34 protein-coding genes and 4 tRNA genes are annotated in these 46,033 nt (G+C 58.7%); 34 read left to right on the top strand and 4 right to left on the bottom strand.

The window, feature by feature from the left end; all coding sequences use genetic code 11:
* Positions 1-175 precede the first annotated feature (175 nt).
* From coaE to uvrB, 3 genes are read left to right on the top strand one after another with little or no spacing between them, the layout of a single operon-like run.
* On the top strand, positions 176-817 hold the full coding sequence (coaE, locus tag DW003_RS06920) for a dephospho-CoA kinase (RefSeq protein ID WP_118388234.1): 642 nt from the start codon (positions 176-178) through the stop codon (positions 815-817).
* Positions 810-1,391, top strand: coding sequence for a lytic transglycosylase domain-containing protein (locus DW003_RS06915; RefSeq protein ID WP_118388232.1), 582 nt, complete (start codon positions 810-812; stop codon positions 1,389-1,391). The genes coaE and DW003_RS06915 overlap by 8 nt, the downstream gene beginning before the upstream one ends.
* 51 nt (positions 1,392-1,442) lie before the next feature.
* Positions 1,443-3,683 (top strand): excinuclease ABC subunit UvrB, encoded by a 2,241-nt coding sequence (gene uvrB / locus DW003_RS06910; protein WP_118388230.1) that lies wholly within the window; start codon positions 1,443-1,445, stop codon positions 3,681-3,683.
* A gap of 65 nt (positions 3,684-3,748) precedes the next feature.
* Here uvrB and DW003_RS06905 read toward each other — a convergent pair whose 3' ends face one another.
* The 4 genes from DW003_RS06905 to DW003_RS06890 form a co-directional block, all read right to left on the bottom strand.
* On the bottom strand, positions 3,749-5,389 hold the full coding sequence (locus DW003_RS06905) for an NAD(P)/FAD-dependent oxidoreductase (protein WP_118388228.1): 1,641 nt from the start codon (positions 5,387-5,389) through the stop codon (positions 3,749-3,751).
* Positions 5,390-5,469: 80 nt separating this feature from the next.
* Entirely contained in the window at positions 5,470-6,741 is a 1,272-nt protein-coding gene (locus DW003_RS06900) for an NAD(P)/FAD-dependent oxidoreductase (protein ID WP_118388226.1), read from the bottom strand.
* A complete protein-coding gene (locus DW003_RS06895; protein ID WP_022094864.1) occupies positions 6,742-7,572 on the bottom strand; it encodes an Mrp/NBP35 family ATP-binding protein in 831 nt (276 codons plus the stop codon). It abuts the gene before it with no gap.
* A 145-nt stretch (positions 7,573-7,717) separates the two neighbouring features.
* Positions 7,718-9,871: an LTA synthase family protein gene (locus DW003_RS06890; RefSeq protein WP_158573194.1), complete on the bottom strand. Its 2,154-nt coding sequence runs from the start codon at positions 9,869-9,871 to the stop codon at positions 7,718-7,720.
* Positions 9,872-10,064: 193 nt separating this feature from the next.
* On the opposite strand from DW003_RS06890, the gene uvrA reads away from it, so the two are divergent.
* The 31 genes from uvrA (at position 10,065) to DW003_RS06735 (ending at position 45,815) form a co-directional block, all read left to right on the top strand.
* A complete protein-coding gene (gene uvrA, locus DW003_RS06885; protein WP_118388222.1) occupies positions 10,065-12,944 on the top strand; it encodes an excinuclease ABC subunit UvrA in 2,880 nt (959 codons plus the stop codon).
* Positions 12,945-13,076: 132 nt separating this feature from the next.
* Positions 13,077-13,577: a Cys-tRNA(Pro) deacylase gene (gene ybaK / locus DW003_RS06880; protein ID WP_089573609.1), complete on the top strand. Its 501-nt coding sequence runs from the start codon at positions 13,077-13,079 to the stop codon at positions 13,575-13,577.
* 105 nt (positions 13,578-13,682) lie between these two features.
* Positions 13,683-15,263 carry a murein biosynthesis integral membrane protein MurJ gene (gene murJ, locus DW003_RS06875; protein WP_117564878.1) on the top strand — a complete coding sequence of 527 codons (1,581 nt, stop codon included), beginning with the start codon at positions 13,683-13,685 and terminating at the stop codon, positions 15,261-15,263.
* 6 nt (positions 15,264-15,269) lie between these two features.
* Positions 15,270-17,210, top strand: a complete 1,941-nt coding sequence (gene uvrC, locus DW003_RS06870; RefSeq protein WP_316242817.1) for an excinuclease ABC subunit UvrC — start codon at positions 15,270-15,272, stop codon at positions 17,208-17,210.
* A gap of 365 nt (positions 17,211-17,575) precedes the next feature.
* Positions 17,576-19,189 (top strand): ABC transporter substrate-binding protein, encoded by a 1,614-nt coding sequence (locus DW003_RS06865; protein ID WP_117759559.1) that lies wholly within the window; start codon positions 17,576-17,578, stop codon positions 19,187-19,189.
* 157 nt (positions 19,190-19,346) lie between these two features.
* Complete coding sequence (locus tag DW003_RS06860) at positions 19,347-20,303, top strand: ABC transporter permease (protein WP_055251823.1); 957 nt, start codon at positions 19,347-19,349, stop codon at positions 20,301-20,303.
* Positions 20,304-20,306: 3 nt separating this feature from the next.
* Positions 20,307-22,322, top strand: a complete 2,016-nt coding sequence (locus DW003_RS06855; RefSeq protein WP_035138893.1) for a dipeptide/oligopeptide/nickel ABC transporter permease/ATP-binding protein — start codon at positions 20,307-20,309, stop codon at positions 22,320-22,322.
* Positions 22,323-23,150, top strand: coding sequence for an ABC transporter ATP-binding protein (locus tag DW003_RS06850; protein ID WP_006236159.1), 828 nt, complete (start codon positions 22,323-22,325; stop codon positions 23,148-23,150).
* 80 nt (positions 23,151-23,230) lie between these two features.
* Positions 23,231-24,208 (top strand): acetylxylan esterase, encoded by a 978-nt coding sequence (locus tag DW003_RS06845; RefSeq protein WP_118388218.1) that lies wholly within the window; start codon positions 23,231-23,233, stop codon positions 24,206-24,208.
* Positions 24,201-25,052, top strand: a complete 852-nt coding sequence (locus DW003_RS06840) for an acetylxylan esterase (RefSeq protein ID WP_118388216.1) — start codon at positions 24,201-24,203, stop codon at positions 25,050-25,052. Before DW003_RS06845 ends, DW003_RS06840 begins: the two co-directional genes overlap by 8 nt.
* Positions 25,053-25,120: 68 nt before the next feature.
* Positions 25,121-26,041 carry a dihydrodipicolinate synthase family protein gene (locus tag DW003_RS06835; RefSeq protein WP_118388214.1) on the top strand — a complete coding sequence of 307 codons (921 nt, stop codon included), beginning with the start codon at positions 25,121-25,123 and terminating at the stop codon, positions 26,039-26,041.
* 172 nt (positions 26,042-26,213) lie between these two features.
* The gene (locus DW003_RS06830; RefSeq protein ID WP_022094876.1) at positions 26,214-27,179 is read left to right on the top strand and encodes an ROK family protein; all 966 of its coding nucleotides are present in this window, start codon (positions 26,214-26,216) and stop codon (positions 27,177-27,179) included.
* 140 nt (positions 27,180-27,319) lie between these two features.
* Complete coding sequence (locus DW003_RS06825) at positions 27,320-28,006, top strand: N-acetylmannosamine-6-phosphate 2-epimerase (RefSeq protein ID WP_022094877.1); 687 nt, start codon at positions 27,320-27,322, stop codon at positions 28,004-28,006.
* Positions 28,007-28,107: 101 nt separating this feature from the next.
* Positions 28,108-29,028, top strand: coding sequence for an RNase adapter RapZ (gene rapZ, locus DW003_RS06820; RefSeq protein WP_022094878.1), 921 nt, complete (start codon positions 28,108-28,110; stop codon positions 29,026-29,028).
* Positions 29,029-29,034: 6 nt separating this feature from the next.
* On the top strand, positions 29,035-29,964 hold the full coding sequence (gene whiA, locus DW003_RS06815; RefSeq protein ID WP_117759549.1) for a DNA-binding protein WhiA: 930 nt from the start codon (positions 29,035-29,037) through the stop codon (positions 29,962-29,964).
* A 193-nt stretch (positions 29,965-30,157) separates the two neighbouring features.
* On the top strand, positions 30,158-31,183 hold the full coding sequence (gene gap / locus DW003_RS06810; RefSeq protein WP_099431436.1) for a type I glyceraldehyde-3-phosphate dehydrogenase: 1,026 nt from the start codon (positions 30,158-30,160) through the stop codon (positions 31,181-31,183).
* 140 nt (positions 31,184-31,323) lie between these two features.
* Positions 31,324-32,514 (top strand): phosphoglycerate kinase, encoded by a 1,191-nt coding sequence (gene pgk / locus DW003_RS06805; RefSeq protein WP_117564871.1) that lies wholly within the window; start codon positions 31,324-31,326, stop codon positions 32,512-32,514.
* The gene (gene tpiA / locus DW003_RS06800) at positions 32,507-33,274 is read left to right on the top strand and encodes a triose-phosphate isomerase (RefSeq protein WP_089572945.1); all 768 of its coding nucleotides are present in this window, start codon (positions 32,507-32,509) and stop codon (positions 33,272-33,274) included. The genes pgk and tpiA overlap by 8 nt, the downstream gene beginning before the upstream one ends.
* Positions 33,275-33,279: 5 nt before the next feature.
* The gene (gene gpmI / locus DW003_RS06795; RefSeq protein ID WP_117862281.1) at positions 33,280-34,833 is read left to right on the top strand and encodes a 2,3-bisphosphoglycerate-independent phosphoglycerate mutase; all 1,554 of its coding nucleotides are present in this window, start codon (positions 33,280-33,282) and stop codon (positions 34,831-34,833) included.
* Positions 34,834-34,997: 164 nt separating this feature from the next.
* The gene (gene secG / locus DW003_RS06790; protein WP_006236144.1) at positions 34,998-35,252 is read left to right on the top strand and encodes a preprotein translocase subunit SecG; all 255 of its coding nucleotides are present in this window, start codon (positions 34,998-35,000) and stop codon (positions 35,250-35,252) included.
* Between the two features lie 293 nt (positions 35,253-35,545).
* Positions 35,546-37,222 carry an ABC transporter substrate-binding protein gene (locus tag DW003_RS06785; protein WP_233545540.1) on the top strand — a complete coding sequence of 559 codons (1,677 nt, stop codon included), beginning with the start codon at positions 35,546-35,548 and terminating at the stop codon, positions 37,220-37,222.
* Between the two features lie 156 nt (positions 37,223-37,378).
* Positions 37,379-38,416, top strand: a complete 1,038-nt coding sequence (locus tag DW003_RS06780; RefSeq protein ID WP_117637996.1) for an ABC transporter permease — start codon at positions 37,379-37,381, stop codon at positions 38,414-38,416.
* 14 nt (positions 38,417-38,430) lie between these two features.
* The gene (locus tag DW003_RS06775) at positions 38,431-39,366 is read left to right on the top strand and encodes an ABC transporter permease (RefSeq protein ID WP_118388210.1); all 936 of its coding nucleotides are present in this window, start codon (positions 38,431-38,433) and stop codon (positions 39,364-39,366) included.
* A 2-nt stretch (positions 39,367-39,368) separates the two neighbouring features.
* Positions 39,369-40,460, top strand: a complete 1,092-nt coding sequence (locus tag DW003_RS06770) for an ABC transporter ATP-binding protein (protein ID WP_117564867.1) — start codon at positions 39,369-39,371, stop codon at positions 40,458-40,460.
* On the top strand, positions 40,460-41,488 hold the full coding sequence (locus DW003_RS06765; RefSeq protein ID WP_022094888.1) for an ABC transporter ATP-binding protein: 1,029 nt from the start codon (positions 40,460-40,462) through the stop codon (positions 41,486-41,488). Before DW003_RS06770 ends, DW003_RS06765 begins: the two co-directional genes overlap by 1 nt.
* 600 nt (positions 41,489-42,088) lie before the next feature.
* Positions 42,089-42,178: transfer RNA gene (locus DW003_RS06760), tRNA-Leu, on the top strand.
* Between the two features lie 59 nt (positions 42,179-42,237).
* A complete protein-coding gene (locus DW003_RS06755) occupies positions 42,238-44,583 on the top strand; it encodes a GAF domain-containing SpoIIE family protein phosphatase (RefSeq protein WP_118388208.1) in 2,346 nt (781 codons plus the stop codon).
* 78 nt (positions 44,584-44,661) lie between these two features.
* Positions 44,662-45,408, top strand: coding sequence for an anti-sigma factor antagonist (locus DW003_RS06750; RefSeq protein ID WP_118388206.1), 747 nt, complete (start codon positions 44,662-44,664; stop codon positions 45,406-45,408).
* Positions 45,409-45,513: 105 nt separating this feature from the next.
* A tRNA-Gly gene (locus DW003_RS06745) sits at positions 45,514-45,589 on the top strand.
* Between the two features lie 34 nt (positions 45,590-45,623).
* Positions 45,624-45,697, top strand: a tRNA-Cys gene (locus tag DW003_RS06740).
* A gap of 42 nt (positions 45,698-45,739) precedes the next feature.
* Positions 45,740-45,815, top strand: a tRNA-Gly gene (locus DW003_RS06735).
* Positions 45,816-46,033 lie beyond the last annotated feature (218 nt).

Raw genomic sequence — 46,033 nt, 5'->3', positions numbered from 1 at the left:
TACGCTTGACTTGAAGAAGGGGGAGGCCTCGCGGCCTCCCCTTTTTTTGCGTTTTATAAAGAGCTGTAATACAAGAACTCGCCTTCTTTTAGCTTGTCTTACTGTTTGGCTGTATTTTGAGTCCTTCTTTTGTATTTGCGCGATAATAACTCCCATTGGCGTTAGGGAGGACTTGATGTTTACCGTTTTTGTCTTGGGCAATATTGCTTCGGGTAAGTCGACTGCCTGCCGCTATCTCGAATCTCATGGCGCCATGCTTATCGATCTGGACGAGCTTGCCAAATCGCTGTATGTGCCAGGCTCCGATATCGTCAATGCCCTCGCGGAAGAATTTGGCTGGGATATTTTGGATGAGGAGGGCGGCATTCGCCGCAGCATCCTCGCTTCTCGAGCTTTCGCTTCTCCTGATTCGGTCGCACGGCTCAATGACCTTGTGCACCCCGTTCTCATTGAACAGCTTTCGCTTAGGATTCTCGATCCGGTTTGTTGTACGGTTTCGTCCCCCCGTTATCCCTTTGCGGTTGTCGAGGTTTCTGCCCCGACTGGTTTTGAGGATGCTTTTGGCCTGGCTGATGAAATTCTGGTTATCAGTGCTCCTTTGGCAGTTCGTCGTGAGCGTGCCATTCATCGTGGTATGGAGTCCTCTGATTTTGATGCTCGCTCTGCATGCCAACCTGATGAGGCTTCGCTTTGCAATCTCGCTACGACGGTAATCGATAATGCGGGAGGCGATAATTCGCTCTTTGAACAACTGGACGCATGGCTTGTGCGCCATGGCTTCGGGGATGTAACGGATAAGGAGGAGGCCGATGCCTAAGACACGTTTCTTTACGTGGTATCGCGCTGCGCCACTTGCCGTTGTGCTCGTCTTCGGCTTTATTTCGCTCGTCTACTCGTATGCTCCTGCCGCCTTCTTTAAGCCTTTGTATCCAATTGACTACGAGGCGTATGTAAAGCAATCGAGCATTTCGCACAATCTTGATCCATATCTGGTGTGTGCTGTCATAAAGTCGGAATCGAATTGGGATCCCGAGGCTGAGTCGAATCAAGGCGCTCGGGGATTGATGCAGCTGATGCCCGAGACTGCCCAGGATATGATTGCCAAGGGTCTTGTCGATGGTAGCGAGTATTCCGCCGACAACCTTAACGATCCCGCTACGAACATCGAGTTTGGCTGTGCGTATCTTTCGTATCTTCTAACGTATTTTAACGGGTCGACTGACAGCGCCATTGCCGCCTATAACGCCGGCATGGGCAATGTCGACGGATGGGCGCAGCAGAGCACGTCGCTTCATAATGCAATCACCTTTCCCGAGACGCAGGCGTATCTGATTCGTGTCAATAATGCCTGGGTTCGCTACAAGACCCTCTATCCCGATCGGTTCGTATAGGACTATGCCTGCCGCCTGCGTATACTGCAGATATATGAGTTAGGAGTATCCATGGCGGAATTTGAAGTTGAGCGTGTTGGAGGAGAGCTCAAACGTTTTGGCGTTGAGGGCGCTGAGGTGCCGTTTGAAGTCGTTTCTCCCTATGAGCCTGCAGGTTCTCAGCCTAAGGCCATTGAGTCGCTTGTGCAGGGTGTGAGGGACGGAGATCGCTATCAGGTTTTGCTGGGCGTGACTGGTTCGGGCAAGACCTTCACGATGGCTAAGACTATTGAGGCCCTGGGGAAGCCGACGCTGGTCATGGCTCCCAATAAAACGCTCGCCGCTCAGCTTGCGAGCGAGCTCAAAGAGTTCTTTCCCAACAACGCTGTGGTCTACTTTGTCTCGTACTACGACTACTATCAGCCCGAGGCGTATGTGCCGCAAAGCGATACATATATCGAGAAAGACTCCTCGATTAACGAAGAGGTCGAGATGCTGCGACATCAGGCGACCGCATCGCTGCTCTCTCGACGCGATGTGATCGTTGTCGCATCGGTCTCGTGTATCTATGGCATTGGCTCTCCTGAGGACTATGCGGGTCTGGCTCCAAACGTCGACAAGAAGGTGCCGCTCGAGCGTGATGACTTTATCCATGCACTTATTGACATTCAATATGATCGCAATGACTATGACCTGGCACGCGGCACGTTCCGCGTGCGCGGCGATGTTGTCGACGTGTATCCGCCTTATGCCGAGCATCCGTTGCGGTTTGAGTTCTTTGGCGACGAGGTTGAGCTTATTGCCGAGATCGATGAGGTTACCGGTGAGATGCTTCGTGAGTACGAGGCCATCCCCGTATGGCCGGCATCGCACTACGTGACCGAGAAGCCGAAGGTCAAGGCGGCTCTGAAATCAATCAGTGAAGAGTGCGAGAAGCGTGTGGCCGAGCTCAAGGCGACCGACAAGTTGCTCGAGGCACAGCGTCTGCAGCAGCGCACCGACTATGATCTCGAGATGCTCGAGACCATGGGTTTTTGTAACGGTATCGAGAACTACTCGCGTCATCTGGACGGTCGAAAACCGGGCGAGCCGCCGTTTACCCTGATCGATTACTTCCCTAAGGACATGCTCTGCATCATCGATGAGAGCCATGTGACGGTGCCGCAGATTCGCGGCATGCACGAAGGTGACCGCTCGCGTAAGGTGACGCTGGTGGAGCATGGTTTTCGCCTTCCTTCGGCACTCGATAACCGCCCGCTTCGTTTCGATGAGTTTGAGGCAAGGATACCCCAGTTTATCTATGTTTCGGCCACACCGGGCGACTACGAGCTGCGGGTGAGCCAAAACGACGTTGAGCAGATTATTCGTCCAACCGGTCTGCTCGACCCCAAGATCGATGTGCGTCCGGTTCGTGGGCAGATTGACGATCTTGAGGACGAGATTCGCGAGCGCGTTGCCCGCAAGGAGCGCGTGCTGGTGACCACGCTCACCAAGCGCATGGCCGAGGACCTGACCGACCATCTGCTTGATGCCGGCATTAAGGTCAATTACATGCACTCCGATACAGCGACGATGGACCGTGTCGAGATCCTGCGAACGCTGCGCGAGGGCAAGATCGATGTTCTCGTTGGCATCAACCTGCTTCGCGAGGGCCTAGACCTTCCCGAGGTCTCACTGGTGGCAATTCTCGATGCCGATAAGGAAGGCTTCTTGCGCAACCGCCGTTCGCTGATTCAGACGATTGGCCGCGCGGCCCGTAACGCCGATGGCGAAGTCATCATGTATGCGGACGTTGTGACCGATTCGATGAAAGAGGCCATCGAGGAGACGCAGCGCCGTCGTGAGATTCAGATGGCATATAACGAAGAGCATGGCATTGTGCCCAAGACGGTGCGCAAGGCCATCAACGACATCTCAAGTTTTATTGCCGAGGCCGAAAAAACCGTGGGTTCCAAGGGGCGCTCGAAGGGCGACTCTCTTGGACATGGCGCATTCTATACGCCCGATGAGTCGGGCGAGGGTGGCGTGCTGGAAACGGTGGCGCCCGAGCAGACACTTGCGGAGCAGTTGGAAGAACTGCCGCATGACGAGCTTGTGCGGATCGTCGAAACCATGGAAGAGGATATGCGTAACGCTTCTGCCGCCATGGACTTTGAGGAGGCGGCGCGCCTGCGCGATGCCGTCGTTCAGATTCGGGCGATGCTCGAGGGTGCGTCTGAGGACGAGACGATCGAGCGCTTACGTTCGCAGGCCCGCAAGGGTTCCACGTTCGCATCGGGCAGAAAACGCCAGGGTGCACGGTTTAAGAAATAGTGAACAGGCCCCGAGTTCCCTGTGGAGCTTGGGGCCTGTGTCTTTTGCGCGCTGGAATTCGTGCGTTAGAGGTCTGCGATCAGGGCTTCGGCACAACGGATACCGTCGGTGGCTGCGCTCATGATGCCGCCGGCATATCCAGCTCCCTCACCACAAGGGTAGAGGCCCGGGGTCGACACGGCATGGCACGTTCGGTCTCGGGTGACAGTGACCGGTGAGCTCGAACGAGTCTCCACGCCGGTAAGAATGGCATCGGGGCGGTCGTAGCCGCGTAGCTTTTTTCCGAGTAGGGGAAGTCCCAGGCGGAGCGACTCGACGATATGCTGCGGCAGGGCTTCGTCAATTGCCGTCCAGGTCACACCGAGCGGATAGGTGGGCTTTACCTTTCCGGGCGCCTTGCTGGCGCGTCCTGCGAGGAAATCTCCGACGAGTTGTGCCGGTGCGTTCCAGTTGGAACCGCCCAGGCGATAGGCGGCCGCCTCGCAGGCACGCTGGAGCTCGACGCCGGCGAGCGGGTCATCGTTAGGAAGGTCCTCAGGCGTGACGTTAACGAGTAGGGCGGCATTTGCATTGCGTCCGTCGCGGGCATTGAGACTGGCGCCGTTGACGCACAGGTGGCCCTGCTCGGAAGAGGCGGCGACAACCTGCCCGCCGGGGCACATGCAAAACGAGAACACGCTGCGGCCGTTGGGAAGATGGGCGACGAGCTTGTAAGGGGCTGCTCCGAGGGCAGGATGTCCCGCCGAGGCTCCGTATTGGACTCGGTCGATGTCGCGCTGCGGATGCTCGATGCGAACGCCTATGGCAAAGGTCTTTTGTGCGAGGGCCACGTTGTGGCCCTTAAGGAGCTCAAAAATATCGCGAGCAGAATGCCCGCAGGCGAGGATGAGGTGCTTTGTCTCGATTGGCTCGCAAGCGGCGTCTTGGGACGATTGGACATCAATACCGGTGATGGCGCCAGACGCGTCGATGCGAATGTCGACGAGCTTCGTTCGATAGCGGACGACACCTCCGAGCTGCTCGATGCGCTGGGATATAGCGGTGACGACCGTGGGAAGGATGTCGGAGCCAATGTGCGGCTTGGCATCCCACAGAATATCGCGGGGCGCGCCCGCCTCGACGAAGGTTTCGAGGATAAGGCGATGGGCGGGATTTTTGGTTCCCGTATTGAGTTTGCCGTCCGAGAAGGTTCCCGCGCCGCCCAGGCCAAACTGGATATTGCTCTCGGGGTCGAGGATGCGCTCCTTTAGAAAGAGGTCGATCGCCTGCGAGCGGCGAAATGCCGGGTCGCCGCGCTCGATGAGCAAGGGCTTAAGACCTGCTTCGGCGAGCGTAAGCGCAGCGAAAAGGCCGGCGCATCCGGCGCCGACAACGACAGGGCGTTCTTGAGGCGCGTCGGAGGCGGGGGAGGGGAATGAAGGCTCATCGTCTTCTATCGCGCGTACGCGCGAGCGGTCACGCTCGGCAACGCTGTCGACCGCTTCTCGCTCGAGGTGGGGACTAGTCAGCTCAACACGAAAGCTCAGGATAAAATGGACGTCTCGTTTTTTGCGAGCGTCGATTGACTTGCGGCGGAGCTCGATGGACTTGATCTCGGAGTCCTTGCAACGTAGGACGCGCTTGGCGACTCGCTTGCCAACAATGAGACAGGCATTTTCATCGCCGGCTTCATCGAGCGACGCGTTGACTTGGGTGATTTCGATCATCGAGGTCTCCTTAGAGGCAAGAAAGAGGCCGTCCGGTATCCCAGACGGCCCGAATGTGTTTTTGATTATAGACTGCGCGGCTACAGGCTGCTTGCAGCGCGAATGCCCGAGAGCCAGGCCCACGCAAGGTTAAAGCCTCCGCAATCGGCGTCGATGTCGAGCGCTTCGCCGCAGACGTAAAGCGGGGCGTCGACAACGCTGCGCGCGCGTAGACTGGGTGTTGAGATGCTCTCGACAGATACGCCACCACGCGTGACCTGCGCCGAGCGCTCATCGGTCGTCCCCTCGGCAAACAGCTTAAAGTGCTTGAGGATCGAGACCAGATGGATGACATCGTTGGAGCCTGGATGGCACTGCTCGAACGCTGTGCAGACGACGCGGGAGAGTTGCGGGGCGAGCATGCCGTCGAGCCAACGGGGATCGCGGGGTGAAAAGTCACCGAACAGCTCAACGCGCCGGTTGAGCATATCGAGCAACTCGTCTTTGGAGAGGTCGGGGAAAACGTCGAGCAGGATCGTATCGCCGTGCTGGATACGACGAGAGAGGTTGAAGACAGCGACACCCGAGATACCGAAGGTTCGAAACAGCACTTCACCGTCTTCGTGCCAGAGCTCATTATGATTGCGGGCGAGCGTCAAGCAGGCGCGGACGCGCAGGCCATCCAACGTCTTGAGTGCCGCTCGATCGCCAACGACCGTTGCCGATACGGGGCAGAGGATGGGGCGCAGCGAAGTGAGGGGAAGGCGAAACGTATCGGCGATACCGGTGGGGTTGCCGCCCGTAGCGATAATTACGGTATGTGCCTGCAGGGCCTCGTTCTTGCGAGGGACATCGGCGAGCGCCTTCCGAAGCGAGCGGAGCTCCGATTTTCGGTCGTCGTGCTTTTTTGCCTTGAGCGCCCGCGCTGGACGGTCTATTTGGAGTGCCCAGCCTTCGGAAGCTTTGTGCGCCGTGGCAACGTTGGCTCCGCAGATTAAGGTGATACCTAGGCGGTCGCAAACGTTGAGAAGCGCGTCGCGCACCGATTCGGCGCGAAGGGAGCGCGGGTACAGCCGGCCTTCCTCGGAGGTTGTCATGATGCCCAGCGAGGAGAAGAAACCCATAAGCTCTTGTTCGGGCTGGGGGCCCATGACGGATTCGACGAATGCGGGGTGGTTATACCGCTGAGGATCAATCGATTCGTTGGAGAGGTTGCAACGGCCGTTACCGGTCGCAAGGAGCTTGAGGCCGCAGGCGACATCGCGCTCAACGATGCAGACGCTTTTGCCAGCGCGTGCGGCCGTAATGGCGGCGGCGAGGCCTGAAGCCCCGCCGCCGATTACCAAGACGTCATAGAGGGCGCTCGCGTTCACTTAGGCCTCGTCGGTCTCGTGCGGGGTAATAGCCTCGACGGCAGAGACTGCCTTGGGCAACATGCCATCGGGCAGCGCGGTCTCGACCTCGCCCTTATCGCAGGCCTCGGCGAGTGCCGGATTAATGGGAAGCTGGCCCAAGATGTCGAGGTTATAGCGCTCTGCGACCTCGGGGAGCTTGCTCTTGCCAAAGACCTCGATCTTCTTGCCGCAGTCAGGGCACTCAATATAGCTCATGTTCTCGACAATGCCCAGAATGGGGACGTTCATCTTCTCGGCCATGTTGACCGCCTTGGCGACGATCATCGAGACCAGATCCTGCGGGCTCGTGACAATGACGATGCCGTCGACCGGCAGCGACTGGAAGACGGTGAGCGCGACGTCGCCTGTTCCCGGAGGCATGTCGACCAGTAGGTAGTCGATGGGGCCCCACGAGGTCTCGCTCCAGAACTGCCTAATGGCGCCTGCGATGACCGGACCGCGCCAAAGGACGGGGTCGGTCTCGTTTTGGAGCAGCAGGTTGGAGCTCATGACCTTGACGCCGTGCTCGGAGATTTCGGGCAGCATAAGGTTGCCAAGGGCATGGACGTGGCGTCCACTCATACCGAACATCTTGGGGATAGAGGGACCGGTGATGTCGGCATCGAGGACGCCGACCTTGTGGCCGTGACGGGCAAGCTCGGTGGCGATGGCACCGGTGACAAATGACTTGCCGACACCGCCCTTGCCGGAAAGCACGGCGATGACGCGCTTGACCTCGGACAGCGTGTTCTCCTCAAATTGCGACGGCGACGTTTGTCCGCCGGCGGCCTGTGCGTGTTCGCAACCCATGTATGACTCCTTTGTATATGCTGGGGCCGGGGCCCCGCGATGTGACACGAGCGTCATTGTACCCTCGTTTGCGAGCGGGAGTCATTTGCGATGCGTTTGGGCCGAGCGTGCTTGCAATACGATGGGCCCAAGCGAATGGGCGGGCTTACTGAACTTTGCTGGCGAACTCGAGGTATTGCATGCGCTGCAGCTTGTCGATCGTCGAGGCGTAGGGGCTGTCTTCCGATTCCAAGTCGTAGCGCAGCCCGTCGGCACCGAGATAGCCGGCGACATTGATGGTGGGCACATCTGACCTTGTCGCAAGCAGGGCCTTTTGGTAATTGGTGAGCGGGGCGCCGATCTTATTAAGGGTAATGGCTGCAATCTCGTTTGCCCCGACGGTGTCGTAGACGTTGAGCTCGGTATTGCCGGCGATCTCATAGTTAGCCCAGACGAGATATGTCGACTGATAGATACGGAAAGCGTGGCTTGCCGTATCTTCCTGAGGGTACAGCTCGTCGTTGAGAGTCGTTGCGGCGCTCGGCTGATGGTCGCCAAAAAAGACAAGAACAACCGGTCTGCCGATGTTGCGGAGCTCGTTGATAAAGTACTCGAGGTCCCGGTCGGATGCGTTGATGCAGGTGAGATAGGTGTTGAGCGCGCTGTTGGCGCCTTCGCTGGCTCCCTCGACCCAATAGTTTGTCAGCTCTTCGGCGGGAACGGTGCCATAGTCGTAGCCGCCGTGATTTTGCATCGTGACGTCAAAGATGAACTGCGGCGCTTCGTCGGTTCTAAGCAGGTCGAGTATCTTGTCGTAGGTGGCGTAGTCGCATACGCCGGCATGGTAATAGGGCGCACCTTCGAAATCGCCGATTGAAAGAAAGTCTCCAAAGCCCAGCTGCTGATAGATTTTATCTCGATGGTAGTTGACGGGGTTTTGCGGGTGCATAGCGGTAGTGGTATACCCAAGCTCTTTAAGGTCCTTTGCCAGGCTGTTTACGCCATTCATCTGATACAGCTGATAGGGGATCTTGCCTAATCCGACAAAGGCCGTTGTCGCTCCGGTCAAAAATTCGAATTCGGAGTTCGCCGTTCCGCCACCGGCGACCGAAGCGAGCATGGTGCCGCGAACAAGTGTGTCGGGAAGCGAGTTGTAGAATGCGGGGCCGGTGTACCCGGCCGCCTGGAGCTGCTCAAAGCACGAAAGGTCGCTAAAACTCTCATTCATGATGGCAACAATCGTCGGCTTGATTTCATTGAACTGGGCAACGGCCGCCGCGCGCTGCTCGCTCGAGCCATATGTGCTGTCGTAGGCGGCGGCGAGCTCCTGCTCGATGCTCTGCGCCTCATCGGGCGTATAGTCTTCGGGCTTCTCAATGGGCAACTCGTTGACCATTTCGGTGAACGAAGTGATAAAACCCTGAGACGCATACGTGGTGATGGGCTGCCAACGGTCAAATCCAAAATCCAGCGCCTGCTCCAAGTCGATGTTGGAAAAGCCTGAGAGCCCCACAACGGTCACTAGCAGAAAAGCACAGAGGTTAGTGGCGATAGCGGGGAAGACATGGGTGGGCGTACGGAGCTTTCGCGGTCGGATGAGCGAAAGAAGCCCCAGGGAAATCTCCAGCAGGGCGAGAGAGGTTACGATTCCGGCGGTAAAGGTAAACTCGTATCCCTCGCTCACTTCCATTGCGGTGCCAAGGGCCAAGATATCGCTTGGCAGGATGGCTTCGCCTTTAAACGTTATGACGAAGTGCTCGGCAATGCCAAGGATGCAGCAGACGACGGGCACGAGAGCCATGACGCCTCCATGACGCTGTCCCAGCAAATAAAGGGAGAGCAGAACCGTCGCGAGCAGCCCGACGGAAAACCCGAATGAGTTGGCGGGAATGCGATAGAACGTTTCGTTGCAGGCAATTTCGAGTGAAACGAACGAGAGCGCTGAAACAGCGGCGATGACAAGGATGTCACGGCAAATACAGGCAACCGTTCCCGTCGCAAGGTCGGTTTGGTCGATAAGTCCCGAAACCAAGGGCTCGACAAGAAGCATGACGGCGGCAGCACCGAGCGCCGAATAAGAAAGGACCCATAGGGAGCTGCCCTCATTTACGAGCAATTGATTCGTAACCCATGCAGCTACCACGCCGAGCGGGATGAGGAGCGTCGCGCACCAAAAGACGCGGGCAATGGGTGGCTTTTCGTTGCGTTTGATTGAAAAATACACGCGCACGACGACGGCGGCCACGATAAGGACGGCGATGAATATGGGCAGATTGGCCATGTCGCTCGAAGTGATTTCAAGGGGGATATCTTCGGTCATGGACGTTCCTCTGGTACAACAAATTAAGTTCAGTATTAGATTACTGTAACCTTTCCACGGCATTTCGAGAAACAAAGCGCCCGATACGCAAAGCTAAAGGTCTGCGAATCTTGTATTACGAACATCTGTGCGCGTCGAGTGCGCTAAACTCATCGGCAGTATGATTCGATGCAATAGGAGGCAAGGAGCTTCCATGTCTGATTCTTCTATCGTTATTCGCGGCGCCCGTGAGCACAACCTCCGTGATATCGATGTTTCCATTCCGCGTGACCAACTCGTGGTCATTACCGGTCTTTCTGGCTCGGGCAAGAGTTCGCTGGCATTTGACACTATCTATGCCGAGGGCCAGCGTCGATACGTCGAGAGTCTTTCGAGCTATGCGCGCCAGTTCTTGGGACAGATGGACAAACCCGACTTGGATTCAATCGACGGCCTTTCGCCGGCGGTGTCGATCGACCAAAAGACGACGTCTAAAAACCCTCGCTCGACGGTTGGCACCGTAACCGAGATTTATGACTATCTGCGCCTGCTGTTCGCCCGTGTGGGCACCCCGCACTGTCCCGAATGCGGCCGTGTCATTGAGCGCCAGACGACCGACCAGGTTGCCGACAAGGTCTTGACGGCGGGGGAGGGCCGCCGCGCGTTTGTGCTGGCACCGGTGGTGCGCGGGCGAAAAGGCGAGTACACCAAACTGTTTGAGGATCTTCGCGCCGAGGGCTTTAGCCGCGTGCGTGTCGACGGTGAAGTGCGCTCGCTCGACGATCAGATCGATCTGGACAAGAAGTTCAAGCACGATATCGAGGTCGTGGTCGACCGCATCGTGATCCGTGAGAACTCTCTGGGCCGTATCGCCGAGTCTGTTGAGCAGGCGACCGCGCTGGCGCACGGCAATGTGAACGTATACTTGCTGCCCGACCGCGACGCTCCCGAGGGGACCGAAGGCGAGTTGCTGGAGTATTCGCTGGCGTTAGCGTGCCCGGAGCATGGGCACTCCATCGATGACCTGCAGCCGCGTGATTTCTCGTTCAACGCGCCCTATGGCGCGTGCCCAGAGTGCGATGGCCTGGGCTTTAAGAAGACGGTCGATGCCGAGGCCCTAATCGAAGACCCCTCGAAGTCGATCGCCGACGGGGTCTTTGGCAGCCTGTTTGGCAACTCTAACTACTATCCGCAGATTTTCGCTGCGGTCTGCAAACACTTTAAGGTGAGCGTCGATACGCCGTGGGAGGATCTGCCTCCGCGGGTGCGTCGCGCGTTTTTAGACGGCATGGGCGACCAGAAGATTTCGGTCGACTATCAAAAGCTCGATGGGCGCCGCAGCCAGTGGGACACCAAGTTCTCGGGCGTGCGCAATATCCTGTACGAGCGCTATACCGAGACGACGAATGAGAACACCAAGGCGCGCTTGGAGAAGTACATCCGCGAGGAGCCGTGCTCGAGCTGCCACGGCGCTCGTTTGCGCCCCGAGATGCTCGCCGTCACCGTGGGCGGCAAGTCCATTTACGAGGTCTGCTGCCTATCGTGCCGTGAGTCGCTCGAGTTTTTTGAGGGCCTGGAACTCACCGAGCGCCAACAGTTTATCGGCGGGCGCATCGTCAAGGAAATCCTGGAGCGCCTGCGCTTTCTGGTCGATGTCGGACTCGACTATCTGACCCTCGATCGTGCCTCGGCGACGCTTTCCGGAGGCGAGGCCCAGCGCATTCGCCTGGCAACGCAGATCGGCGCCGGCCTCATGGGTGTCCTGTACATTTTGGACGAGCCATCGATTGGCCTCCATCAGCGCGATAACGAGCGCCTGATCAAGACGCTTGAGCGCCTACGCGATATCGGCAATACCGTCATCGTCGTCGAGCATGATGAGGATACGATTCGTGCTGCCGACTATGTGATCGACATGGGCCCCGGCGCGGGCGTGAACGGCGGACACGTAGTCGCGGCGGGAACGCCTGCCGATATCATGGCGTGTCCCGAGTCGATGACGGGCGCTTATCTGACCGGCAAACGAATGATCCGGGTTCCCGATGAACGCCGCAAGCCCGGTCGCGGCTGCCTTAAGATCACGGGCGCCCGCGCCAACAACCTCAAAAACGTTACCGCCAAGATCGAGTTTGGTACGCTTACGGTCGTTACCGGCGTGTCGGGATCGGGTAAGAGCTCCCTGGTTACCGACACTATCGCACCTGCCCTTACGAATGCCATTCACCGTTCGACGCGCCCTGTGGGTCCGTATAAGAAAATCGAGGGCATCGAGTGTATCGATAAAGTTATCGATATCGACCAGTCGCCGATTGGCCGCACGCCGCGTTCCAACCCTGCTACGTACATTGGCCTGTGGGATGATCTTCGCGCGCTGTTTGCGAGTACGCCGGAGTCGAAGGCGCGCGGCTACTCGCCGGGACGTTTCTCCTTTAACGTGAGCGGCGGTCGCTGCGAAGCATGCAAGGGCGACGGACAAATTAAGATCGAGATGCACTTCCTTCCCGATATCTATGTCCCCTGTGAGGTCTGCGGCGGCAAACGCTATAACCGCGAGACGCTTGAGGTCACCTACCGTGGTAAGACTATCTCGGACGTGCTCGACATGAGCGTCACCGAGGCACTGGCCTTCTTTGGGAATATCCCGCAGATTAAGCGCAAGCTCCAGACGCTGTACGATGTAGGCTTGGGCTACGTGAGCCTGGGCCAGCCCGCTACGACGCTCTCGGGCGGCGAGGCGCAGCGTGTGAAGCTCGCCAAGGAGCTTCATCGACGCCAGACGGGCAAGACGTTCTATATTTTGGATGAGCCGACGACCGGCCTTCATTTTGAGGACGTCCGCCAGCTGCTCGATGTGCTGCAGCGCTTGGTCGATGCGGGCAACACGGTGCTGGTGATTGAACACAACCTTGATGTCATCAAGGTTGCCGACCGCCTGATCGATATGGGCCCCGAGGGCGGTAACGGCGGCGGAACCGTCGTGGTTTCGGGCACACCGGAGCAGGTTGCGGACTGTCCGCAGAGTTATACGGGCAAGTTTTTGGCGCCGTTGCTCAGGCGTGACCGGGAGCGTCAGGCTCAACTTGATGCTCAATAAATAGGCGATTCAGTTTATGGGCGCCATCGACTCCTTGTGATTCGATGGCGCTTGCTGTGTCGAAGTGACGTATGCAGCTGAATTGGACATATACTTAATCCTTGCGTCCGAATGCGAGGGAAAGGATATGCCATGGCAAAGGCTGTAAAGACGCCAAAAACCAATGCGATGCGCGAGCTGGAAAGCGCCGGCATTTCCTATGTTCTACATACGTACGAAGACGATGGTGATGAGTCGGCGGGCCTGGGGGTCGCGATTTCGGAGCAGCTTGGCGAGGAGCCCGGACAAGGATTTAAGACCTTGGTCTGCGTGACGCCGTCCAACGACCACGTCGTGTGCTGCATCCCTGTTGCCGACGAGCTCGATCTAAAGTCCGCCGCGCGTGCCGCGGGGGAGAAGTCCTTGGCCATGATGCATGTGAAGGATTTGCTTGCGGCGACTGGCTACGTTCGCGGCGGCTGCAGTCCGGTCGGTATGAAAAAACGCTACCGGACGCTCATTGATGAGACATGTGTCCTTTGGGATACCATTTTTATTTCGGGAGGCAAGCGTGGTTATCAGCTTGAGCTTGCGCCCGATGATTTAATTGCATTTTGCGGGGCGACGGTCGCCCCGATTACGAGAGAGGACTGAGCGATGCCGCAGGAAGAATTGAAGTGCGGAGCTCATTTTGCAAAAGAATCTGCGCCTCAGACACCCTCATCCGAAGCTTCTTCGTCGCGAGACGACACTGACGACATGGGCTCGTCGGACTACTCCACGGTTGGTCGTTCCGCCGGGCTTATGACCATCCTGACCATCGTGTCTCGCGTCACCGGTTTTATCCGCACGTGGGCAATGGCGGCCGCTATCGGCATGTCGCTGCTCTCGTCTTCCTATCAGGTCGCCAACAACCTGCCCAATATGCTCTACGAACTCGTGATGGGCGGCATGCTCGTGACGGCGTTTTTGCCCGTGTACATGGGCGTGAGGCGTGAGCAGGGTCGCGAGGCCTCTAACGAGTACGTGGGCAACCTGCTCGGTATTCTGCTATTGGTGCTGGGTGGCATTTCGTTGCTGGGGACCGTGTTCGCCCCGGGCTTTATCTGGACGCAATCGTTCCTTTCGGGTGACGGCGGCAGCATGGATACCGCTGCGTTCATGTTCCGTTTCTTTGCCATCCAGATTCTGTTTTATGGTTTGGGCTCGGTGTTTTCGGGCGTCCTCAACGCACACCGCGACTACTTCTGGTCGACGTTTGCCCCGGTCCTCAACAATGTGATCGTCATTGCGAGCTTTATGGGCTTTGCGCCCGTGTCCGCACAGTTTGGCGAACGTGCCGGCATCATCTTGATTGCGGCCGGTACGACCCTCGGTGTCTTTGTTCAGATGGCATGTCAGATCCCCGCGCTTGGCAAGCACGGCGTGCATCCCCATATCCATATCGACTTTAAGGACCCCGCACTGCGCCAGACGATTGCGCTCGGTATCCCGACGCTGCTCGCCACGGTGTGCATGTTTGTCTCGACTTCTATCACCAACGCTGCTGCGTTGGTGGTCCAGCCCGAGACTGGTCCTTCCGTCATCGCCTATGCGCGCCTGTGGTACACGCTGCCCTACGCGCTGATTGCCGCCTCGCTTTCGACGGCGCTCTATACCGAGCTCTCTCACGACGCACAGGAGAAGGATTACGACAGCGTCCGCACGGGCATTTCGCGTGGCGTCGCCCAGATGCTGTTCTTCCTGATTCCATTCGCGCTGTACCTGATTGTCTTCGCGCGTCCGCTCAACATGATCTACTGCGCTGGCAAGTTCGATGAGTCCGGTGTGGCGCTGGTGTCGGAGTTCCTTATCTACCTGGCACTTTCCCTGCCGCTCTACGGCGTGGTCGTGCTGATGCAGAAGAGCTTCTCTGCCTTGCTCGACATGAAGCCCTATAGCCGCTATTGTCTGTATTCCGCCATCGGCCAGGCCGGCTCGGTTCTGCTGTTTGGCGTTGTGCTGGGCTTCGGTATGCCGGCAATCGCGCTTTCGTATGTCGTCGACTACGTGATCTTGGTCGGTTGCTCGCTGTGGTGGCTGCGTCGTCGTCTGCGTGGTCTTCAGGTTAAATCTATCCTGCATGGCGGTTTCTTTGGCCTTTTGCTCGGTGGCCTGGGTGCTGCCGCAGGCGCCGGCGTCATGTGGGCGCTTGAGCACTTTGTCGGGGCACTTGGCGGCTCGATTCTGATTACTCTTGGCTACGTTTGCGTTGCGGGTGTCGTCTCGCTTGCTGTTACCTTTGGCCTTGCCGTCGTCCTTAAGATGCCCGAGGTCTCGGCGCTGATTCGTCGCAAGTAGGTGCGCGTGGCCGGTCACGACAACATTCCAACGCTTGCCGAGCAGGTTTCGCGCGTTCCCACGCAGCCCGGCTGCTACCTTTGGAAAGACGCCAAGGGCGATGTCATCTACGTGGGCAAGGCGAAAAACCTGCGCGCCCGTATGCGTCAGTACGTGACGCTGCAGGACGAGCGCCAGAAGATCCCGCTGATGATGCAGCTGGTGGCGAGCTTTGACTATATCGTGGTGGAGACCGAGCACGAGGCGTTGGTGCTCGAGCGCAATTTGATTGGTCAGTACCATCCGTACTTTAACGTCGACCTCAAGGATGACAAGAGCTACCCCTTTATCGCCATTACAAAGGGCGACCTGTATCCCGCTATCAAATACACGCGTGAGCGTCATAAGCCGGGAACGCGCTATTTTGGACCTTATACCGATAGCCGCGCGGCACGTGAGACGATAGATACGCTGCGCAAGGTTATCCCCATCTGCTCCGCATCCTGTGCGGAGTGGCGTCGTTGTCGCCGTATCGTCGAGTCCCACAAGGGCGAGGAAGACATCGTCAATATGGTTTGCGCGCAAAACGGGCGCCCCTGCTTTGACTACCATGTCGGGCGCGGCCCGGGTGCGTGTGTCGGCGCGATTTCCCCGGCAGACTATGCCAAGAACGTCAAGCGTGTCGAGCGCTTTTTGTCGGGCCATCGCAAGGATGTCGTCGATGAGCTGACCTCCGAGATGACGGATGCCGCTGAGGCGCTCGACTTTGAGCGCGCGGCACGCGTCAAACGTCGTTTGGAGGTCATCAGGGGTCTGGACGATCGTCAGCAAGTCGTTTTTCCCTCCAGTGTCGATATAGATGTCATCGGTTTCTATCGCGAGGAGACCATCTCCGCCGCTTGCGTCTTCGTCGTTCGCGAGGGCCGAACAGTTCGCACCTGCGAGTTCATTCTCGACAAGGGTCTTGATGTTGACGAGGAAGAGCTCCAGTCGGGCTTTCTTAAGCGCTATTACGACGAGACGGCTGATATTCCAGCTGAGGTCAACCTTTCCGTCGAGCTTGAGGATGTGGAAGCGCTGGGGGAGTGGCTTGCGGGCAAGCGTGAGCGTTCCTGCCATCTCCATAGGCCGCAGCGTGGCGAAAAGCACCGTCTGCTCGATATGGCATCCAAAAATGCGCGCCATGCCCTCATGCGCTACATGATGCGAACGGGGTACGCTGACGACCGCACCAATCAAGCGCTCCTGGAGCTCGAAAGTGCGTTGGCGCTGCCATCGCCGCCGTTGCGTATCGAGTGCTTCGATATCTCTACACTGCATGGCACCTTTACGGTCGCCTCGATGGTGGTGTTTACCAACGGGCGCGCCGACAAGAGTCAGTATCGTCGTTTTAAAATTCAGGCCGAATTGGACGAGGCAAACGACTTCGTGTCGATGTCCGAGGTTTTGGGACGACGTTATGCTCCCGAGCGCATGGCCGACGAGCGCTTTGGCTCGCGCCCCGATTTGCTCGTTGTCGATGGCGGTAAGCCGCAATTGACCGCTGCGATCAAGCAACTTGAGGCTCTTGGGCTCGATATACCAGTTTGTGGCTTGGCAAAGGCCGATGAGGAGGTTTTCGTGCCTTGGGACGAGACTCCCGTCGTGCTGCCGACCGGGTCCGCGTCGCTCTATCTAATTAAACAGGTGCGCGATGAATCGCACCGTTTTGCCATCACGTTCCATCGCGAATTGCGCGATAAAGCCATGACGGTTTCGGTACTCGATGACGTTCCAGGCGTGGGACCCACCAGAAAACGTGCCCTTATGCGCCATTTTGGCTCGATGAAGCGTTTGCGCGCGGCGAGCGAGCAAGAGATCGCGGAAGTTCGAGGCATTCCTGCCGATGTCGCCAAAGCGGTTCACGAGGCGCTCGTTGCATGGAATGCCGAGCGCGCCGAGGCGGCGGCAAAGCAATCCGAAAACTAAACACGCCTCTAAACAACTGATATACATGATTGCGTGATTTTCAATCATTTATTTCACGGCGATTACCAGCCGATTTCGGGTTTAATTAACGCTAAAACGTTTGACTAGCCATGGTGAACAACCCTGCTATCCTGCGGGTTGACGAAGACTGATATCTCACCTCGTCGATACATACTGTCTGGCGAATCGTTTGTCAATGAATTCGGTGAACGGTAGCAAATACCGTTCAAGCGTATGTATGTATCGGTCGCCGAGCGCGGCACCTCAGTTGGGTTCGTCGGTAGGTAAGGTATATATCGTCCGCAAGTTGCGCGGGGGCACGTCTAGGCGCTCCCGGGTAAGATTCTCTATTGATAGGAGAAGACATGGCCATCATCAACAAGGGTATGTCCAGGCGTTCGTTCCTCGGCCTCACCGGCAGCGTCGCTGCTGTCGCAGGGCTTGGTCTCACCGGCTGCGGTGGCAGCTCTAGCGACGAGGGTTCCGCTTCCGGTTCCACCGATTCCGCCAACCGTGGCGGCGGCGTGATCACCGCTGGTTCCGCTTACGCTCCGTCCAGCTTCGATCCCGCCAGCACCGGCTCCGCTGTGGGCCTGGGTGCTAACTGGCACGTCGTCGAGGGCCTCTACGGCATCGATTACCACGACTACAGCACCTTCAAAGAGCTCGCCACCGACGATCCCAAGTCTGTGGACGACACCACTTTCGAGGTCACCATCCGCAAGGGCGCCAAGTTCTCCGATGGCACCGAGGTCACCGCTGACGATGTCGTTGCCTCCTACACCGCTTGCGCCGCTTCCGCTACCTATGCTCCGTTCTTCCAGCCCTTCGAGTCCATCGAGGCCAAGGACGCCAGCACCGTGACGGTCAAGACCAAGGTCCCCAACTTCTCCCTGCTCAAGGATCGTCTGGCCATCGTCCGCGTTACCCCGGCCACCCAGACCGAGGAGGATCGCGCCAAGCAGCCGATCGGCTCCGGCCCCTGGATGTACGACTCTATCTCCGATACCGAGATCACCCTGGTTCCCAACCCCGAGTACAACGGTGAGTATGCTGCTGAGGATAAGAAGATCCAGTACAGCATCCTGACCGACCCCACCGCTCGCGTTACCGCTCAGCAGGAGGGCTCCACGCTCGTTATGGAGCTCGTTACCGCTGACGCCGTCGACCAGCTCGAGAGCGCCGGCTGCAAGATCGATAACGTTCAGGGTTTCGGCACCCGCTTCATCATGTTCAACGTCGCCAAGGAGCCTTGGAACAACGTCAAGGTCCGTCAGGCTGTCATGTATGCGCTCGACACCGAGAAGATGGTCAGCAACACCTTCGCCGGCCTTGCCACCGCTGCCAGCTGCTACCTGCCCAAGAGCTTCACCAACTATCATGAGGCTTCCACGGTGTACAAGACCGACGCCAAGAAGGCTAAGAAGCTCATCGAGGAGTCTGGCATCACCCCGGGTGCCATCACCCTGCGCACCACCGACAACGAGCAGATTAAGGGCATGGCCGCCCAGGTCAAGAACGACCTCGACGCTCTCGGCTTCGATGTGACCATCCAGACCGATACCTCGCCGGCCACCTACGCTGCCATCGACGGCGGCGAGGCCTACGATATCCTCCTTGCCCCTGGCGATCCTTCCTGCTTCGGCGCCGACCCCGACCTGCTGCTCAACTGGTGGTACGGCGACAACGTCTGGATGCAGACCCGTTGCCCGTGGAAGGAGTCCGCTGAGTGGCAGAAGCTCCACAGTCTCATGGACGAGGCTCTTGCCGCCGAGGGCGACGAGCAGCAGAAGAAGTGGAACGAGTGCTTCGACATCATTGCCGACAACGCCGTTCTGTACCCCGTTGTCCACGTCAAGACCGTCTCCGCTTCCTGGGACGATCCGTCCACTGCGCCCAACGGCGAGGCCCTCGATGGCTTCAAGGGCATCGGCACGACGAGCATGTCCTTCAGGGGCGTTGCGACCGTCAAGGCGTAAGACTCGCTTGAGTCTGTATGCAGGATGTCGGTCGTTGGGACCGTATCCTCATAGTTGAAACAAAGACCCGGGCGACCTCGATGTCGCTCGGGTCTTGTAATGAGTATCCGTACTCATATACCAGTTGGTCCTACCGACAAAAGAAAGGGGAGAGAACGTGAACAACTTGCTACGTTTGATTGGAAGGCGTCTTGTGGCGCTGCCGATCATGGCATTGGGCGTCACCGTCCTGGTGTTCTTCCTTATGTCGTTCTCCAAGACCGACCCCGCCTACACGGCGTTGGGTGACGGTGCCTCGCCCGAGGCGGTTGCCGAGTACCATGAGAAGTATGGTCTGGACGACCCCTGGCCCGTGCGCTACGTGCGCTATATGGGCGATTTGATCCATGGCGACATGGGCACCTATGGTGCTGCTCGCAACTCCGTTGCCAAGCGCATCTCCACGGCCCTGCCCGTCACGATGCAGCTGACCTTCATCGGCCTTGCCATCGGTGCGGTCGTTTCGTTTTTGCTCGGCGTCATCGCGGCACTGTATCGCGACAAATGGCCGGACCAAGTGATCCGCGTCTTTTCCATCGCCGGCTTGGCAACCCCGTCGTTCTGGCTTGCCGTTCTGTTGATCCTGCTGTTCTCTTCCTACCTTAAGGTGCTCCCGGCATCGGGTGCTCTGCCTCACTTCACCACGAATCCGGCTGGTTATCTGGGCCGCATGATTATGCCCGCCATCGCCTTGGCATTTCCGCTGACGGGCCAGATGACTCGTATCGTGCGTACCGCCATGGTCGAGGAGCTCGACAAGGACTATGTCCGTATGGCTCGCGGTGCCGGCGTTCCCGAGAAGGTCGTCGTCGGTATCAACGTTCTTCGCAATGCGCTGATCACCCCGGTCACCACCCTCGGTCTTAAGATCGGTTACCTCATGGGCGGCGCCGTCGTCATCGAGGTTATCTTCAACCTCCCCGGCATGGGCACCGCGATTCTGCAGGGCGTTCAGGGCAACGAGGCGAACCTGGTTCAGGGCGTCGTTATCGTCGTTGCTCTTGCCTTCATCATCATCAACATCGTGGTTGACATGCTCTACCTGCTCATCAACCCGCGCATCAGGACGGTGTAGATTATGGTAAAGATTCGAGAGAAGCAAACCGAGCAGCTCGAGAAGGCTGCCTCCAAGGGGCTCAAGCTCGGTGGCTGGAAGAAGATGACGCTGTCTTCTAAGATTGCCGCCGTCGTGCTGGTGCTGGTCGCGCTGACTGCGATTCTGGCGCCCCTTCTTGCCCCCTATAGCCCGGTCGAGATCTTTACGGCTCGCCAGGCTCCCGGCAACGGATTTATCTTCGGTACCGACGATAAGGGTCGCGATATTCTGTCGCGTATGCTCTACGGTGGTCGTTACTCGCTGATTATCGGCTTTGGCGCCACTGCCATGGCTCTGGTCTGCGGCTCGGTCGTGGGCGCCCTTGCAGCGGTTTCGCGCAAGGCCGTCTCCGAGACGATCATGCGTATCTTGGACATCATCATGTCCATCCCGGGCATCGCCCTCGCGGCCGTCTTCGTCTCCATCCTGGGCAACTCCGTGCCGTCGATCATCTTCGCCATCGGCTTTATGTACACTCCGCAGATTGCCCGTATCGTGCGTGCCAACATCGTGTCCGAGTACGGCGAGGACTATGTCCGCGCGGTCATCGTTTCCGGCGCCAAGGCTCCGTGGATTTTGATCAAGCATGTTCTGCGTAACTGCATCGCCCCGATCATGGTCTTCACCGTTACCCTGGTCGCCGACGCCATCATCTTCGAGGCCTCGCTGACCTTCATCGGCGCTGGTATCCAGGAGCCCACCGCTACCTGGGGCAACATCCTCGCCGACGCCCGCGGCGGCGTGCTCGCCGGCCGTTGGTGGCAGGCGCTGTTCCCGGGCCTGGCCATCATGATCACCTGCCTGGCGCTCAACATCCTCTCCGAGGGCATTACCGACGCCATGGCCGCTGCTCCCTCCGCCGCCCTGGATCCGACCGATTCCTCCAAGCGTCGCGAGGCCGACCTGCTGGTCTCCGACCCCGTTCGCGCCTACAAGGAGCAGGCCCAGTCCCTCTCCGCTCGCCTTGGCGCCCTGCGCGATGTCGAGCTCAAGCGTGACGATCGCCATGTGCCCGACGAGTCTGTCGAACCGATTCTCTCGGTCCGTGACTTCTGCATTCAGTTTGAGCATCACGGCGATATCAACGTCGTCGACCATGTCAACTTTGACGTCCGTCCTGGTCAGACCATGGGCCTGGTGGGCGAGTCCGGTTGCGGTAAGTCCATCACCACGCTGGCCATCATGGGCCTGACCGACGATGACGAGCACCTTTCCGGCGAGGTCCTTTGGGAGGGCCGCGACCTGCTCAAGATGAGCAAGAAGGAGTGGTTCGGCCTGCGCGGTACCGATATCGCTATGGTCTATCAGGACGCCCTGTCCTCGCTCAACCCCTCCATGCTCATCTCTGCCCAGATGAAGCAGCTCACCAAGCGCGGCGGCACCCGCAGCGCCGAGGAACTCCTGGAGCTCGTGGGCCTCGACCCCAAGCGTACGCTCGAGAGCTACCCGCATGAGCTTTCCGGTGGCCAGCGTCAGCGTGTCCTGATCGCTATGGCCCTTACCCGCGACCCCAAGCTGGTCATCTGCGACGAGCCCACGACCGCTCTGGACGTTACCGTCCAGAAGCAGGTCATCAAGCTGCTCAACGACCTTCAGGCCAAGCTCGGCTTTGCCATGATCTTCGTCTCGCATGACTTGGCGTTGGTCGCCGAGGTCGCCCATAACATCACGGTTATGTACGCCGGTCAGGTTATCGAGCAGGCGCCCACCAAGGAGCTGCTCACTAACCCGATCCACGAGTACACCCGCGGTCTTCTGGGCTCCGTTCTGTCCATCGAGAGCGGTTCGGGCCGTCTGCACCAGGTGCCCGGCGCCGTTCCGAGCCCGCGCGATTTCCCCAAGGGCGATCGCTTCGCGCCCCGCTCGAGCCATCCGCGCATTGGCCTGGACACCCGTCCGGTCTTCAAGCGCGTGCCCGGCACCGAGCACTTCTATTCCGAGCTCCCCGACGAGGTGCTCAAGGCAAATGGTTTGACCCCTCACGCGGAGGTGATGTAGATGAGCGAGACCGCAGTCAACGGCGTCGAGCCGATCATCTTCCTTGATGACGTCCACGTCACCTTTAGGACCCGTACCGGCTCGATTCTGCACCCCAACCTGGTTCACGCCGTCCAGGGTGTAACGATTAAGCTCATGCCCGGTCAGACGATCGGCATCGTCGGCGAGTCCGGTTGCGGAAAGTCCACCACCGCTAACGTCATGTGCGGCCTGCAGGCCCCAACGAGCGGCAAGGTCTACTTTAAGGGCAAGGACGTTACTAAGCGTACCGCCGAGGACCGTCGTCACATGGGCCGTGTCATCTCGGTCGTGTTCCAGAATCCGGCTACGGCGCTCAATCCCCGCATGGTCGTTCGCGAGCAGCTGCTCGACCCCATGCGCGTCCACAACCTGGGTACCGAGGCCGAGCAGGAGAAGCGCGTCAAGGAGCTCCTGGAGCTCACCGGTCTGCCCAGCTCTGCCGCCGAGGTTCTTCCCGGCCAGCTTTCGGGCGGCCAGCGCCAGCGCGTCGCAATTGCCCGTGCCTTGTCGTTGAACCCCGATGCCATCATCGCCGACGAGCCCACCTCGGCTCTGGACGTTTCGGTCCGCGCGCAGATTCTGAACCTGCTGACCGACCTTAAGAAGGAGCTCGGCCTGGCCATGGTGTTCATCAGCCATGACATCCAGACGGTCCGCTATATCTCTGACGACATCATCGTTATGAATGGCGGCAAGATCGTCGAGCAGGGCGAGGCCAAGCAGGTCTTCCAGCACCCTCAGGACCCCTACACCAAGATGCTGCTCGGTGCTGCGCCGTCGCTGCTGCATCCCAAGCTCGGCGAGTAGCCTCGCTTTCCCTCCCGTGCGCCCGGTTCCCTTGCCGGGCGCACCTCCGTTGCGATTTCGAAAGGTTGGGTTCACGAGCCATGCCAAGTGCTCAGGAGCTACAACAGCAATTTGGTGGGTATCGGGGCGCCATGCCCCGTCCATCAGATTTCGATCTCTTTTGGAAGGACCGCATGGCCGAGGCCGACGCCGTCGGGCTTGACTATGCGATCGAGACGGCATCGGTCACCGATGCCGTGACCTGCCAGCTTTTCGACCTCTGGTATACCGGCATGTGTGGCGCTCGCCTGCATGCCAAGTACCTTAAACCCGTCTCGGACGAGCCCGTGCCATTGGTACTTCAGTCCCATGGGTATCCGGGTGCAAGCCGCAGCTGGTTTGAGCAGGCGTCGTTTGCGGGCATGGGCATGGCACTCATCGCCCTCGACTGCCCCGGCCAAGGAGGTCCCTCCGAGGACATTGGTGGATTTGAGGGCACAACGGTCGCGGGCCATATCGTCGCCGGTATCGACGGCGATCCGGCCAACCTCTACTATGTCCGCTTGCACCAAGATATTCGCATCCTGTGCCGCATCGTTCGCGAGCTCGAGGGCATCGATCTTGCCCGTGTGTTTGTGAACGGCGCGTCGCAGGGCGGCGGTTTGGGCATTGCGACCTGTGCACTTAACAGCGAGCTTATCAATCGCGCCGCCATCCTCTATCCCTTCCTGTCGGATTTCCGCCTAGTCTGGGATTTGGATGCCGACGACATTGCCTACGAGGGCCTGCGCTATTGGTCTCGCTGGTTTGACGAGGACTCGACTCGTATCGACGAAGCCTATGCCAAGCTGGCGTCCTTCGATTCCAAGAACTTTGCCCCTATGGTCAAATGCCCCGTGCTGTTTGGCACCGGCACAGCCGATATCGTCTGTCCGCCGGCGACGCAGTTTGCGGTCTACAACAACCTGGCCTGTGAGAAACGACACGAGTTCTTTGAGGGCTTCGGTCACGAGGAGATTCAGGACTTTGACGACATGATCATTCCGTTTTTCTGCGAGGGAGGGGAGGCTCATGTCTAAGTTCGAGAGCAATGTCGACGAGCTGATCGTCCCCGGGCTCGCGGGGATGCCTGGAACGGTTTCGTCAAGGCTCTCTGATTTCCGGGGTTGGCGCGGCGATGCTTCTGCGGATGTTTCCAAATTAGAGACAGCCGCCTCGGACTTTGAGGTTTGCGGCCTGACTGTTACGGCGATTGATTTCGTCAATCCGTGCGCGCGCTACTCCGAGGTTTCCTTTGAACTCGGCGGGTATGTCGTACACGGCCGTTTGATTGAGCCCTTAGGTCACGCCCGGGCATCCGAGCTTGTGCCGCTATGTCTGATGTTTCACGACATCGACCGACCCGTGCGGGGATGGCATCACATGACGAGGTTTGCGGCCATGGGATATGCCGTGCTTGCGCTGGACGATGAGGCGATTGGATCCAGCGAGCTGCAGCAGGGGATTGCCTCTCCTGCTTTTGTCAAGCGCGTCCGTTGGGGTTGCGCGATGGCGAAGGTGGCGCGCAATCTTGATGGCGTGGACCCCGACCGCATCTTTGCATGGGGCGAGGGCCTTGGCGGCGGAGTCGCGCTGGCGGTTTCCGCTCTGGACGAGCGGGGCCTCGCCTGCACGGCGGTTGCCAATCCGCTTCCTGGCGGCCTCGAGGCGTTGTCGTCTCGGGTGCGTGGATCGGTGCTCATGGGCACATCGCTTATGGATACCGTGAGCGATCCCAAGGGCCAGTTTGCCGTATTCAACGGTCTTGAGTGTGACCGGAGGCATATCATCTATGCCAAATACGCTCATGAGCGCATCAATGCGTTCGAAAACGAAGTCATCGACTTTTTTAACCAAACGTTCTACCCGTGTTCTTTGGCCTAGACGGCCTGGACACTGCCAACAAGAGTGGGTGGCATAGGGCCGCCCGCCAGACAACTAAGGAGATTCTTGTGGCAACTCAGAAATTCACCGGCGTTATCCCTCCCGTCGTTGTTCCCGATACCGAAGATCACCAGCTCGACGTTGCCTCCTTTGAGCGCAGCATCAACCGCATGATCGATGCCGGCGTCGATGGCCTGTTCTTCCTGGGATCCTCGGGCGAGGTCGTCTTCTCCACCGATGAGCGTCGTCGCCAGATCATCGCCGAGGCCGTTCGTATCGTCGACCACCGCGTGCCCGTCCTGGTCGGCATCATCGATACCGAGACCGAGCGCATGATTGAGCACGGTAAGGTCGCTCAGGAGCTGGGTGCCGATGCCCTCGTCGCCACCTGCCCGTTCTATGCCCTGCAGGGCATGACCGAGGTCGAGGAGCACTTCCGCATTCTGCACGAGGAGCTCGACCTGCCCATCTTTGCCTATGACATTCCCGTGTGCGTTCACACCAAGCTCCCCTGGAAGCTCCTTGCCAAGCTCGGCGCCGAGGGCGTCCTTGCTGGCGTCAAGGATTCCTCGGGTGATGACATCTCGTTCCGCTACCTCGTTCAGGAGAACGAGAAGAATGGCCATCCGATGAGCATCCTCACCGGTCACGAGGTTGTCGTCGACGGCGCTTACCTCGGTGGCGCCGACGGTTCTGTCCCGGGCCTTGCCAACGTTGAGCCCGAGGGCTACGTGCGCCAGTGGAAGGCCGCTCAGACCGGTGACTGGGCTACCGTCAAGGCCGAGCAGGATCGCCTCAACGAGATCTCCCACATCTGGGATGTCACCTCGGGCGTCCAGGGCTATGCCGGTGGCGTCGGCGCCTTCAAGACCGCTATGAACCTCATGGGCATCTTCGACAGCCCGACCATGCCGCGCCCGGTGAAGGCCATGACTGGCGAGAACGTCGAGGCTATTAAGAAGGTCCTCCAGGACAACGGTCTCCTGTAAAGCTTTCCCAGGCACCCGACCTCGCCGTTCAACCGTGTGGCCATGACCCGTTAGGTCAATGGCCACACGGTTTCTCGGCGATCTCGGGCACCTGGATAACCTTTACTGCGCTGTGACGGCTAGCCTGACGGCGCATTTCCTGTAGTTGTTTTTATCTCCGAAGGAGAGCGACATGGAGAACAAGTACGTCTGCTCTGTCGATATCGGCGGAACTAAGATCGCGACTGCCATCATGGAGTACCCAGCTGACGGTAGTGTGCCCCATCCCGTTTTTGAGGCCGAGGTTCCCACAGAGGCCCAAGAGGGCGGCGAGGCCGTCTTCCAGCGTATCGAGGCATCCATCAAGGCTGCTCTCGAGGCGAATCCCGATGTCGAGGTCCTTGGCGTCGGTATCGGTGCCGCTGGCGTCGTCGATCCCAAGACGGGCGCCATCGCGTATGCCAATGAGATCATGCCCGGCTGGTCCGGCGTTCAGTTGGGGCCGCGTCTGCGCGAGGATCTCGGTCTTCCCGTTGCCGTTGTAGGCGACGTGCAGGCTCATGCTCTGGGCGAGGCCCACTGGGGTGTCGGCAAGGGCAAGTTCTCCGTCTTGTGTCTTGGCATCGGTACGGGTATCGGCGGCGCATATGTCGAGAACGGCCGCGTGATGCAGGGCTTCCATGGTGCTGCCGGTCATATGGGCCACATCGAGTGCTCGGCTGCCGCCGGCATTCCCTGCGCCTGCGGGCGTTCCGGCCATCTGGAGTCGGTTGCTTCGGGCACTTCCATTGGTCGTATGTACGATGAGCGCTTTGGCCGCGTCGACCCCAGCCGTCCTTCGGTCGGTCGCGATGTGAACGACCTGTGCCGTGCAGGCGACGCAAAGGCGACCGAGGTCATCCATGATGCCGGCTTTGCGCTGGGTGCCAGCTTGGGCTCGCTCGCTAACATCCTGGACCCTGAGGTCATCGTGCTTTCGGGCGGTGTGATTCACCAAGGTCCCGATTGGCGTTCGCAGACGTGGAAGGATTCGGTGCACGAGGGCTATGCCAGCCAGGCGCTCGATCCGCTTCAGGACACGCCGATCCTCATCGGCTCTCTGGAGGGCGACGCACCGCTTATCGGTGCCGCCGAACACCTTCTTGCGTCGTTGAAGTAAACATAACTACCAAGTGCGCCTTCTGAGGTGCCGCAGATTGACGTGAAAGAGGAGCGAAGCGTACTTCGGTACGCGAGCGACGGTTTGAACGTCAAGGTGCGGTGTCTCAGAAGGCTGTTTTGAGAAAGGTTGAGTCGAACATGACCGTTGATCCTTTGATTCAATCCCTGAAGGGCAAGCTCGTCGTGAGCGTTCAAGCCTATATGGGCGAGCCGCTTCGTACGCCCGAAACCATGGCTCAGATGTCTCGCGCCTGCGAGCTTGGCGGCGCCGCCGCCATTCGCTGTCAGGGCCTTGCCGACATTGCCGCCATTAAGGGTCGCTGTGAGGTTCCCGTCATCGGCCTGTGGAAGGATGGACACGAGGGCGTTTACATCACGCCGACGCTGCGTCACGCTCGCGCCTGCGTTGCTGCCGGTGCCGATATCGTGGCGATCGACGCCACTGATCGTCCGCGTCCCGATGGCAAGACCGTCGAGGATACCTTCCGCCCGCTGCACGAGGAGGGTGTGCTCCTGATGGCGGATTGTGCCACCATCGAGGACATTCGCCGTGCGGTTGATATGGGCTTTGACCTGGTATCCACCACGCTTTCTCACGGCGTCGCCGCCATCGACTGCACCATGGCCGATGGCCCCGACCTGCCACTCCTGCGTCAGGCGACCGAGGAATTCCCCGGTCTTCCCATCATCTGCGAGGGCCGCGTGCACACGCCCGAGGAGGCTCGCGCTGCGATCGATGCTGGCGCCTGGGCCGTTGTCGTCGGCACCGCCATCACGCACCCCACGAGTATTACGAGTTGGTTCAAGGCTGCGCTTGAGGCGTAAGACAGGTCTCGTATCCGCTCGGGGCGGTATACTCAATATAGGCAATTGACCGCGCGGGATCCGGGTTGCTGGGTCCCGCGCTTGTTTTTGGGAGGCAGCACATGCAAAAGGGAGATGCCATGGATGCGGCGGAGCGCTCGGAGCGCATCCCCGATATCGTCATCATCACCGGAATGTCCGGATCGGGCCGCACGCAGGCCATGCACGTGTTCGAGGACATGGGCTATTTTTGCATCGATAACCTGCCTCCGCGTCTGATCGCCCAGCTTGCCGAGCTCGTCGGCATTAATACGGGCGTGGGCAGGCATCTCGCCGTCACCTGCGATTTGCGTAGCCAGGGCTTGTTCGATGAGCTGCTCGATGCGGTCGCCGCGCTCGAAGAGCGCGAGATGAGCTGCGACATCGTGTTCCTGGAGGCTTCTGACGAGGTGCTGATTCGTCGCTACAGCGAAAATCGCCGCCGTCATCCCATTGCCAAGCCGGGGGAGACTACGGCCGATGCCATTCAGCGCGAGCGCCTTCAGCTGCAGGGCGTGCGCGATCGAGCCGATATGATTATCGACACGAGTCGTCTGCGCACCTCTGCGCTGCGCAACAAGCTACGTATGGCATTTTCCGAGCTGTCCGACCAACAGCTCATGGACGTCCATGTGTTCTCGTTTGGCTTTAAGCACGGCATGCCCGTCGAGGCGGACATTATGATCGACGTCCGCTTCCTGCCCAATCCGTTTTACGATCCCGAGATGCGCACGATGACCGGTCTCGATAAAAAGGTCTCCGATTTTGTTCTGGACCACCCCAAGACGCAGGAGTTTTGGAAGGCTTGGACACAGCTGCTCGATACGGTGATGCCGGGCTATATCGCGGAGGGTAAGCCGCAGCTTTCTATCGCCATCGGCTGCACGGGGGGACAGCACCGTAGCGTCGCCATTGCCGAGGCCACGGCCCGTTACCTGGAAGGCGCCCAGTATCACGTGAGCATCTCCCACCGCGACCTGTCGCGCGCCAACACGAAGGCATAGGCCTGCATGTCGTTTACCGCTGAGGTGCGCGACGAGCTTGCGCGCTGCGAACCCGAATGTGAATACTGCGATTTGTCGACGCTTGCCGCCCTGACGCGTGTGAGCGGTACGCTTTCGTTGGCCGGCTCCGGGCGGTATCGTTTGACGGTCGCGACCGAGACGGGAGCCGTCGCGCGCACGATGATCACGCTGACGCATCGCATCCTTAAGCTCAAAACGGAATTCACCGTTCGTAAATCGGTCTTGCATAAGGTCCGTAACTATCTCATTACCCTGCCCGATCAACCCGACCTGGACAAGGCTCTGGTGCTGCTGGGCATTCTAGACCGCAGGGGAGGGCTCGTTGCTGGTGTTCCCCGACACATCGTTGCCCGTCCCTGCTGCAGGCTTGCCTACATCCGCGGCGCGCTCATCGCGGGCGGCTTCGTGGCCGATCCACGCGGCGATTTTCATTTGGAGATCGCGGTGCAGGGCGAGCAATATGCCAAGGGGCTTTGCGACCTGTTGGGGCAGATTGGGGTCCATGCTCGTGTTAATGCGCGGCGGGGGTCATATGCCGTGTACATTAAGAGCGCCGAGGAAATCGAGCATTTATTAAAGCTGATTGGTGCCAAGCGCAGCGTTGCCGAGATTGAGGAGGCGCGCGCGGTCAAGTTGGTTAAGAACGATGTGAACCGTCGCGTGAACGCCGAGCTCGCCAACCAGACCAGAAGCGCCGGTGCTGCCCAACATCAGCTTGCGCTTATCGATGAGCTCGAGCAGCGCGGCCTTCGCGATGCGCTTCCGGATGCCTTGGCGGTCTTTTGCGACCTGCGCGAGCGCTATCCCGATCTGTCGCTGCGTGATTTAGGGGAGATGGCTGACCCTCCCTTGTCGAAGTCGGCCCTCTACCATCGAGTTTTGAGGCTTGAAAAGCTCATTGAAGCAAACGGGTAGTTTAAAGTATCGACTTATATACGGATTTAGCTGCTATTTTATTCTTTAAAACGTTTTAACGTAAATTTGATTTTCAATTTCGAGCATTCTCGTGAAATTCAAGTCAAAAAAAAGGTATATTAGGCGAGTGGTTAGTTTGTGGGCCTCAACGGCGGGCGCTGTAGCTTGCGGGGGCCTTACGAAAGGAGACACAATGGCAGTAAAGGTTGCTATTAACGGCTTCGGTCGCATCGGTCGTCTGGCTTTCCGTCAGATGTTCGGTCATGAGGGCTCCGAGATCGTCGCTATCAACGACCTCACCTCTCCCGATATGCTCGCTTACCTGCTGAAGTACGACTCCACGCAGGGCAACTACGCTCGCGATCACGAGGTCGTTGCTGGCGAGGATTCCATCACCGTTGACGGCAAGGAGATCAAGATCTACAAGGAGGCTGACGCCAACAACCTGCCTTGGGGCGACCTCGACGTCGACGTCGTTCTCGAGTGCACCGGCTTCTACACCAGCAAGGCTAAGGCTCAGGCCCACATCAACGCTGGCGCCAAGAAGGTCGTCATCTCCGCTCCGGCCGGCAGCGATCTGCCCACCATCGTGTACAACGTCAACCACGAGACGCTGACCGCTGAGGACAACATCATCTCCGCTGCTTCCTGCACCACCAACTGCCTCGCCCCGATGGCCAAGGGTCTGAACGACTTCGCTCCCATCGTGTCCGGCATCATGACCACCATTCACGCCTGGACCGGCGACCAGATGCCGCTCGACGGCCCGCAGCGCAAAGGCAACAAGCGTCGTAGCCGCGCCTGCGCCGTCAACATCGTCCCCAACACCACCGGTGCTGCCAAGGCTATCGGCCTGGTTCTCCCCGAGCTCAACGGTAAGCTCATCGGTGCCGCCCAGCGCGTCCCGACGCCGACCGGCTCCATCACCAACCTCTACGCTGTCGTTGACAAGAAGGTCACCGTCGACGAGGTCAACGCCGCTATGAAGGCCTACGCTTCCACCATCTCCGAGACCTTCGGTTACAACGAGGACGACATCGTCTCCACCGACATCATCGGCGAGACCCACGGCTCCATCTTCGACGCCACTCAGACCATGTGCTCTGACCTCGGCAACGGCCAGACCCTCGTTCAGGTCACCTCTTGGTACGACAACGAGAACTCCTACACCTCTCAGATGGTCCGCACCATCAAGTACTTCGAGAAGTTCGTTGCTTAATTTAGCTTTTAGCGAATAGCTCGTTGAGCGTCTAAAGAAGGGCGCGGCCTCATAGGGCTTACACCCTAGGGTCGCGCCCTTTTTATAGGAAATCGTCTGCCGTAATGGGAGGCAGACACGTACGAAAGGTAGAAGCAAACATGGCCTTTACCAAGAAGACCGTCCGCGACATCGATGTCGACGGCAAGCGCGTTCTCGTCCGCGTTGACTTCAACGTGCCTATCAAGGATGGCGTCGTTGGCGATACCACCCGCATCAAGGCTGCCCTGCCCACCATCAACTACCTCGTTGAGCACAACGCTCGCGTCATCCTCATGAGCCACCTCGGCCGTCCCGATGGCACCGGCTTCCAGCCCGAGCTGTCCCTCGAGCCCGTCGCCAAGAAGCTCGCTGAGCTCTCTGGTCTCGATGTTGCCTTTGTCGCCGACACCTACGGCGAGAAGGCTGCTGAGGCTGTTGCCGCCGTCGAGCCGGGCAAGGTCCTCGTTCTCGAGAACGTCCGTTTTGACAAGCGTGAGAAGAAGAACGATCCCGAGATCGCCAAGAAGCTCGCTTCCTATGGTGACGTCTTCGTTCTCGATGCCTTCGGCACCGCTCACCGCGCCCAGGGTTCCGTCGTGGGCCCCGCCGCTTACCTGCCTGCCGTCGCCGGCTTCCTGCTCGAGAAGGAGGTCGACACGCTGACCGGCATCTTCGCCGAGCCCGAGCGCCCCTTCGTCGCTATCGTCGGCGGTTCCAAGGTTTCCTCCAAGATCGGCGTTCTCGATCACCTCATCGACTCCGCTGATACCCTGATCATCGGTGGCGGCATGGCCTACACCTTCTTCCTGGCTCAGGGTCTGACCGTCGGTCAGTCCCTCAAGGAAGAGGACTGGGTCGAGCGCGCCGGCGAGATGCTCAAGAAGGCCGAGGAGAAGGGCGTCAAGATCCTGCTCCCCATCGACAACCGCGTTGCCGATCACTTTGGCGAGGACGCTGTCCCCGAGGTTGTCGCTTCCGACGCTATCCCCGACGATCGTGAGGGCATGGACATCGGCCCCAAGACCGAGGAGCTCTACGCCGAGGCCGTCAAGGGCGCCAAGACCGTGTTCTGGAACGGCCCCATGGGCGTCTTCGAGTTCGACAACTTCGCTCACGGCACCCAGGCTATCGCCGAGGCCGTCGCCGAGGCCGACTGCACCTCGATCATCGGCGGTGGCGACTCTGTCGCGGCTGTCAACAAGTTCAACCTGGCCGACAAGATGAGCTGGATCTCCACCGGTGGTGGCGCTTCCATGGAGCTCGTCGAGGGTAAGGCCCTGCCCGGAGTGGAGGCGCTTCTCGATGCCTAATCGCACCCTTCTTATCGCTGGTAACTGGAAGATGAACAACGACGTCGCCGAGGCCGCCAAGCTCGCCGACGAGCTGGCTCAGGCTCTGCCCGAGGTTCCGGCTGGCGTCGAGGTGCTCGTCTGCCCTCCGACCATTGACATCACCACGGTTCATGACCGTATTCAGGCTGCCCCCATCGCCCTCGGTGCTCAGAACGTGTACTGGGAGGCCAAGGGTGCCTTCACCGGTGAGTCCTCTTGCGACATGCTCAAGTCCGCTGGCTGCACCTACTGCATCATCGGTCACTCCGAGCGTCGCGACTACTTCCACGAGACCGACGAGGATCAGAACAAGAAGGCCAAGGCCCTCGTTGCCGCCGGTCTTGTTCCCGTCTTCTGCTGCGGCGAGTCCCTCGAGGTCCGCGAGGCTGGCACCTATGTCGAGCACGTCGTGAACCAGGTCAAGGCTGGCCTTGCTGGTCTTGAGATCACCTGCCCCAAGCAGGTCGTCGTCGCCTACGAGCCCATCTGGGCTATCGGCACCGGCAAGACCGCTACCGCCGAGGACGCTCAGGAGGTCTGCGGCGCTATCCGTGAGACCCTCAAGGAGATGTTCGGCGAGGAGCTCGCCGACGGTATCCGCGTCCTGTACGGTGGTTCCGCTAAGCCCGGCAACATTGCCGAGCTCGTCGCCAAGCCTGACGTTGACGGCGCCCTCGTGGGCGGCGCTTCGCTCAAGGCTGCCGACTTCGCCTCTATGGTCGTCAAGGCAGGCGAGTAGGACATATGGCACAGCGTCATCTTCCTGCACTCCTGATCATCATGGATGGCTGCGGCCTTGCTCCGGCTGATGGCGAGAACGCCGTCGCCGCTGCCAAGACGCCCTTCCTTGATAGCCTGTACGAGAAGTATCCTCACACCACGCTCGGTGCTTCGGGCGAGGACGTGGGCCTTCCCGACGGCCAGATGGGCAACTCCGAGGTGGGTCACCTCAACATCGGTGCCGGCCGCATCGTGTTCCAGGAGCTTTCGCGCATCAACAACGCCATCAAGGACGGCTCCATCGCCAAGAACGAGGTCTTCGTCAAGGCTATGGACGACGTCAAGGCCGAAGGCAAGACCCTGCACCTCATGGGCCTTATGAGCCCTGGCGGTGTTCATTCTCACATGAACCACGTCGAGGCTCTGGTCAAGATGGCTGCCCAGCATGGCGTCAAGACCGTTCGCGTCCACGCCTTCATGGATGGCCGCGACGTCGACCCGCAGTCCGGTGCCGGCTACATGAGCGAGTTCTGCGCTTTCCTGGCTAAGATCTCCGAGGAGACCGGTTGCGACGCTCGCGTTGCCACCGTTTCGGGCCGCTATTGGGCCATGGACCGCGACAACCGCTGGGAGCGCATCCAGCGTGCCTACGACGTCATGGTCAACGCGTCCGATGCCGATACCGACCCCGTTGCCGGTATCAAGGCCTACTACGAGAAGGATCCGCGCGGCGACGAGTTCGTCGAGCCCTTCGCTGCCCACAACGAGGGCATTCACGAGGGCGACGCGGCCATCTTCTTCAACTTCCGTCCCGACCGCGCTCGTCAGATGACTCGCGTGTTCACGGACAAGGAGTTCGACGGCTTTGAGCGCGAGCAGATTAAGCTTTCGCACTTTGTGACGATGACCGAGTACGATCCGACGTTTGACGTCGAGGTCGCCTTCCCCAAGACATTCCCCGAGAACGTTCTGGCCGACGTTATCGCCGCCAATGGCCTGAAGCAGCTGCACACCGCCGAGACCGAGAAGTACGCCCATGTGACGTTCTTCCTCAACGGCGGCATCGAGGAGCCCAAGGAGGGCGAGGAGCGCGTGCTCGTCGCTTCCCCCAAGGTTGCTACCTACGATCTGCAGCCCGAGATGAGCGCTCCCGAGGTTACCGAGAAGCTCGTCGCCGCTATTAACGAGGATCGCGCTGATTTCTACATCGTGAACTTCGCGAACTGCGACATGGTTGGTCACACCGGCGTGTTCGACGCCGCCGTTAAGGCCGTCGAGGCTGTTGACGATGCTCTGTCCAAGGTTGTCCCGGCGATTCTCGCTAAGGGCGGCTTTGCGCTGATTACCGCCGACCATGGCAACGCCGATCACATGTTTGACGTTGCTTCCGACGGTTCCAAGCATCCGTTTACGGCTCACACCACCAACCGCGTGCCGTTCATCATCGTTGATGATAAGGCCAAGCTCACCGGTATCGAGGACGGCCGTCTTTCCGATATCGCTCCGACTATGCTCACCATGGCTGGTATTGAGCCTTCCGCCGAGATGACGGGTCGCGTGCTCGCCACCGAGGCCTAATAGAAAACAAATACCGTTTTCTAGTAAGGGGGTTGTCCACAACCGGACGACCCCCTTTTTGGTATTTCTGCCATTTCTACCCCGTCCCTAAATGGCAGGTGGGGGAGTGTTGGAGGTTGTGGTACAGTACTGGAGTTTGAATTGTTCTATTAAGGAGCTTATCTATGGGTCCGTTTCAGATTCTTCTGTTTGTCGTTTGGGCTGTTTCTGCCGTGGCGCTGACGATTCTCGTTCTGATGCATTCCGGTAAGGGCACCGGCGTTTCGGATATGATCGCTAGCTCGCTGTATAACTCCAGCTCTGCCACGGGCGTCATGGAGCAGAACCTCGATCGCCTGACGGTAATTATGGCCGTCGTTTTTGCCGTGTGTGTCGTTCTGTGCATGTTTTTCTTCCCGCAGGGCATCGTCGGCTACTAAGCATCGGCGTATATACGTTTGTAAGGGGTCCCGCATGTGCGGGGCCCTTTTTGTTTACAGACTTGTAACAGAGCCAAAATATCCCCACATACTTCGCCCAACTAAAGAAATTCTCGACCGTTAACCGGAATCAGCGCCAAATTGTGCATAAAATGCGCTACTGTATTGCAAAACGTTGGTCTGTTGTGCATAACCAGCCATAGCAGCGGGCGGCGTTTTGATGGTTCGGATCGGATTGTCTCGACATATGTCCGACTGAACATTTCTTTGTCCTATCTCATAAGGAGGATGGCATGGCTGATTCTATGTTCCACCAGCCCGTTATGGGTCGTCGCGCCTTTGTCGGCGGTACCCTTGCTGCGAGCTCCATGGCTTTTCTTGCCGCATGCGGCAAGAAGGGCGGCGACGCTTCCGGTTCTGAGTCCGGTTCGACGCTGAACTTCTACATCAACAACCCGGTCTGCATCGACCCCTACAACGTCCAGGAGGATCAGGGCACTCAGGTCGAGTACCAGCTGTTCGATGCTCTGACCTCTTACGACGCCGAGAAGGGCAAGATCGTCCCGCTGGCTTGCGAGTCCTTCGAGGCCAACGACGACGCCACCGAGTTCACCTTCAAGATCAAGAAGGCCAAGTTCCACAACGGTGACGACGTTACCTCCAAGTCCTTCAAGCTCGCTTGGGAGCGTCTGGTCAACACCAAGTCGGCCATCGCTACCGAGTACGGTCCTTCCGAGGTCTCCTATCACCTTTCCATGGTCGAGGGCTATGACGATCTGCTTGCCGGTAACGCTACTGAGCTCAGCGGTGTTACTTGCCCCGACGATGAGACCCTCGTCGTTAAGCTGTCTTCCGCTTACGCCGACTTCCCCTTCGTCGCCTCTCACCCGGCTCTATCCCCGGTTCCCGAGTGCGCCGAGTCCGATGTTAAGAGCTTCTACCTTGCCCCGATCGGTAACGGCCCGTTCATGATGGACGGCAAGTGGGAGGATGGTCAGGAGATCAACCTCAAGAAGTTCGACGATTACTATGGCGACAAGGCCAAGATCGATGGCATCCACTTCCAGGTCATCAAGGACGTGGAGACCGCCTACAAGGAGTTCCAGGCCGGTAACCTCGATATCTGCGACGTTCCCGTTGCTCAGATCGACGCTGCCAAGAAGGATCGCGGCGTGTCCAAGGACGGCTACACCATGGGCGACGGCGAGCGCATGCTGCTCGGCGCCGAGCCTTCCACCTACTACCTGACCTGCAACACCACGGCCGAGCCGTTCAACAACGCCGACCTGCGCAGGGGTATCTCCCTGGCCATTAACCGCGAGGCCATCTGCAAGACCATCTTCAAGGGTACCCGTACCCCCGCCGACGGCATTGTTCCTCCGGGCATCGATGGCTACAAGGAAGGCGCATGGGAGTTCTGCGCCTACGACGTCGACAAGGCTAACGAGTACCTCGACAAGGTTGCTCCTGCCGGCGCTAACGGCGATCGTGGCATTAACGTGACCCTTTCCTACAACCAGGACGGTGGTCACAAGGAGATCATGGAGTCCATCATCGGCGACCTCGCCAAGGTCGGCGTTACCGCCGTCTCCGATACCCCTGAGTGGTCTGCGCTGCTCGAGCAGTACCAGAACTTCAACTATCAGTTCGGTCGTCTGGGCTGGATTGCCGACTACCCGATCATGGACAACTTCCTGTATCCGCTGTTCCACTCTGCCTCTCTCGGTGGCGACAACCGCTCTGGTTACAACAACCCCGAGTTCGACGCCAAGGTCGACGAGGCTCGTACCACGGTTGACGACGAAGAGCGCGTCGCTAAGATGCAGGAGGCCGACGCAATGGTCGCTGCCGACTGCCCGGTCATCCCGGTGATGTTCTACACGCACACCATCGCCGGCTCCGATCGCATCAAGCACCTCTATGTCGATCCGCAGAAGCACGCCGAGCTGGGTACCGCTGAGCTCGCCTAAGAGTTTGCAGCTTCCGTGAGGGTCAAGTATTTACGTAGACCTCATGGGAAACATACAGTTCTCCCTAACCTGGGGTAAACTGGCTGATGGTAATTTTGGGATGCCGGTCTGGCGATCGGCATCCCATTTAGGTTAATCCCTAGATAGGGGAGTGGTATGGGTAAGTACATCGTTAAACGTGTGCTTCAGTTCATCCCGGTATTTTTGGGCGTTACGCTGATTCTGTTCGCCCTCCAGAATATCGTGCCGGGAGATCCGATCAAGCTGATCGGTGGAGACAAGGCTCTGTCCCCCGAGGTGGAGCTTCAGCTTCGCGTCCGCTATCACCTGGTCCAGACGGACGAGGACGGCAACGCGATCCTTGACGAGAACGGCGACCCCGTTCAAACGTCGCTCGTGGACCGTTACTTGTATTACATGAACGGCCTGCTTCATGGCGATCTGGGCAATTCGTATCAGCGCAAGCTGCCGGTTACGGAAATCTTTGCCCAGAAGTATCCGTATACGGTCAAACTTGCCGCGTGCGCCATCGTACTCGAGGCAATCATGGGTATCGGTGCGGGTATCATTTCGGCGGTTAAGCGTTATTCCTTCTGGGATATTTTGGTAACGCTCACCACGTCGATCCTCGTTGCCGTCCCGGCCTTCTGGCTCGGTATGTTGCTGCAGCTGTTCTTCGGCGTCATCCTCAAGGATGCCACCGGCGGCGCATTCTCCATGCCGATTTCGGGTGCCGGCGGTTCCAGCTCTCAGTATCAGGATTGGATGCACTATGTGCTTCCGACCATTACGCTGGCTTCGGTTTCGACCGCTTATGCTGCCCGCATTATGCGCTCGCAGCTGCTTGACGTCATGAACCAGGATTACATCCGTACGGCAAAGGCCAAGGGTCTCTCCAATCGCGCGATCATCATCAAGCATGCGCTTAAGAATGCACTCATCCCCGTCGTTACCTATATTGGTGTCGACTTTGGCGGCATGCTTTCGGGCGCCATCCTGACCGAGACGGTCTTTAACTGGCCCGGTATCGGCTATGAGGTCTATCGCGCTATTAGCATGCGTGACTGGCCCATCGTTATGGGTGGCGTTACGCTCATCGTTGTCGTCGTCATGGTGATCAACCTGCTCGTCGACATTAGCTATGCATTCCTCGACCCGCGCATCCGCCTTGGCGGTCCGTCGGATAAGGCCTAAGGGAGGTACGTCTCATGCAGGAAACTGATTCTCAGTCTCAGGAGCAGGCTACCGCCATCAAGGCCGCATCTGCTCCCGCCAAGTCCCGCACGCTGTGGGGCGACGCTTTTAAGCGTCTTCGTAAGAACAAGCTCGCCGTTATCGGTGTCTGCTGGATTATCATCGTCGTTTTGGTTGCCCTGACCGCCGATCTGTGGGCTAAGCCCTGGCTCGGTTCGCCGACGGCTTCCGACTCGACTACCATGGCCGAGACGTCGCTGCTGGCTCCGTGTGCCGAGCACCCGTTTGGTACCGACGCCCTTGGCCGCGACATTCTCGTCCGCGTTATCTACGGCGCGCGCGTTTCGCTTTCCGTCGGTATTATGGCCACCGCCATCTCCACGGTGATCGGTCTGATCATGGGTGCTCTGGCCGGTTTCTACGGCGGAATCTGGGATACGATCATCATGCGCTGTGCGGATATCTTCCTAGCGTTCCCGTACGTGCTGTTCGTCGTCGCCATGATCGCCGTTATCGGCCGTGGTCTTCAGAACGTCTTTATCGCCATCGGTGTTCTCGGCTGGCCTTCGATTGCGCGCGTCTTCCGATCTGCAATCCTGACGGTCAAGGAAAACGACTATGTTGACGCTGCGCGTGCGATGGGTGCATCCGATGCTCGTATCGTTGTGCGTCACATCTTCCCGAACTCCGTCGCGTCCATCGTGGTCTACGCGACTATGAACATTGGTGGCGCCATTCTGACCGAGTCCGCTCTGTCCTTCCTCGGCATGGGCGTTATTCCGCCTACGCCTTCGTGGGGCTCCATGATTCAGGACGGTCAGCAGTATCTGCTGACTGCTCCCTGGATGATGATCATGCCCGGTCTGGCAATTCTCTCGACGGTGCTCGCCTTCACCCTGCTGGGTGACGGTCTGCGCGACGCCCTCGACGTCAAGATGAAGGACGCATAAGGATGAAGAAGAACAAGAACTATGTGGACCTGAAGGACCAGCCGGTTCCCGAGGGCCAGCATCTGCTCGAGGTCGATGACCTTAAGATGTATTTCCATACCGAGGACGGTGTCGTTCGCGCTGTCGACGGTGTGTCCTACACGCTCGATCGCGGCGAGACCCTGGGTGTCGTCGGTGAGTCCGGCTCCGGTAAGTCCGTGACCGCCATGACCATCATGGGCCTCATCTCGATGCCTCCGGGAAAGATTGAGGGCGGCGACGTTCGCTATCGCGGTCGTTCTATCCTCGAGATGACCGAGGAAGAGATGCAGCACATCCGCGGTAACGACATCGCGATGATCTTCCAGGATCCTATGACCTCCTTGAACCCGGTCTATAAGATCGGCAAGCAGGTGGGTGAGGGCCTTCGTCTGCACCGTGGTTACTCCAAGCAGGAGGCGCTCAAGCGCGCCACCGAGCTTTTGGACCTCGTTGGCATTCCCGAGCCCGAGAAGCGCGTCAATGAGTATCCGCACCAGTTCTCGGGCGGTATGCGTCAGCGTGTCATGATTGCTATGGCCCTTGCCTGCGATCCCGATATTCTGATTGCCGACGAGCCCACGACTGCCCTGGACGTTACCATTCAGGCTCAGATTATTGAGCTTATGCAGGAAATGCAGGAGAAGAACGGCAACGCCATCATCATGATTACCCATGACCTGGGCGTCGTCGCCGATATGGCCGATAAGATCATGGTTATGTACGCCGGCCGTCCTGTCGAGTTCGGTACTGCTGAGGAAATCTTCTACGAGAGCCGCCACCCCTACACCTGGGGCCTTATCCGCTCCATCCCGGAACAGGCCATCGATGAGAAGAAGCCTCTTACGCCGATTCACGGCAACCCGCCTTCGCTCATGAACTTGCCTGAGGGCTGCGTTTTCTCTCCTCGTTGCCCCTATGCGACGGACAAGTGCCGCAAGCAGCGCCCCGAGCGCGTTGTCACCGAGTCTGGTCATTACTCTGCGTGCCACTACTCCGGTGACCCCGAGTTCCTCAAGAACGCTCCTGAGACGTCCCGTACGCGCAAGGATTCCAAGAAGGGAGGCGAGGCGTAATGGCAGATACCAACGAGCGTACTCCGCTGCTGAAGGTCGAGCACCTCTCTAAGGAGTTTCCCGCTGAGTCCGGCATGTTCGCCAAGCGCTTCTCTAAGCGTGTCGTCTCTGCTGTGAATGACATTTCATTCGAGATTTATCCGGGCGAGACCTTTGGCCTGGTCGGCGAGTCTGGTTGCGGTAAGTCCACCACGGGCCGCACCATCATGCGCCTGACCAAGCCGACGGCCGGCAAAGTGTTCTTCCAGGGCAAAGATGTTGCCGAGATGAGCAAGCATGAGATTAAGGACATGCGTCGCGAGATGCAGTTCATCTTCCAGGACCCCTATGCTTCGCTCAATCCTCGTATGACCATTGGCGAGATCGTCTCCGAGCCCATGACCATTCATGGCGTGGGTACCAAGGAGGAGCGCATTGAGCGCGTCCGCGAGCTGCTGGACGTCGTCGGCCTGAACCCCGAGCACATCAACCGCTATCCGCACGAGTTCTCGGGCGGTCAGCGTCAGCGTGTCGGCATCGCCCGCGCGTTCGCTCTGAAGCCCAAGCTGATCATCTGCGACGAGCCCGTTTCCGCTCTGGATGTTTCCATTCAGGCCCAGGTTCTGAACCTGCTCAAGGAACTGCAGGACAAGTTCGGTACGGCGTATCTGTTTATTGCCCACGACCTTTCCGTCGTGCAGCACATCTCCGATCGCGTTGCCGTTATGTATCTGGGTAAGATGGTCGAGGTTTCGGACTGGAAAACGCTCTATAGCGAGCCTCACCATCCGTACACGCAGTCGCTGCTGTCTGCCGTGCCGGTTCCCGATCCTGATATCCAGAAGACCCGCAAGCGCATCATCCTCGCTGGCGATCCGCCGTCGCCGCTGGATCCGCCGACCGGTTGCCGTTTCCACACGCGCTGCCCGATCGCGCAGGGCATCTGCTCCGAGAAGCTTCCTGAGTTTAAGGAAGTTGCCCCGGGCCACTGCTGCGCCTGCCACTTCGCCGAGCCGTTCCCGATCAAGGAATCGCACATCGACCTGTAGTCGGTTGTTTTCGTCCGGGCCCGCTCTGGAGTTGCCTTTCAGAACGTCCTCGACCATGGAAACCCCCTTATCCTGCTCCTTCGGAGCTGCGGATAAGGGGGTTTCCTGGTCTGCGGAATGTTCTGAAAGGCAACTCCAGAGCGGGCCCTACGTTAACGCGGCAGAGGGGGAGTGCGATTCCTCGATCGCTCACTTAATCTAATAGGAAATTGAGCGAGGCCGGAGCTTTAGCTCCGGCCTCCCCATATAAGGGCTCGGCAAAGCCGAGCCACTAAATTTTGTATTAGCCCCAGAACATATTTGAGAACTGTGCCCGGAGTGCATACTCCTAGGGCCGGAATGAGGTTGCTTTCCAACGCATTCCGCAGGGGGCGGCATTATTTTGTAGCGCGAAGCGCGGATCAAAATAATGTCGCATGCCCGAGGACGCGTTGGAAAGCAACCTCATTTCGGCCCGAACAGGTCAGTCTACCTGCGCATTTACAAATTCGTAAACTTTTTTGAAAAAAGTGCTTGCACAGTTCTCGAATCATAGGTTATTATCTTCCTCGTTGAACGCGCGGGTCCAAGAAAACGAACCGCGAATCAACAACATAGCATGTCGGAGTGGCGGAATTGGCAGACGCGCTAGCTTGAGGTGCTAGTGACCGCTTTTTGGTCATGCGGGTTCAAGTCCCGCCTCCGACACCATCGCATTTGAGAAGCCTCTTCGGAGGCTTTTTTGTTACCGATAGACGGTGAGGTCCACGATGGAAACGCTTGAGCGCAACGAGTGGGCAGACGTTGCCCAACTGGTCGAGATCACGAGCGATGCTGTCATCATTTGTGAGCTCGACGGAACCATTCTGCATGTGAATAATCGCTTACTTGGTTTGATGTGCGAGGAACGCGCCGACGTCATCGGTGGAGATGTTAAAGACGTCCTGTATTCGTCCGCTTTTGAACGTGCGACGGAACATCGTCTACCATTTGAAACTGATGGCTCCGAGAACGAACTGATGCTCAAGCTGAGTGACGGCTCTTTTATTCCCGTCTTGGTTCGTGCGGGCTCCGTAACGCCTCCACGCATCTTTGGGCGCCGCGCACCACGTGTCCTGGTGGCGCTTCACAGTATCGAAGAGCAGTATTCCCACGATCGTCAGCTCAAACGTGCGCTTTCGGAGCTTAGGGTGGCGAATAAACGCCTTTCGGGTACCCTTTCGGTCATTATGAGTACCGTGGGCTCCAATGAGCTCCCCAGCTTGCTCGATATCGTTTTGAATCAGCTCGTCGGAACGCTCGATGCCTCTGGAGCTGCGATTTATTTTTCTGAGAGCGGCGGCTTTAAGCTTCGCGGTGTTTCCAAGGAGCTGCATGATAGCTACCTGCCCGAGTTTTTGCCGTATGGCGCTGGCATTCCGACGTATGTTCTTCGCGAGTCGCGTGCCTGCCGCCTGTCGATTCAGCAGGACCTTGAGGGCGACCGGGTTGCTTCGGGTATGTTCATGGATTTGGACAATCGTTCCAAGCACTTGCTGCGCGTGCAGGATATGCCCCCGTATCGCAGCGAGATCTGTCTTCCCGTGTTTTACGGCACGCAGGTGCTCGGTGTGTTGGAGGTCGGTTGGAAACGTCCACAGGCGCCACTTGCCTATGACCTTAACGTGCTCGAGGTCATCTGCGATTACCTGTCTATTCAGATGGTCGGCATGGCGTCGAGCTTGCGTTCGCGCCGCACGGCAGAACTTGGTCGTTCGCTCAACGTGCTGCGCGATGAGCTTTTTACCTATCTTGATGATCCGGTCGCTGCTTCGCACGCCGTCTCGTCCGAAATCTGTGCCGTGCTAAATTGCCATTTTTGCCCCGTGGAGTACGATGCGGGCCTCGAAGCCTATGTTATCGATTTTGAGGGCGGTAGCCGTGTGGCGTTGCCGGGCGATCCAGAGTCACTCTTCTTTTCCGTCACGACGCCGGCGGCGCGCCTGGGGACATCTTCTGATGGGTTCGAGACATCGGTGCTGGGCGGGACGAGTGCCGACGATCTCAGGCACGTGCGCCTTACACGTGTGGACGAATCCACGTCTATGGGTGCATGGTTGAGGGCCCACGGCCTACCGTGTCAGGGACTTTATGTCGACTCCGGCATCGAAGCAGGGCGCTACCACTCGGAATCGGATGGCAAGCGAAGCAACGATGCAATTGTTCCCGCTGATATCGCCAAGGGGCCGACGAGGCGTGCTTTGCTGCTCCGCGATGGCAGCCAGGAGCCCATTGATGACCTCGAATACGACTACATGGTGCATTTGGCGCATGACTTTGAGTTGATTTATGAGGGCGAGTCTCAAAAGCGCGAAGAACGTCATATTGCTCAGACGCTTCAGATTGGCATGAGAAATTCGCTTGGTGACGTTCCGGGCATCGCGACCGATTCGGTATACCTGTCAGCCACGAACTCTGCATTGGTCGGTGGTGACTTCTATACGCTCATCCGCCTTCCCGACGACTGCGCCGTCATGATTCTGGGTGATGTGTCTGGCAAAGGCATTGAGGCCGCATCGATGTCCGCGCTCGTCAAGACGGCCCTGACGGCATATGCTTGGGAGGGCGCTGGACCGGCCCGCATGGCACGCTCCCTTAACAGCATGCTCATGGGCTTTTCGAGGGTCGAGACGTTCGTGACGGCCTTTATCGCCAAGATTGACCTTAAAGCCGGACGCGCAACGTATTGTTCGGCGGGCCATCCTCCGACCATGGTCATCAGGCCAGAGTCGATGCCGCTGGGTGGCGGCGAGGCCCGTGGGGGAGAGGTTGAGCTGCTTGGGTGCCAATCGGGGGTAATCGGTGCCTTTGAGAGCATGGTGTACGAGACAGGCGTGTTTACGTTCGCTCCTGGTGACATGCTATTTATGTACACCGACGGAACAATCGAAGCGCGTGACCGCTCGGGTGCTTTCTTTGGCGAGCAGCGCCTTCGCGACCTTCTGCTCTCTGTCTCGGGTGAGGGCGTGTCGGGCATTTGCGGCAAGGTCTTGGGCGAGCTTGACCGATTTACCGAATCGGCGCTGGACGATGACATTGCATTGGTGTCCCTTGAGTTTTTACGGGGTCGTTCATAGACGACGCTGGGCGGGCTGAATCCGTACGGTTGGGGAAACGAATGCATCGAGTGGGCTTTTTTGGGGAACCATGGTCGTATGAATGAGTGGAATGACATAGCGGTTTTGACGCCACCAGGCGATATCGACATCGCCACGGTGCCTGCGTTGCGTCGGCGGTTGGATGCTTTGATTGGCCGCGGCGTGCGTCGTGTCGTCATCAACTGTCAGGCTGTTAGCTTTATCGATTCGACGGGCTTGGCATTCCTGCTTACGCGCGCTCGTGAGCTCATGAGGCGAGAAGGCTTGCTTTCGCTCGTCAATGCATCAGGTGAAGTTGTTCGCTTTTTGGAGATTGCTCGTCTTGTCGATATCCTTCATGTCGCGGGGCCGGCACGGGAGTCTATTCCCGCTATTCCGGTGGGGGAGCTGCCTCGCTGGAGTAAGAGCGTCGAGGTCCGTCAGGGTATCGAGAATCTTCCGTACTACCGACATCGCATCGCCGAACTCCTTGAATCGCTTCCGTTGCGCCGTGACGAGCGCTACGATGTCGCATTGGCGTCGGGGGAGGCGCTGGGTAATGCCTATGACCATGCGGGCGGTATCGGGTGCGTCCTGACGGTTCAGGCCTATGGCGATCGCGTTGTGGTTGAGGTGCTTGATCGAGGTGCCGGCTATTCTATCGATGAAACGAGCGAGCCGGTTGCATCTGAGGAACGCGGCCGTGGTATCAAGCTTATGCGTATGCTCGTCGATAACGTGGAGGTTGCTCATCGTACGGACGGCGCCGGCACGCGCGTGCAGATGGTGAAGCTGTTTAGCGGAGCGCTGGAATCGTGTGCCTAGCCAATCGCTTTAGCGCGTTTAGCTACTAAGAACATGCGGCAGACAAGTTTTTTGAAAAAAGTACTTGCGTCTTTTGGACAACTCGCGTAAATTAATAACCCGCAAGCGGACATGGCTCAGTTGGTAGAGCACAACCTTGCCAAGGTTGGGGTCGCGGGTTCGAGCCCCGTTGTCCGCTCCATTGCATTTCCGGACCGTTTAGGCGGTCCTTTTTCGGCGAAGTGGCCAAGTGGTAAGGCAGAGGCCTGCAAAGCCTTTACCCCCGGTTCGAATCCGGGCTTCGCCTCCAGGCAACATCCGGGCGCTCCGGCGCCCGTTTTGTTTTACATATGCGGACATGGCTCAGTTGGTAGAGCACAACCTTGCCAAGGTTGGGGTCGCGGGTTCGAGCCCCGTTGTCCGCTCCAACTATCTTACGCGGTTCTAACGAACCGCGTTTTTTTGTTGACGCTGCGCGGGCCCCGGGCACCCCATCTTGCCCCTCAATCGTCGGTCGCGTACATAAAGTACGCTTCCCTCCTCTTTCGCGGCAACCTGGGGCACCCGGAGCCCGCTCGCTCATATGACCCAATCCGCTGTCAAGAGCCACAATGGCCCGCCGACCGCTTGCAATCGGTCGGCGGGG

Source organism: Collinsella sp. AF36-3AT (genome assembly GCF_003475205.1).
Lineage (GTDB): Bacteria > Actinomycetota > Coriobacteriia > Coriobacteriales > Coriobacteriaceae > Collinsella > Collinsella aerofaciens_AF.
The sequence above is the reverse complement of the archived record's forward strand: the minus strand, read 5'-3'. Positions and strand labels throughout refer to the sequence as shown.

Coding starts and splice junctions, on each gene's coding strand:
- DW003_RS06830 (WP_022094876.1), top strand. CDS start 26,214: ATGGAGAACAAGTACGTCTGCTCTGTCGATATCGGCGGAACTAAGATC.
- gap (WP_099431436.1), top strand. CDS start 30,158: ATGGCAGTAAAGGTTGCTATTAACGGCTTCGGTCGCATCGGTCGTCTG.
- DW003_RS06780 (WP_117637996.1), top strand. CDS start 37,379: ATGGGTAAGTACATCGTTAAACGTGTGCTTCAGTTCATCCCGGTATTT.
- DW003_RS06785 (WP_233545540.1), top strand. CDS start 35,546: ATGGCTGATTCTATGTTCCACCAGCCCGTTATGGGTCGTCGCGCCTTT.
- DW003_RS06845 (WP_118388218.1), top strand. CDS start 23,231: ATGCCAAGTGCTCAGGAGCTACAACAGCAATTTGGTGGGTATCGGGGC.
- DW003_RS06850 (WP_006236159.1), top strand. CDS start 22,323: ATGAGCGAGACCGCAGTCAACGGCGTCGAGCCGATCATCTTCCTTGAT.
- pgk (WP_117564871.1), top strand. CDS start 31,324: ATGGCCTTTACCAAGAAGACCGTCCGCGACATCGATGTCGACGGCAAG.
- DW003_RS06765 (WP_022094888.1), top strand. CDS start 40,460: ATGGCAGATACCAACGAGCGTACTCCGCTGCTGAAGGTCGAGCACCTC.
- DW003_RS06775 (WP_118388210.1), top strand. CDS start 38,431: ATGCAGGAAACTGATTCTCAGTCTCAGGAGCAGGCTACCGCCATCAAG.
- uvrA (WP_118388222.1), top strand. CDS start 10,065: ATGTCTGATTCTTCTATCGTTATTCGCGGCGCCCGTGAGCACAACCTC.
- coaE (WP_118388234.1), top strand. CDS start 176: ATGTTTACCGTTTTTGTCTTGGGCAATATTGCTTCGGGTAAGTCGACT.
- secG (WP_006236144.1), top strand. CDS start 34,998: ATGGGTCCGTTTCAGATTCTTCTGTTTGTCGTTTGGGCTGTTTCTGCC.
- murJ (WP_117564878.1), top strand. CDS start 13,683: ATGGGCTCGTCGGACTACTCCACGGTTGGTCGTTCCGCCGGGCTTATG.
- DW003_RS06770 (WP_117564867.1), top strand. CDS start 39,369: ATGAAGAAGAACAAGAACTATGTGGACCTGAAGGACCAGCCGGTTCCC.
- DW003_RS06890 (WP_158573194.1), bottom strand. CDS start 9,871: ATGACCGAAGATATCCCCCTTGAAATCACTTCGAGCGACATGGCCAAT.
- rapZ (WP_022094878.1), top strand. CDS start 28,108: ATGCAAAAGGGAGATGCCATGGATGCGGCGGAGCGCTCGGAGCGCATC.
- DW003_RS06840 (WP_118388216.1), top strand. CDS start 24,201: ATGTCTAAGTTCGAGAGCAATGTCGACGAGCTGATCGTCCCCGGGCTC.
- DW003_RS06865 (WP_117759559.1), top strand. CDS start 17,576: ATGGCCATCATCAACAAGGGTATGTCCAGGCGTTCGTTCCTCGGCCTC.
- DW003_RS06755 (WP_118388208.1), top strand. CDS start 42,238: ATGGAAACGCTTGAGCGCAACGAGTGGGCAGACGTTGCCCAACTGGTC.
- ybaK (WP_089573609.1), top strand. CDS start 13,077: ATGGCAAAGGCTGTAAAGACGCCAAAAACCAATGCGATGCGCGAGCTG.
- DW003_RS06750 (WP_118388206.1), top strand. CDS start 44,662: ATGAATGAGTGGAATGACATAGCGGTTTTGACGCCACCAGGCGATATC.
- uvrB (WP_118388230.1), top strand. CDS start 1,443: ATGGCGGAATTTGAAGTTGAGCGTGTTGGAGGAGAGCTCAAACGTTTT.
- whiA (WP_117759549.1), top strand. CDS start 29,035: ATGTCGTTTACCGCTGAGGTGCGCGACGAGCTTGCGCGCTGCGAACCC.
- DW003_RS06825 (WP_022094877.1), top strand. CDS start 27,320: ATGACCGTTGATCCTTTGATTCAATCCCTGAAGGGCAAGCTCGTCGTG.
- DW003_RS06915 (WP_118388232.1), top strand. CDS start 810: ATGCCTAAGACACGTTTCTTTACGTGGTATCGCGCTGCGCCACTTGCC.
- DW003_RS06895 (WP_022094864.1), bottom strand. CDS start 7,572: ATGGGTTGCGAACACGCACAGGCCGCCGGCGGACAAACGTCGCCGTCG.
- DW003_RS06855 (WP_035138893.1), top strand. CDS start 20,307: ATGGTAAAGATTCGAGAGAAGCAAACCGAGCAGCTCGAGAAGGCTGCC.
- tpiA (WP_089572945.1), top strand. CDS start 32,507: ATGCCTAATCGCACCCTTCTTATCGCTGGTAACTGGAAGATGAACAAC.
- gpmI (WP_117862281.1), top strand. CDS start 33,280: ATGGCACAGCGTCATCTTCCTGCACTCCTGATCATCATGGATGGCTGC.
- DW003_RS06905 (WP_118388228.1), bottom strand. CDS start 5,389: ATGATCGAAATCACCCAAGTCAACGCGTCGCTCGATGAAGCCGGCGAT.